This window comes from Streptomyces tendae, assembly GCF_014650435.1.
In the GTDB taxonomy this organism is placed as follows: domain Bacteria; phylum Actinomycetota; class Actinomycetes; order Streptomycetales; family Streptomycetaceae; genus Streptomyces; species Streptomyces tendae.
Map to the genome: position 1 here is coordinate 56449 of NZ_BMUY01000007.1, position 55965 is coordinate 112413.

Annotated in this window: 52 protein-coding genes (1 of these 52 only partly in view); 28 read left to right on the forward strand and 24 right to left on the reverse strand. The window is 72.7% G+C overall.

What is annotated here, in order from left to right; translation table 11 throughout:
* Together IE258_RS19400 and mgrA are read left to right on the forward strand one after the other, a co-directional pair.
* Positions 1-458 carry the 3' portion of a DeoR/GlpR family DNA-binding transcription regulator gene (locus IE258_RS19400; RefSeq protein ID WP_030400431.1) on the forward strand. Its footprint begins 337 nt before the window's first position, so only the last 458 of its 795 coding nucleotides appear in the window; the start codon falls outside the window, past its left edge; its stop codon occupies positions 456-458.
* A gap of 145 nt (positions 459-603) precedes the next feature.
* Positions 604-1650 (forward strand): L-glyceraldehyde 3-phosphate reductase, encoded by a 1047-nt coding sequence (gene mgrA / locus IE258_RS19405; protein WP_189745149.1) that lies wholly within the window; start codon positions 604-606, stop codon positions 1648-1650.
* Between the two features lie 23 nt (positions 1651-1673).
* On the opposite strand, the gene IE258_RS19410 is transcribed toward mgrA, so the two are convergent.
* Genes IE258_RS19410 through IE258_RS19420 form a run of 3 tightly spaced genes read right to left on the reverse strand, consistent with a single transcriptional unit; the run spans position 1674 to position 5470 of the window.
* On the reverse strand, positions 1674-2849 hold the full coding sequence (locus IE258_RS19410) for an anhydro-N-acetylmuramic acid kinase (RefSeq protein WP_189745151.1): 1176 nt from the start codon (positions 2847-2849) through the stop codon (positions 1674-1676).
* A 39-nt stretch (positions 2850-2888) separates the two neighbouring features.
* Positions 2889-4460 (reverse strand): sodium:solute symporter, encoded by a 1572-nt coding sequence (locus IE258_RS19415; RefSeq protein ID WP_189745153.1) that lies wholly within the window; start codon positions 4458-4460, stop codon positions 2889-2891.
* 8 nt (positions 4461-4468) lie between these two features.
* A complete protein-coding gene (locus tag IE258_RS19420) occupies positions 4469-5470 on the reverse strand; it encodes an N-acetylglucosamine kinase (RefSeq protein WP_189745155.1) in 1002 nt (333 codons plus the stop codon).
* A gap of 195 nt (positions 5471-5665) precedes the next feature.
* On the opposite strand from IE258_RS19420, the gene IE258_RS19425 reads away from it, so the two are divergent.
* Positions 5666-6601 carry a MurR/RpiR family transcriptional regulator gene (locus IE258_RS19425; RefSeq protein WP_189745157.1) on the forward strand — a complete coding sequence of 312 codons (936 nt, stop codon included), beginning with the start codon at positions 5666-5668 and terminating at the stop codon, positions 6599-6601.
* Positions 6602-6608: 7 nt separating this feature from the next.
* On the opposite strand, the gene IE258_RS19430 is transcribed toward IE258_RS19425, so the two are convergent.
* The gene (locus tag IE258_RS19430; protein WP_189745158.1) at positions 6609-7823 is read right to left on the reverse strand and encodes an alanine--tRNA ligase-related protein; all 1215 of its coding nucleotides are present in this window, start codon (positions 7821-7823) and stop codon (positions 6609-6611) included.
* Positions 7824-8186: 363 nt separating this feature from the next.
* Positions 8187-9647, reverse strand: a complete 1461-nt coding sequence (locus IE258_RS19435) for an amidase (RefSeq protein ID WP_189745160.1) — start codon at positions 9645-9647, stop codon at positions 8187-8189.
* Positions 9648-9777: 130 nt separating this feature from the next.
* Here IE258_RS19435 and IE258_RS19440 point away from each other — a divergent pair, with 130 nt between their 5' ends.
* Entirely contained in the window at positions 9778-10365 is a 588-nt protein-coding gene (locus IE258_RS19440; RefSeq protein ID WP_189745162.1) for a TetR/AcrR family transcriptional regulator, read from the forward strand.
* A 23-nt stretch (positions 10366-10388) separates the two neighbouring features.
* Here IE258_RS19440 and IE258_RS19445 read toward each other — a convergent pair whose 3' ends face one another.
* Entirely contained in the window at positions 10389-11354 is a 966-nt protein-coding gene (locus IE258_RS19445) for a LysR family transcriptional regulator (protein ID WP_189745164.1), read from the reverse strand.
* 40 nt (positions 11355-11394) lie between these two features.
* Complete coding sequence (locus IE258_RS19450; RefSeq protein ID WP_189745755.1) at positions 11395-11988, reverse strand: TetR/AcrR family transcriptional regulator C-terminal domain-containing protein; 594 nt, start codon at positions 11986-11988, stop codon at positions 11395-11397.
* 79 nt (positions 11989-12067) lie between these two features.
* On the opposite strand from IE258_RS19450, the gene IE258_RS19455 reads away from it, so the two are divergent.
* From IE258_RS19455 to IE258_RS19465, 3 genes are all read left to right on the forward strand, one after another.
* The gene (locus IE258_RS19455) at positions 12068-13312 is read left to right on the forward strand and encodes an FAD-dependent monooxygenase (RefSeq protein ID WP_189745167.1); all 1245 of its coding nucleotides are present in this window, start codon (positions 12068-12070) and stop codon (positions 13310-13312) included.
* Positions 13313-13383: 71 nt separating this feature from the next.
* Positions 13384-14226, forward strand: a complete 843-nt coding sequence (locus tag IE258_RS19460) for an endonuclease/exonuclease/phosphatase family protein (protein ID WP_189745169.1) — start codon at positions 13384-13386, stop codon at positions 14224-14226.
* A 30-nt stretch (positions 14227-14256) separates the two neighbouring features.
* Positions 14257-15399, forward strand: coding sequence for an ABC transporter substrate-binding protein (locus IE258_RS19465; RefSeq protein WP_373309786.1), 1143 nt, complete (start codon positions 14257-14259; stop codon positions 15397-15399).
* Positions 15400-15423: 24 nt separating this feature from the next.
* On the opposite strand, the gene IE258_RS19470 is transcribed toward IE258_RS19465, so the two are convergent.
* Positions 15424-16479, reverse strand: a complete 1056-nt coding sequence (locus tag IE258_RS19470; protein WP_373309859.1) for a serine hydrolase domain-containing protein — start codon at positions 16477-16479, stop codon at positions 15424-15426.
* A 287-nt stretch (positions 16480-16766) separates the two neighbouring features.
* On the opposite strand from IE258_RS19470, the gene IE258_RS19475 reads away from it, so the two are divergent.
* The gene (locus IE258_RS19475) at positions 16767-17141 is read left to right on the forward strand and encodes a VOC family protein (protein ID WP_127895463.1); all 375 of its coding nucleotides are present in this window, start codon (positions 16767-16769) and stop codon (positions 17139-17141) included.
* A gap of 156 nt (positions 17142-17297) precedes the next feature.
* Positions 17298-17876 (forward strand): dihydrofolate reductase family protein, encoded by a 579-nt coding sequence (locus IE258_RS19480; RefSeq protein WP_189745175.1) that lies wholly within the window; start codon positions 17298-17300, stop codon positions 17874-17876.
* 40 nt (positions 17877-17916) lie between these two features.
* Here the strand turns inward: IE258_RS19480 and IE258_RS19485 are convergent, their stop codons facing one another.
* Positions 17917-18603, reverse strand: coding sequence for an alpha/beta fold hydrolase (locus IE258_RS19485; RefSeq protein ID WP_189745177.1), 687 nt, complete (start codon positions 18601-18603; stop codon positions 17917-17919).
* A 113-nt stretch (positions 18604-18716) separates the two neighbouring features.
* Here IE258_RS19485 and IE258_RS19490 point away from each other — a divergent pair, with 113 nt between their 5' ends.
* The 3 genes from IE258_RS19490 to IE258_RS19500 all read left to right on the forward strand — a co-directional run bounded on the left by IE258_RS19490 (position 18717) and on the right by IE258_RS19500 (position 22725).
* A complete protein-coding gene (locus IE258_RS19490) occupies positions 18717-19733 on the forward strand; it encodes a helix-turn-helix transcriptional regulator (protein ID WP_189745179.1) in 1017 nt (338 codons plus the stop codon).
* Between the two features lie 130 nt (positions 19734-19863).
* A complete protein-coding gene (locus tag IE258_RS19495; protein ID WP_189745181.1) occupies positions 19864-21978 on the forward strand; it encodes an acyltransferase family protein in 2115 nt (704 codons plus the stop codon).
* A 60-nt stretch (positions 21979-22038) separates the two neighbouring features.
* Positions 22039-22725, forward strand: coding sequence for a 2-phosphosulfolactate phosphatase (locus tag IE258_RS19500; protein WP_189745183.1), 687 nt, complete (start codon positions 22039-22041; stop codon positions 22723-22725).
* 22 nt (positions 22726-22747) lie between these two features.
* On the opposite strand, the gene IE258_RS19505 is transcribed toward IE258_RS19500, so the two are convergent.
* From IE258_RS19505 to IE258_RS19515, 3 genes are all read right to left on the reverse strand, one after another.
* Positions 22748-23398: a YceI family protein gene (locus tag IE258_RS19505; RefSeq protein WP_189745185.1), complete on the reverse strand. Its 651-nt coding sequence runs from the start codon at positions 23396-23398 to the stop codon at positions 22748-22750.
* Between the two features lie 169 nt (positions 23399-23567).
* Entirely contained in the window at positions 23568-26000 is a 2433-nt protein-coding gene (locus IE258_RS19510) for an SCO7613 C-terminal domain-containing membrane protein (RefSeq protein WP_189745186.1), read from the reverse strand.
* A 155-nt stretch (positions 26001-26155) separates the two neighbouring features.
* Positions 26156-26509 (reverse strand): ATP-binding protein, encoded by a 354-nt coding sequence (locus IE258_RS19515; RefSeq protein ID WP_308434193.1) that lies wholly within the window; start codon positions 26507-26509, stop codon positions 26156-26158.
* A gap of 316 nt (positions 26510-26825) precedes the next feature.
* On the opposite strand from IE258_RS19515, the gene IE258_RS19520 reads away from it, so the two are divergent.
* The 6 genes from IE258_RS19520 (at position 26826) to IE258_RS19545 (ending at position 30536) form a co-directional block, all read left to right on the forward strand.
* Positions 26826-27698, forward strand: a complete 873-nt coding sequence (locus IE258_RS19520; RefSeq protein ID WP_189745190.1) for a Sco1979 family transcriptional regulator — start codon at positions 26826-26828, stop codon at positions 27696-27698.
* Positions 27695-27964 (forward strand): DUF397 domain-containing protein, encoded by a 270-nt coding sequence (locus tag IE258_RS19525; protein ID WP_127894427.1) that lies wholly within the window; start codon positions 27695-27697, stop codon positions 27962-27964. The genes IE258_RS19520 and IE258_RS19525 overlap by 4 nt, the downstream gene beginning before the upstream one ends.
* Entirely contained in the window at positions 27961-28776 is an 816-nt protein-coding gene (locus IE258_RS19530) for an SAM-dependent methyltransferase (protein WP_189745192.1), read from the forward strand. The genes IE258_RS19525 and IE258_RS19530 overlap by 4 nt, the downstream gene beginning before the upstream one ends.
* Before the next feature lie 41 nt (positions 28777-28817).
* Entirely contained in the window at positions 28818-29576 is a 759-nt protein-coding gene (locus tag IE258_RS19535) for an IclR family transcriptional regulator (protein ID WP_189745194.1), read from the forward strand.
* 83 nt (positions 29577-29659) lie between these two features.
* Positions 29660-30064, forward strand: coding sequence for an STAS domain-containing protein (locus tag IE258_RS19540; protein ID WP_189745196.1), 405 nt, complete (start codon positions 29660-29662; stop codon positions 30062-30064).
* 112 nt (positions 30065-30176) lie between these two features.
* A complete protein-coding gene (locus IE258_RS19545) occupies positions 30177-30536 on the forward strand; it encodes a DUF488 domain-containing protein (protein WP_189745198.1) in 360 nt (119 codons plus the stop codon).
* A gap of 85 nt (positions 30537-30621) precedes the next feature.
* Here IE258_RS19545 and pntB read toward each other — a convergent pair whose 3' ends face one another.
* From pntB to IE258_RS19570, 5 genes are all read right to left on the reverse strand, one after another.
* Positions 30622-32082 carry a Re/Si-specific NAD(P)(+) transhydrogenase subunit beta gene (gene pntB / locus IE258_RS19550; RefSeq protein WP_189745200.1) on the reverse strand — a complete coding sequence of 487 codons (1461 nt, stop codon included), beginning with the start codon at positions 32080-32082 and terminating at the stop codon, positions 30622-30624.
* A complete protein-coding gene (locus IE258_RS19555) occupies positions 32079-33653 on the reverse strand; it encodes a Re/Si-specific NAD(P)(+) transhydrogenase subunit alpha (protein WP_189745202.1) in 1575 nt (524 codons plus the stop codon). Before IE258_RS19555 ends, pntB begins: the two co-directional genes overlap by 4 nt.
* 159 nt (positions 33654-33812) lie before the next feature.
* Entirely contained in the window at positions 33813-34376 is a 564-nt protein-coding gene (locus IE258_RS19560; protein ID WP_189745204.1) for a TetR/AcrR family transcriptional regulator, read from the reverse strand.
* A 49-nt stretch (positions 34377-34425) separates the two neighbouring features.
* Positions 34426-35817, reverse strand: coding sequence for an amidase (locus tag IE258_RS19565; RefSeq protein WP_189745206.1), 1392 nt, complete (start codon positions 35815-35817; stop codon positions 34426-34428).
* On the reverse strand, positions 35804-36013 hold the full coding sequence (locus tag IE258_RS19570) for a hypothetical protein (RefSeq protein ID WP_189745208.1): 210 nt from the start codon (positions 36011-36013) through the stop codon (positions 35804-35806). Before IE258_RS19570 ends, IE258_RS19565 begins: the two co-directional genes overlap by 14 nt.
* Positions 36014-36199: 186 nt before the next feature.
* Between IE258_RS19570 and IE258_RS19575 the strand changes: the two genes are divergently transcribed.
* Positions 36200-37123, forward strand: a complete 924-nt coding sequence (locus IE258_RS19575; protein WP_189745210.1) for an MBL fold metallo-hydrolase — start codon at positions 36200-36202, stop codon at positions 37121-37123.
* Positions 37124-37235: 112 nt separating this feature from the next.
* On the opposite strand, the gene IE258_RS19580 is transcribed toward IE258_RS19575, so the two are convergent.
* On the reverse strand, positions 37236-37916 hold the full coding sequence (locus tag IE258_RS19580) for a TetR/AcrR family transcriptional regulator (RefSeq protein ID WP_189745212.1): 681 nt from the start codon (positions 37914-37916) through the stop codon (positions 37236-37238).
* Positions 37917-37969: 53 nt separating this feature from the next.
* On the opposite strand from IE258_RS19580, the gene IE258_RS19585 reads away from it, so the two are divergent.
* Complete coding sequence (locus tag IE258_RS19585) at positions 37970-39109, forward strand: FAD-dependent oxidoreductase (protein ID WP_189745214.1); 1140 nt, start codon at positions 37970-37972, stop codon at positions 39107-39109.
* Positions 39110-39139: 30 nt separating this feature from the next.
* Here the strand turns inward: IE258_RS19585 and IE258_RS19590 are convergent, their stop codons facing one another.
* Positions 39140-40618: an FAD-dependent monooxygenase gene (locus IE258_RS19590; RefSeq protein WP_189745217.1), complete on the reverse strand. Its 1479-nt coding sequence runs from the start codon at positions 40616-40618 to the stop codon at positions 39140-39142.
* A gap of 410 nt (positions 40619-41028) precedes the next feature.
* Here IE258_RS19590 and IE258_RS19595 point away from each other — a divergent pair, with 410 nt between their 5' ends.
* The 3 genes from IE258_RS19595 to IE258_RS19605 all read left to right on the forward strand — a co-directional run bounded on the left by IE258_RS19595 (position 41029) and on the right by IE258_RS19605 (position 44202).
* Positions 41029-42165 carry a PQQ-dependent sugar dehydrogenase gene (locus IE258_RS19595; RefSeq protein ID WP_189745219.1) on the forward strand — a complete coding sequence of 379 codons (1137 nt, stop codon included), beginning with the start codon at positions 41029-41031 and terminating at the stop codon, positions 42163-42165.
* A 52-nt stretch (positions 42166-42217) separates the two neighbouring features.
* Positions 42218-43459: a D-mannonate dehydratase ManD gene (gene manD / locus IE258_RS19600; protein ID WP_189745221.1), complete on the forward strand. Its 1242-nt coding sequence runs from the start codon at positions 42218-42220 to the stop codon at positions 43457-43459.
* 68 nt (positions 43460-43527) lie between these two features.
* On the forward strand, positions 43528-44202 hold the full coding sequence (locus IE258_RS19605) for a histidine phosphatase family protein (protein ID WP_189745223.1): 675 nt from the start codon (positions 43528-43530) through the stop codon (positions 44200-44202).
* On the opposite strand, the gene IE258_RS19610 is transcribed toward IE258_RS19605, so the two are convergent.
* The gene (locus tag IE258_RS19610) at positions 44186-46075 is read right to left on the reverse strand and encodes a LamG-like jellyroll fold domain-containing protein (protein ID WP_189745225.1); all 1890 of its coding nucleotides are present in this window, start codon (positions 46073-46075) and stop codon (positions 44186-44188) included. The genes IE258_RS19605 and IE258_RS19610 overlap by 17 nt on opposite strands.
* Positions 46076-46275: 200 nt before the next feature.
* On the opposite strand from IE258_RS19610, the gene IE258_RS19615 reads away from it, so the two are divergent.
* Together IE258_RS19615 and IE258_RS19620 are read left to right on the forward strand one after the other, a co-directional pair.
* Positions 46276-48507, forward strand: a complete 2232-nt coding sequence (locus tag IE258_RS19615; RefSeq protein ID WP_229892251.1) for an FG-GAP-like repeat-containing protein — start codon at positions 46276-46278, stop codon at positions 48505-48507.
* Between the two features lie 150 nt (positions 48508-48657).
* On the forward strand, positions 48658-49491 hold the full coding sequence (locus IE258_RS19620; protein WP_189745227.1) for a PIG-L family deacetylase: 834 nt from the start codon (positions 48658-48660) through the stop codon (positions 49489-49491).
* 114 nt (positions 49492-49605) lie between these two features.
* Here IE258_RS19620 and IE258_RS19625 read toward each other — a convergent pair whose 3' ends face one another.
* Positions 49606-50172, reverse strand: a complete 567-nt coding sequence (locus IE258_RS19625; RefSeq protein ID WP_189745229.1) for a TetR/AcrR family transcriptional regulator — start codon at positions 50170-50172, stop codon at positions 49606-49608.
* Between the two features lie 119 nt (positions 50173-50291).
* Between IE258_RS19625 and IE258_RS19630 the strand changes: the two genes are divergently transcribed.
* On the forward strand, positions 50292-51434 hold the full coding sequence (locus IE258_RS19630) for a saccharopine dehydrogenase NADP-binding domain-containing protein (protein WP_189745231.1): 1143 nt from the start codon (positions 50292-50294) through the stop codon (positions 51432-51434).
* 3 nt (positions 51435-51437) lie between these two features.
* Here the strand turns inward: IE258_RS19630 and IE258_RS19635 are convergent, their stop codons facing one another.
* Positions 51438-52346, reverse strand: a complete 909-nt coding sequence (locus IE258_RS19635) for an alpha/beta hydrolase (protein ID WP_189745233.1) — start codon at positions 52344-52346, stop codon at positions 51438-51440.
* Entirely contained in the window at positions 52343-52900 is a 558-nt protein-coding gene (locus IE258_RS19640) for a quercetin 2,3-dioxygenase (RefSeq protein ID WP_189745235.1), read from the reverse strand. The genes IE258_RS19635 and IE258_RS19640 overlap by 4 nt, the downstream gene beginning before the upstream one ends.
* 111 nt (positions 52901-53011) lie before the next feature.
* Here IE258_RS19640 and IE258_RS19645 point away from each other — a divergent pair, with 111 nt between their 5' ends.
* Both IE258_RS19645 and IE258_RS19650 read left to right on the forward strand, forming a co-directional pair.
* Positions 53012-53473 carry a MarR family winged helix-turn-helix transcriptional regulator gene (locus tag IE258_RS19645; protein WP_189745237.1) on the forward strand — a complete coding sequence of 154 codons (462 nt, stop codon included), beginning with the start codon at positions 53012-53014 and terminating at the stop codon, positions 53471-53473.
* A gap of 257 nt (positions 53474-53730) precedes the next feature.
* Positions 53731-54828, forward strand: coding sequence for a serine hydrolase domain-containing protein (locus IE258_RS19650; RefSeq protein ID WP_189745239.1), 1098 nt, complete (start codon positions 53731-53733; stop codon positions 54826-54828).
* 84 nt (positions 54829-54912) lie between these two features.
* Here IE258_RS19650 and IE258_RS19655 read toward each other — a convergent pair whose 3' ends face one another.
* Positions 54913-55830, reverse strand: a complete 918-nt coding sequence (locus IE258_RS19655; protein WP_189745241.1) for an endo-beta-N-acetylglucosaminidase H — start codon at positions 55828-55830, stop codon at positions 54913-54915.
* Between the last annotated feature and the right edge of the window lie 135 nt (positions 55831-55965).

The following is a 55965-nucleotide window of genomic DNA, read 5'->3' on the forward strand; positions in this document are numbered from 1 at the left end:
TGCTCGCCATGGCGCCCGCCCTCGCCCGGCTGCCGCACCTCACCGTGGTCACCAACGACTTCACCACCATCGGCCGGCTGATGGACGCCGAGAACCTGGAACTGGTGCACGTCGGCGGCCGGGTCGACGTCTCCAACCGCTCCAGCGTCGGCCGCCTCGCCGCGGACACCCTGCGGCAACTCGCCCTGGACATCGCCTTCATCAGCACCAGCTCCTGGGACCTGCTGCGCGGCACCACCACCCCCTCGGAGCCCAAGGTGGACGTCAAGCAGGCGGCCATGGCCTCGGCGGCGCACTCCGTCCTGGTGGCCGGCTCGTCCAAGTACGGCACCTTCGGCCGCTACCGCGTCGCACCGCTGACGGCCTTCGACACCATCGTCACGGACACCGACCTGACCGACGCCGCGGCCGAGGGCATCAGGGCCGGCGGCTCCTCCCTGGTCCTGGCCCGCCCCTGACCCGGGAGCCGTCCATCGGGCCCAGCCGTCCACCGGGCCCGCGAAAGGGCCGGTCGGACCGGTGGAGCAGGCCGTCGACGACGGTGAGAAACTGACGGCGACCCGTCACGGGCCACCGCCCCACGCTTCCCACCGGAGAACACCCATGCACCACGTCGCCGACCCCGGCCGCTACGACGGCACCATGCACTACCGCCGCACCGGACGCTCCGGGCTCGACCTGCCCGCGCTGTCCCTGGGCTACTGGCACAACTTCGGCGACGACAAGCCCTTCGAAACCCAGCGGCGGATCGCGCTGCGCGCCTTCGACCTCGGCATCACCCACCACGACCTCGCCAACAACTACGGCCCGCCCTACGGATCCGCCGAGATCAACTTCGGCCGGATCATGCGGCAGGACCTGGCGCCGTACCGCGACGAGCTGGTGGTCTCCACCAAGGCCGGATGGGACATGTGGCCCGGCCCCTACGGCCAGGGCGGCGGCTCCCGCAAGTACGTGCTGGCCTCCCTCGACCAGTCCCTGAAGCGGACGGGACTCGACTACGTCGACATCTTCTACTCCCACCGCCTGGACGCCTCCACCCCGCTGGAGGAGACCATGACGGCACTGGACACCGCGGTGCGCCAGGGCAAGGCCCTCTACGTCGGCATCTCCTCCTACGACGCCGAACGCTCCCGGCAGGCCGCCGCGATCCTCCGCGACCTGGGCACGCCCCTGCTCATCCACCAGCCGTCGTACAACATGCTCAACCGGTGGATCGAGACCGAGGGCCTGCTCGACGCCGCCGCCGACGAGGGCTTCGGCGTCATCGGGTTCACCGCGCTGGCCCAGGGGCTGCTGACCGGCCGCTACCTCGACGGCGTGCCCGAGGGCTCCCGAGCCACCCAGGGCAAGTCCTTCGCGACCGACTGGCTCACCGAGGACACCGTCCGGCGGCTGCGCGCCCTGAACGACATCGCCGCCCGCCGGGGCCAGAGCCTGGCGCAGCTGGCGCTCGCCTGGGCGCTGCGCGACCCGCGCGTCACCTCCCTGGTGATCGGTGCCTCCCGCCCCGAACAGCTGGAGGAGAACGTGGCCGCCCTGGCCAACCTCTCCTTCGACGACGAGGAACTCGCCGAGATCGACCAGTACGCGGTCGTCGACGGCGACGTGGACCTGTGGCGGCAGGCCCGCACCGGCGACCTCGGCTGAGGCGCTCTGAGCCGGGGAGACGCTCAGCGCCCGCCGGTGATGCGCAGCACCCGGGGCGGCTGCCCGGCCGGCTCGGGCAGCCGCAGGGGCTCCCGCCCGGGTGTGATGCTGCCGAGCAGTGACGCCCGGCGCGCACCCGTCCCCGAAGGGAGCGCGCCGGGCAGGCCGTTCACGGTCAGGAAGCCCAGGAGGGCGAAGGCCAGGGCCTCCTTGGCGTCGGAGGGCAGCCCGAGCGCGTCGCTGGAGCCGAGGGCGACCCCGGGCAGCTCCTCGCCGAGCATGCCCATCAGCACCGGGTTGTGCGCACCGCCGCCGGACACGACGAGCCGCGTGACGCCGTGCGCGCGGCAGGCGTCGGCCACCGTGACGGCGGTGAGCCTGGCCAGGGTCGCCAGCACGTCGTCGGGTTCCCCGACGGGCGCCGTCGCGAGCGCCCGGAGCAGGTACGGCAGGTGGAACCGCTCCTTTCCGGTGCTCTTCGGAGCCGGCCTGACGTAGTAGGGGTCGTCCAGCAGCACCCGCAGCAGCGCCGGATCGACCCGGCCCGCCCCGGCGCGGCGCCCGTCCTCGTCGTACTGGGCCGCGCCGCCGGTGAAGTGCCGTACGGCGGCGTCCATCAGGGCGTTGGCGGGCCCGGTGTCGAAGGCGAGCGGTTCGGCGCCGGGGGCGACGACGGTGACGTTGGCGATCCCGCCCAGGTTGAGGGCGGCGGGGACGCCGGGCAGCGCGGCCAGGGCCAGGGCGTCGGTCATGGCCACCAGCGGCGCGCCCTGACCGCCGGCCGCGACGTCCCTGCCGCGCAGGTCGGAGACGACGGGCAGACCGGTCGCCTCGGCGATCCAGGCGGGCTGGCCGAGCTGGAGGGTGCCGCGCACGGCGCCGTCCTCCACCCAGTGGTACATGGTCTGCCCGTGCGAGACCACCAGATCGGCGGCGCCCCCGCACAGCTCGCGCACGGCCCGCACGGCCACGTCGGCGAACGCCTGCCCGACGCCGGTGTCGAGCCGGGCGACGTCCCGGAGCGTCGCCGACGCCGGCGGCAGGCTGCCCGCGATCAGGTCGCGCAGCTCGTCCGGGTAGGGGGCGGAGAGATGGCCCAGCGGGCGCATCACCAGGGCCTCACCCCGTAGTTCGAGGTCGGCGGCGGCCGCCTCGACGGCGTCGTAGGACGTGCCTGACATCAGGCCGATCACACGCACGATGCACTCCTGCGAAGGGTTGAGCGGGTCGGGACGGGGTCAGTTCCGTCCGGCCGTCGTGGTCAACCGGTCGGGTCCGGCGCCCGGCTCCTCGTCGACCGCCGCGCCCTCGGTGGCCTCCGGCGCCTGGTGGAACAGGCTCAGCACACCGCCGACGAGCAGGGTGATCAGTACGCCGATGGGCACGAGCCACTGGGCCGCGATCGCCTGGGACACCGTGGTCCCGCCCGTGGTGACGTCGATCTTCACGCCCCGCACGATGTACGTCATCACCCCGATGGTGACCAGGAAGGCCACGATCGAGTCGACCTCGTTGGCCCGTTTGACCAGCCGCCCCAGCAGGAACGCGCCGAGCAGCGCGCCGTAGGTGTAGCCCGCGATGGTCAGACCGGTCAGGTACACGTTGCCCGTGCTCGCGCTGAACGCGCAGGCGAAGACGGCCATGAGCGTCGCCCACACCAGCGTCATCCAGCGGGCGAGCCTCAGCAGCGCCTCCTCGGACGGAGTGGAGCGGAAGAAGCTGTGGATGATGTCGGCGACCGTCGAGTTCGACATGGAGTTCAGCGCCGAGGACAACGAGCCCATCGCGGCGCCCAGGATGCCGGCCACCAGCAGACCCGACACCACCACGGGCAGCCCGTGCAGGATGAACTCGGGGTACAGGTTGTCCGAGCTGGAAAGCCCCAGCTCGGCGAAGGACTTGCCCTCGTTGTAGGACCACAGCAGCGCGCCGACGAGGGAGAAGGCGGCGAACTGGATCGTGACGAAGACACCCGAGGCGATCATGGCCTTCTGGCCCTCGCGCAGCGTCTTCGTCGCCAGCACGCGCTGGACGATCAGCTGGTCGGAGCCGTGCGAGGCCATGGCGAAGATGGCACCGCCGACGATGGCGGTGGGCAGGGCGAACGGGCTGGTCAGGATGTGGGCGAGGTTGAAGTCGGTGTCGAAGAGCGTGAACTTCCCGGCGTCCAGGGCACGCGCGTAGCCGTCACCGCCGGCGTGTGCGGAGAGCACCGCCACGGCAAGGACCGCACCGCCGAGGTAGAGGACCATCTGGATGGCGTCGGTCCAGATGACCGCCTTGATGCCGCCCAGGTAGGTGTAGACGACGGTGATCAGCGTGATGACGATGATGATCACGCGGTAGCTCGCGTGCACACCGAACTCGTCGAGCAGCAGCTTGATGGGGATGGCGGAGGCGAACAGCCGCACGCCCTCGGCCAGGAGCCGGGTGAACACGAAGGTCACCGAGGCGAGCCCCTGCAGCTTCAGCCCGAACCGGTCGCCCAGGTACTGGTAGGCGCTGACGAAGCCGCCGCGCTTGTAGAGGGGGATCAGTACGGTCGCCACGACGACGCGTCCGATCACGTAGCCGAGGGCGAGTTCGACGTTGCCGAACCCCTGTCCGCTGTAGGCGCCGCCGGGCACGCTGATCACCGTCAGCACACTGGTCTCCGTGGCGACGACGGAGAAGGAGACCGTCCACCACGGCATGTGGCCTTCACCGACGAAGTAGTCCTTCGCCGACTTCTGCCGGCCTGCCTTCCGCAGGCCGATCCAGGCGATCCCGATCAGATAGACCACGATCACCACGAGGTCGAGCTGGCGCACGCTTGCTCCTAGGCACTGGCCGGTGGGGTCGCCGGCGTGGGGGGAGGGGGACTGGCGGTCGTCCGGCGGACGCGGACGACGAGGGAGGCATGAGGAGTGGCGCGGTCCAGCGCCAGCAGGCGGGCCCCGTCCAGGGGGTCGCCGAGCGGGGGCGTGAGCCGCAGGGGGAGTCCGGAGCCGGTGAGGGCGGCGGTCAGCGGCGCCGTCAGGGCCGGGCCGAGACCGGTCAGTCCACCGGTGACGGCCACCGGCAGCGGGCCGCCGCCCGCGGTGATCCGGCCGGCCGCCGCGAGCGCGGTCTCGGCCAGGTCGGCGGCCGCGTCCCGGACGATCGCCGAGGCCACCGCGTCCCCCGCGTCGGCGGCGCGGGCCACCTCGGGGGCGAACGAGGCGGCCGTACGGGCGGGATTGCCGTCCCGTCCGACGGTCGCCGGGAGCCGTTCGAGGTCGCCGAAGCGTCCGGCGGCCGCGTCCAGCAGGTCCGTGGCCGGGCCCCGCCCGTCGTGGGCCCGCAGGGCCGCGCGCAGTCCCGCCGTGCCGATCCGGGCACCGCCGCCGTCGTCACCGAGCAGGGGACCCCACCCGTCGACGCGCGCGTACGTCCCGTCCGCGCCGATGCCGACCGCGACCGAGCCGGTGCCGATCGCCAGCACCACCCCCGCCCGGCCGCCGAGCGCACCGGCGTGGGCGGTGACGGCGTCGCTGGTGACGGCGGCCTCCCGGACGGGCAGATCCTCCAGGAGGGCGGCCACCAGGGAGCGGGCCGCGGCGGGGGCGGAAGCCGCTCCCGCGGCACCCACCAGGACCGCGTCGGGCCGGGCACCGCCGGACTCCCGCAACAGCGGCCCGACCGCGGCGCACACGGCCGTACGGGCCGCCGCCACCCCGTCGGGCGCCGCCAGACCGGGAGCACCGGCCACGGAACTGACGGCCCGTGACGAGTCGGCGGTGTTCCACAGCATGGCGCGGCAACCGGTCTTCCCGAGATCCACCGCCACTACTGAAGTCATACGGCCCGTCCTTTGCCCGAGGGACCCGGCACGTCGAGAGCCACCGGGTCGTCGGTGACCGGCGCGGATCGCCGTCCGAGTATGGGAACGCCGTCCTCCGGATGTCAATAAGTAACGTCGTGTTGCTCGCCGCGTAACTTTTTGACCTCCTCGGGTCACCCCCTTACCCTGTGTGCACCACATCCAGGAGGGGCCATGGTCCGCCAGTCCTCGTCCCGCGCGCCGGAGCCGTCCGCCCAGGACGCCCCGCTCGCCGACATCCTCACGCGCGTCCGCGCCGCCCGCCCCTCCCTGGCCCCCTCGGAACGGCGGGTGGCCGACGTGGTCCTCGCCGACCCGGGACAGGTCGCGGAGCTGTCCATCCACGCGCTGGGGGAGCGGGCGAGCACCTCGGCGGCCACCGTGATGCGCTTCTGCCGCACCGTCGGCACGGGCAACTACCCCCAACTGCGCCTGGCGCTGGCCGCGGCCGCCGCGCGGGAGCACGCGCTGGGCGGTGAACGGGCGGCACAGGGCGGCACCGACATCAGCCCGACGGACTCGCTGGACCGGATAGTCAGCAAGATCATCTACAACGAGGTCCGGGCCCTGGAGGACTCGGGCGCCGGCCTCGACGTGGACGCGCTGGGCCGGGCCGTCGACGCGGTGGCCGGGGCCCGCAGGGTCGACATCTTCGGTGTGGGTGCCAGCGCGTTCGTCGGCCAGGACCTGCACCAGAAGCTCCACCGCATAGGCCGGATGGCCTTCATCTGGAGCGACCGGCACGCGGCGCTCACCGCGACGGCCCTGCTGGGGCCCGGCGACGTGGCCCTCGCGGTCTCCCACTCCGGGGAGACCGAGGACACCACCGAGCCCCTCCAGGCCGCCGCCGAACGCGGAGCCACCACCATCGCCCTGACCAACGACCCGGGCTCCACCCTCGCCACCAGTGCCGACCTCGTGCTGACGACCTGCGTACGGGAAACGCCGTTCCGCTCCGGCGCGACCGTCAGCCGCATCGCCCAACTGGCCGTCGTCGACTGCCTGTTCGTCGGCGTCGCCCAACGCTCCTACGACGCGGCGACGACCGCGCTGGAGGCGACGTACGGCGCCGTACGACGCCGTCGGCGCCCCGCGCGCCGCACGGGGTGACGGCGGGTCACGACCGCACGGTCCCCACGCCGCCCGTTTCCGGGTACTCGCCCCCGAGCAGGCCCGTCACCAGGTCGCGCGGCAGACCGTGGGTGTCGTGCAGGTAGTGGAAGTCGTCCTCTCCCAGCGGACCGCGGAAGCGGGGCCGGGCGAGCACGTTCCGGCCGCGCTCCAGGAGCCGCCGGAACCGGCGCTCCTCCTCCACCAGCAGGCGCCGCACGAGACCCGGGAGGCCGGGGTCGCCGTCCTGCCGGAAGTGGTCCAGGGTGTGCGTGATCAACTCGTCCGGCAGGTCCCCGAGCCCGCGCGAGGGGTCGTCCCGCCACAGCACGGTGAGCAGTCGACGGATCAGGCGGCGCAGCACGTAGCCCTGGCCGGTGTGGGACGGTCGGACTCCGTCGCCGACGACCACGACGGCCGACCGCAGGTGGTCGCAGACCACCCGGAACGACGGTTCGTCCAGCGGCCACAGGGTGGGCAGCCGCCGCCGCCACGGCTCGAAGACGTCGCAGTCGAACACCGACGACTTGCCCTGCAGCAGCGTGGCGAGGCGCTCCAGGCCGAGGCCCGTGTCGACGTTGCGCTGCGGCAGCGGCACCAGGCGGCCGTCGTCGAGCCGGCGGTGGCGCATCAGCACGTGGTTCCACACCTCCACCCAGCGGTCGTCGCCGGTGGGCGTGGACCGGGGCGGGGTGCCACCGCTCCACAGGAAGATCTCCGAGTCGGGTCCGCACGGGCCGACCGGCCCGTTGGACCACCAGTTGTCGTCCACCGTCGGCTCCACGGGTACGCCGCGCTCCTCCCACAGCCGCTGGGACTCGCTGTCCGGCCCGACCTGCTCGTCACCGCCGAAGACGGTGGCGTGCAGCAGGCCCGGGTCGATCCCGAGGCCCTCGGTGAGCAGCCGGTGGGCCCAGTCGAGGCTCTGTGAGCCCTCGTAGTCGCCCAGCGACCAGGTGCCGAGCATCTCGAAGACCGTCAGATGCGTGCCGTCACCGACCTCGTCCAGGTCCGTGGTGCGCAGACAGCGCTGTACGTTGACCAGCCGCCGGCCCAGCGGATGGGGGCGGCCCTCCAGGTACGGGGTGAGCGGATGCATGCCGGCGCTGGTGAACAGCACGGGATCGCCCGGCTCGGGCAGCAGCGTCGAGCCGGTGATCCGGCGATGGCCGCGCTCCTCGTAGTACTCGACGAACGTGCGGACCATCTGCTCGGTGTCCATGGGGTGACTCCTTCGCTTCGGGGCGGGAGAGGCACCGGAGAACGGAACCCTGCGGTCCTCGCACCGAGGCGAAGGTGGCGGAGCGCCACGTGGACCACCGACGAACCGTTTCCGGTCGCCGGTGGAAGAGGTGAAGGTCAGGCGGCGGCAACCGGCGAGCTGGTCGCTCGCGCGGTCGCGAAGTTGTGGGTGCCGATGACGTTCATGCCACGAAGATAACGCTCCGGGCGCCTGGAAGCACACGGATATCCCGCAGCCCTGTCCGTCACGATGAATCTGTCACCGAGGCAACTCGACGCCGTCGCCGACCGGTTGGCGTTCCGGCCCCCCGGGAAGCGGCCGGGCCGGGCTGACCGGCGGTACTCAGGAGTCCTCCGCGGCGGGAATGTCGCCCGCCCACACCTCAGGGGTCCGGCCCGACCACGGTTGGGCCCGTTCGAGCTGTCCGGCCAGGCGGAAGAGGAGGTCTTCCCGCCCGTAACCGGCGGCGAACTGCATGCCGATCGGGAGCCCGGTCGCGGCGTCGACCGTCAACGGCACGGACATGGCGGGTGTGCCCGCCACGTTGAACGCCATGGTGAACGGCGAGCGGTCGTTGAGCCGGTCGATCCAGCCGAGGCCGTCGAGTGTCTCCTCGCCCTCCCCGTAGGCGCCAAGGCGCGGGGGCAGTTCCGGCAGGGTCGGGGTGAGCAGCAGGTCGTGGGTGGAGAAGTACCGGGCCAGACTGCGGGCGACGCGGTTGCGGATCGTGAGGGCGGCGACGAACTGGGGGCCGCTGACCCGCTGTCCGTAGCGATGGGCGGCCAGCGTGGCCGGCTCGAGGGACGAGGAGTCGACGGGTCGGCCGAGGGCGGCGGCCAGGTCGTCGACCGTGGCCGCCACGTTCGCGGTCGACAGACGGGCGTTGGCCAGCACGAACTCCTCCCAGTCGGCACCGAGACCGACCGCGACCTCCTCCGTGCGGTGGCCGAGGGACTCGAGCAGGCGCACGGTCCGCTCCAGGGCGTCGGCCACCGGCGCGGCCGCGCGGCGTCCGCCCCAGGCCCGGGCGAGGACCCCGATGCGCAACGCGCCCGGCGGACGCGTGACTTCCTCCGCGTAGGGTCGGGACGGCTGCTCGGCGAAGTAGGGGTCGCCCGGTTCCGGACCGCGTATCAGGTCGAGCAGCGCCGCGCTGTCCCGTACGGTGCGGCTGACGCCGCCCTGGACGGCCAGGCCGTTGAAGCCCTCGTCGAGTGCGGGGCCCATGGAGACCCGGCCGCGCGTGGGCTTGAGCCCGAAGAGGCCGTTGTACGCGGCCGGGATGCGCAGCGAGCCCGCGGCGTCGGTGGCGTGGGCGAGGGGGACCGCTCCGGCCGCGACCGCCGCGCCCGCGCCACCGCTGGATCCACCGGCCCCACGCCGGGGGTCCCACGGATTGCGGGTCGGGCCGTACAGCACCGGTTCCGTGGTGATGCTGTAGGCCAGCTCCGGTGTCGCGGTGCGCCCGAGGGTCACCAGACCCGCGCGGCGCAGGCGCCGCATCAGGTAGGAGTCGGAGCGGGCGACGTGACCGGCCGCGAGGCGGCTGCCCAGCTCCGAACGCCGGCCCGCCATCGCGACTCCGAAGTCCTTGATCAGGAAGGGCGCCCCCGCCAGCGGGGTGCTGCCGGGGGCCGGGCGGTCCTCGGCCGGCCAGGTCTCCACCACGGCGTTGATCCGCGGATTGACGCGCCGCACGGCCTCGTGCGCGGCGGCCGCCACCTCGGCGGGGGTCACCTCGCCCCTGGCCACCAGCTCCGCGAGTCCCACCGCGTCGTGGCGCACGTACTCGGAAACTCTCACTGTCACTCTCCCTGGAGATCGAAAATGATACCTACGAGTCCCGTGCGATACCGAGCGGTATCGAGTGGGACGGACTGGTACCGTAACAGGGAGTACCAGGGGCCCATCGACCGGACGCCACGGAGCACGCATGACATCGACCGCCGCCAGGCCGGGCAGGGTGGCCAAGCTGCCGCCTCGTGAGCGCATCCTCGACGCGGCCGAGGAGCTCTTCCAGAGCGAGGGCATCCGGCGCGTGGGCGTCCAGGCGATCGCCGAGAAGGCCGAGACCACCAAGATGGCGATCTACCGGCACTTCGAGACCAAGGACGCACTGGTCGCCGAATGGCTGCGGATCCTGGCCGCCGAGTACCGGGCGGCCTTCGACCGCGTCGAGGCCGAACACCCCGGTCGGCCCCGGGAGCAGATCCTGGGCCTGGCCCGCTTCATCGCCGACGGGCTGCTGGCCCTCTCGTACCGGGGCTGCCCCTTCGTCAACTCACTCGCCGAACTGCCCGACCGCTCCCACCCCGCACGCCGGGTGATCGAGGAGCACAAGGCCCACCAGACCCGCAGGCTGGTCGGCATGTGCACCGAGGCGGGGCTGCCCGACCCCGAGCAGGTCGCCGCCCAGATCACCTTCCTGCTCGAAGGAGCGCAGGTCAGCACACAGAACGGAAGCATCGACCGGGCGGGGGAGCGGCTGATGCAGATCGTCGAGGCGATCGTGGAGCAGTAGGGGGCCGATGCGCTCGTTGTCCGTCAGCACGGGGCGTGCCCGGCGCCGCCGTCGCGGTGCGGCGCCGCTGCCCAGGTGGGCAGCCAGGTGTCCTCGGGCAGCGGGGGCAGGTTCGCGAAGTGGTCGACGACGGCCCGCAGCCCCGGGTGCGGATTCTCCCGGGGGAGGACGAGCGAGAGCGGGTAGGCGAGCGTCGGCCCCGCGATCGGGATCCGGCGCAGGTCGTGACCGGTCGGCCAGACGTACCGGTCGCGCGAGCCCACGAGGGTGGCCACGTCGTCGGAGTCGGCGAGGATGTCGAGGAGCACCTCGTTCCCGAAGTTCGGGCCGGCGGCGTCCACACGGAGGCCGAACGCGGCGGTGAGCTGATCGTAGAACTCGGCCCATTCGCTGCCCGGCGCGATACCGGGCACCCAGATCCGGTGTCCGCGCAACTGGGCGGGCGTCACGGTGCGCGCGGCGGCGAGCGGGTGTCGCGGGCCGACCACGAGTTCCAGCGGGGAGTGGAAGGCGTGGATCATCCGCAGGTCGGACGGCAGCGCGGTCGGGTCGGTGACCGAGCGGAAGGAGGCGTCGACGTCGCCCGCCCGCACGGCGGCCACCGCCAGCCGCGGGTCGTCGACCCTGAGCGTCACGACGTCGAGCGCGATCTCGGGACGTGAGCGCCAGTAGTCGTGCAGGACGACGGCCTGCGCGCTCCGCAGGCCGAGGACGTCGATCCGCAGCGCCCGCGAGCCCCGTCGGATCGCGGCGACGGCGCGATCGGCGTGCGCGACGAGGCTCCGCGCGTGCGGCAGGAAGGCCTGACCGTCGAGGGTCGGCTCGACCCCTCGGGCGGTGCGGGTGAACAACCGGACGTCGAGCGTGCGCTCGAGGGCCGCGATCCGCTTCGAGACGGCCTGCTGCGTCACCCCCAGCTCGTCGGCCGCGTGCCGCAGCTGACCCAGCTCGGCCGCGCGGACGAACGAGCGCACCGCCTCGGTATCCATGGCAGCGAGCATAAGGCGTCGCCCAACCGGCGGCCGTGGCTCACCCCGCGCGCCTCACCTGCTGTTCCAGACCCTCGAGGATGAGGGCCAGCCCGGCCTCGAAGGACGACTCGTGGTCCATCGGCGGCACGTCCGGGAGCGGGTCCGGTGGCCCGGCCGCCCTACGGTCCCCGCCGTCGCCCGGGTCTGTGTCCGCCTGCTCCTCCAGGACGCTGCCGACCGTGAAGCGGCCGGCGGCCAGCATCGCCGTCCGCGCGTGTTCCTCCGGTACGCCCGCCGCGGCCAGGAACGCCATCTTGTGGGCGATCCGGTCGAGGTCCGTCCCGCCGGGGCTGCTCCCGGCATGGAGCCGTGCTCCGTCGCGGCGCAGCAGCAGGGTGCGCCGGAAGCTGCGGGTGTTCTCCAGGAACCAGTCCCGCCAGTCGTCGGCGGGCGTAGGCAGGGGAGCCGTCGCGTGCGGTGCCATCGCGGCCTCGCTCATGGCGTCGAGCAGCTCCTTCTTGTTCCTGAAGTGGTAGTAGAGCGACGGCTGCTCGACGCCCAGACGTCTGGCCAGCCGTCTCGTACTGACGGCGTCCAGACCGACCTCGTCCAGCAGGTCGAGTGCCTCGGTGAGGACGGTCTCGCGGTTCATCTTCGCCACATTGACAATCTATCGCTGATAGATGACGCTGCAAAGCGTACCTATCACTGATAGAAAAAGGGGGTGCGGCATGTCCCACGCAGCACCGGAGCCGAGCGGCGGCCGTTTGAAGGTCCTCATCTGCGGCGGTGGCGTCGCCGGCCAGGCGCTGGCCTACTGGCTCGCCCGGGGTGGCCACGGGGTGACCGTCGTCGAGCGCTTCCCCGCCCTGCGGGCCACGGGTGCGCAGGTGGACCTGCGGGGGCGGGGCATCGACGCCGTCGAGCGCATGGGGCTCCTCGACGCCGTCAGAAGTCGGCTCGTGGACGAGGCGGGGGTTGCCTTCGTGGACGGCCGGGGCAGGAAACGGGCGACGATCATGGCCAACACCTCCGGCCGGGGCCGGCAGACCCTGACGTCCGAGTACGAGATCATGCGCGGCGACCTGGTGCGCATCCTCCACGAAGCGACCCGGGAGGACGTGCGCCACGTGTTCGGCACGAGCGTCGAGCGCTTCGAGCAGGACGAGAGGCGCGTCGTCGCCCACTTCTCCGACGGCTCGTCCGAGGCATTCGACCTCCTCGTCGGCGCGGACGGGCAGGGCTCGCGCATCCGCCGGGCCGTCCTGCCGCCCGGCGCACCCGACCCGTACTGGCGGGTCGGCATCCACATGGCCTACTGGTTCGTCCCGCGCATCGCGTCGGACACCGACATCCGGGACACCTACAACGCCCCCGGCGGCCGGATGATCATGCGCAGGAGCCACAACCCGACCGAGACCCAGGTCTACTTCGTGCTGCGGGAGCGGTCCGCGGAAGCCACGGCCGTCCACCGGGAACCGGTCGAACGCCAGAAGCAGTTCTGGGCCGACAGGTTCCGCGACGCGGGATGGCAGACCGCGCGCTTCCTCGAAGGCATGCGGCACACCGAGAGCTTCTACTCCCAGGAGGTCGTGCAGGTGCGCACGGACACCTGGTCCCGGGGCCGCGTGGCCCTGGTCGGCGACGCGGCGCACTGCGCCTCCCCCTACAGCGGCATGGGAACCTCAGGCGGCCTGGTCGGCGCCTACGTCCTGGCCGGCCGGCTCAACCGGCACGGCCGCGACCTGCCCACCGCCCTGGCCGGCTACGACGCAGTGCTGCGGCCGTTCGTGGACGCCATACAGGCCGAGGTGAAACCGCACCTCCTGCGCCTGGGCATGCCCAACAGCCAACGGGCCATCGACGCCTTCCACGCGGTCACGGCACTCGCCTGCCGCCTGCGCGTCCCCGATCTCGTCGCGCGTCACTCGAAGGACGACCGCGGGGGCCACTGGCAGCTCCCGGACATGCCGTGAGCGCTCACGGGGACGTGCCATAACCTCGTGCGGGGCAACGTCGGTTGCCGGAGGTCCACACCGGGGAGGCGATGGTGCTCAAAAGGGGCGGCTCGCGATGGCTCGTATGCGCGGTGGCGCTGGCCTGCTTGGCGCTGGTGGGTCCCAGCGCCCCCGGCGGTGCCCTGTCCGGCAGGTCAGTGCCCGTCGAAGCCGTCAAGGACGTCGTGCCGAACCGGGTCATGACGTGGAACCTGTGCAACCCCTGCGACGCGAGCAACCTCGACCGGGCCGCGGAGATCGCCGCGTACGCGCCCCAGGTCATCGGCATGCAGGAGGCATGCGCACGGGACGTCGACCGGATCCGGGACTACCTGGAGGCCTTCCACGGGCTCGTCTACCACGTCGCCCACGGGTCGGTCCTGGACAACTGGAGCCGCTGCGGGGGAGCACCGTGGAATCCGGGGGGCTTCGGCCAGGCCATCCTGTCGGCGGCACCGATCACGGACCGGGTCAACGTCGAGTATCCCGACGGCGGATCCGAGGACCGCGGCTACCTCGCGGTCACCACCGAGGTGGGCGGGCGGTCAGTCCGGGTCTTCAACACGCACCTCGCCCAGCGGCGCCAGGAGGAGTTCAGGACGGACCAGGTCCGCGTGCTCGCCAAGGAAGTCGCCCGGGACGAACGCGCCATAGTCGTCGGCGACTTCAACGCCGTACCGGAAGCCGCCGAACTCGACCCCATGTGGTCCCTGGCCACGGACACCGACCCCGAGTGCCACCCCGCGCCCGTCGGCACCTGCGAGCCGACCACGGACTGGCAGAGCAAGTTCGACTACGTCTTCCTGCGCGGCATCGCCCCCGTCGAGCACCGAGTGGTCCGCACCGAGCACTCGGACCACGACATGCTGTACGCCGACCTGGACGTGACCTGAACCGCCGTGGTGATGCGGGGTGATGATGCAATGTCCGGCATGGTGACCGAGGTGCGTCCGCAGGGGCGGGACGAGTTGAACACGCGTGTACGGATCGGCGCTCTCGCGCCGCTGACCCGGCCCGGCTGGCAGGAGGCGGGCCGGCACCTGCTCGCCGGGATGGAACTGGCCGCGGGCGAGGTCAACGACGCGGGCGGCATCGAGGGCAGACCCCTCGAACTGGTGGTCCGCGACACGGCGGCGGATCCGCACCTGGCCGCGGCGGCCGTGGACGAACTGGCCCGACTGGGCGTGGCCGCCCTCGCCGGGGAGTACCACAGCGTCGTCGCGCGCGCCGCCGCCACCAGGGCCGACGCCCTCGGCCTGCCCTTCCTGTGCGCGTCGGCCGTGCTCGACGAGCTCACCGAACAGCCGACGCCGTGGGTCGCGCGGCTGGCCCCGGCGCAGTCCCACGGCTGGCGCGTCTACGCGGACTTCCTCCTGGCCGCGGGCCACCGCCGCATCGTCGTCGCCGCCGAGCCGAGCGTCTACTGGGCGTCCGGCGCCCGCATCCTGCGGGACCACCTCGCGCCGCGCGGCGGCACCGTCGTCGAGGTCGACATGCGCGGGTCGACCCCCGCGACCGTGTGCGACACACTCGTCGACCGGCACGCGACCGCCCTGCTCCTGCTGGTCGGTCACCCCGAGCCCGCCGTGTCGATCGTCCGGTCCGTCCGCCGTGACCGGCGCCTGGCCGGGACCCTCATCGGTGCTCCGGCCGGGCAACCGGAGTTCGCGGCATGGGCGGCGTCGCTGGGCGAGGACGGCGCCGGGATACCGTTCCTGCGCTACCTGCCCGAGAGCCTCGGCCCACTGGGCGCACGCGTCGGCACGGCCCTGCGCGAGCGGCTGGACCAGGCGCCCTCCTTCGTCGCGTTCGAGGGCTACGACACGGTGACGGTCCTCGCCGAGGCGCTGCGTGCGCGCGGCGCCGACCGGGCGAGCACCCCCGAGTCCTGGGCGAGCGTCTCGGTCGACGGCACGAGGGGACGCATCAACTTCTCCCGGGTGCCGGACATCGGCGTATGGCAATGGGCCTGGGCGCCGGTCCAGGTCGTCGACCGGGATCCGGCGCGACCCGGTCGCTTCCGCGTCCTGCGCACCGCCGGAGCGTCGGCCCTCCGGGGCGTGTGATCCGCGCGGGGCCGCGCGGCCCGGTCAGCCGTACATCGCCGCGCGGTGGAAGGCCGCGAGCGCCTCGTCGAGGGGATGGGGCCGCGGCCGGCCCGAGGAGTCGAGTGCGTTCCACCGCTGGAGGTTCACCGCGACGGCCATGCGCCGCCGGCCGTCGGCGCTGATCACGGCCAGCGCCCCGGCGCCCCAGGTCGTGCCGCCGTGGCCCCAGAAGGTCTCCCGGCCCGGTGCTTCCATCGGGTGCAGACCGAGGCCGTACTCGATCGTCCGGCCCTCCTGGGAGACGACCGGCACGGTGCGGCGCATCTGCGCGAGCGACGACGGGCTGACGATCTCGCCGGCCAGCAGCATCCCGAAGAAGCGGTTGAGGTCCGCGACGGTGGAGGTCAGCGAGGCCGCCGGGCCCACCCACGACATGTCGTAGACGCTGTAGTCGCGCGGCGGGTCGATCATGCCGAACCAGGACTCGTAGAGGCGCGAGTGCGGCTCGCCCAGGTACGGTCCGGTGGGCAGTTCGGTGTCCTGGAGCCCGGCGCGCTCGATGACGTCGCGGGTGATGCACCGCTCGGCGGTGGTGCCGGTGACCTCCGCCAAAAGCTGGCCCAGGAGCAGGTAGTTGGTGTTCGAGTACAGACCAGGAGTGCCGCCCGGGGTGCCCACGGCGGGCGCGGCGACTCCCAGCTCGATCAGCTCGGTGGGTTCGAACCTGGTGAAGCGGTGGTCGTCCAGGCTCTGCGGCCCGGTGTCCGCGAGGGCGGGGAACGCCTTGAGGGACGAGTAGGCGTGGGGGAGGTACTCGGCGAGTCCGCTGGTGTGGTTCAGCAGCATCCGGACGGTGACGGCCTCGCCGCGTTCGCCGGGGACCAGTCCCGGCAGGTACCGGCCGATCGGCGTGTCGAGACCGATCCGGCCCCGCTCGACCTGCCTCAGGACCGCGGCGGCGGTGAAGGTCTTGGTGATGCTGCCGACACGGTGGCGCATGTCGGCGCCGACCGGGCGGCCGGTGGCGACATCGGCGACCCCGGCGGCGCCCCGCCAGACCCGGTCGCCGTCCCGTACTTCGGCGAACAGGCCCGGCATCCCGGCGAGGTGGACGTCCTCGATGGCCGCGTTCAGTACCTCGGGGTCCAGTGAGTCACTCACGACGCCGCCCTTTCCCGTGCTCTGACCAAGCTCTGCCCGTGCTCGCGGCATGCTCTTCCGCAGGCTCTTGCACTCATTATGCACGCGGTGCGTGCAACGGCAAGTGCAATGCTGGGTTCGGAAGAGTCCGGGCCGCGCGGCCGCCGTGCATGCCGGCCGCGACCCCGGGTAGGACCCTCCCGCACGGGCGAACGCGAGTGCCCTGAGAGCGAGGAGTGGCGGACGTGATTCGAAAGCTGCAGGCGGTCGCGCTGGACTGCGCCGACCCGGTACGGCTCGCGGAGTTCTACGCGGAGCTGCTCGGCGGGCGGGTGGTCGCCGATCCGGACGATGCCGACTGGGTCGAGGTGCACGGCTTCGAGGGGACGCCGCTGGCCTGTCAGCGTGTGGACGGCTACCGGGCGCCCGAATGGCCCGGCCAGGACCGCCCGCAACAGCTCCACCTGGACTTCGACGTCGACGACCTCGAAGGCGAGGAGAAGCGGGCCCTCGCGCTCGGTGCGACCGTCCTGGAGCGGACGGACCAGCTCCGCCCGGACGCCAACTGGCGGGTCTACGCGGACCCGGCCGGTCATCCGTTCTGCCTCTGCCTCCACTGAGCCCACCGGGCCCGGAGGCGCCCGAAAACCGGTGGAGTGGCACCGCCGCACGCCGCCAGCGTGCCGGCGAACGACTTCACCGTCACCTTGAAGCGCTGATCCCCGGGTGTCGTGTCGCGTCGTGCCGCGCCCCGCACGGGTGGTACAAGAAGCCTCGTGACCGCCACTTACACCTTCGACGTCTTCTCCAGTCTCGACGGCTTCGGCGCCGCCGGCGGCGACTGGACCGGCTACTGGGGCAAGCAGGGCCCCGAGCTCCTCGACCACCGCCTCGCCCTGTACGGCGAGGAGCAGCGGATGGTCTTCGGGGCCCGCACCTACCGGCTGTTCGCGCAGATGCTGGCCGACGCCACCGAGGAGGCCGAAGTGCGCGACCCCTGGGTCACCCGGATGCGCGGCCTGCCGGCCACGGTGGTGTCGACCACCCTCGAAGGGCCCCTCGACTGGCCGGAGGCGAGCGTCGCGAGCGGCGACGCCGTCGACGTCGTCGCCCGGCTCAAGGAGGAGTCCGCGGTGCCGCTGCGCTCGCACGGCAGCCTGTCGATGAACCGGGCGCTGATGGCCGCCGGCCTCGTCGACCGGGTCCAGGTCACCCTGTACCCGGTGATCACCGGGCGGTCCGGGCTGGACCCGGTCTTCGGGGGCGCGGACGACTTCGACCTCGAGTTGATCGAGTCCCGCACGCTCGACGGCCACATCCAGGAGCTCGTCTACCGGCCCACCCTGCACGCCTGAACCCCGGCCGCGCCGCCGCTCCGGCACGGCATGTCGCAGGTCAGGCCGCCTCGGCCGCCGCGGCCAGGACCCGGGCCAGCTCGGCAGGCTCGGAGATCATGGGCCAGTGGCCCGAGTCGATGTCCGCGAAGTCGACGCGCCGGGCCCGGGCGAGTTCCGGGACGTCGCCCCCGTCGATCCACTTCCGCGCCTGCGCGGGCGTGAACTCGGGACACACGACCACGACCGGCACCTCGAACCGGCGCTCGTCGGTCAGCCGCACCACACCCCTGGCCACGCCTTCCGGCACCGGAATCGCGGCCGCCGCCAGCCCGGCCCTGGCCGCCTCGTCGAGATCGGCGGCATCAGGACCCTGGAAGGGCCCCCAGCCGGGGAAGGGCATCGCCCCGTCCCTGACCTCGAAGAAGTCGGCGTACGGCTGCCCGTCCGGGGTCGGGACGCCGCCGATGAGCGCGACCTTGGCCAGCCGCTCCGGACGCCGGTCGGCCGCCAGCCAGGCCAGTGCACAGGCCGCGGAGTGCCCCACCACCAGGGGCTTGCCGGGCGCCGCGTCCACCGCCGCCAGCACGGCGGCCACCTGGTCGTCGAGCGTGGCGGTCACCGCTCCGTCCCCCTGTCCCGGGAGGGTGAGCGCCACCGGACGGTGGCCGAGCGACTCCAGCTCCGCCGCGACGCGGTCCCACGCGGAGCCGTCCAGCCACAGGCCGCCGATGAGCAGAATGTCCATGATCGGTTCCCTTCGTTGCCTGGCTTCACCGTAGAAGGAGATCCGGACGTTCCACTGCCGGTTCGTCCACCGTGATCGCTCCCGGCGTCCGCCGCGCCGACTAGCCTGCTCCCGTGCCCAACGACCCCAGCCCCACCGCGCGAGCGCTGCGCACCCTGGAGATCCTCCGCACCCGCCCCACCACGACGGCCGACGAACTCGCCGAGCGGCTGGGCGTGACGGAGCGAGCGGCGCGCCGGTACGTCGGGATCCTCAGGGAAGCTGGCATCCCGGTGGAGTCGGCCCGCGGACCGCACGGCGGATACCGGCTGGGACGCGGGACGAGACTGCCGCCCGTGCACTTCACGCAGGCCGAGGCCCTCGGCCTCGTCATGGCGGCACTCAGCGGCGGGCCGGCCGTGAGCGGCGCCGACGACCTCGTCGGGGCGGCCCTGGGCAAGGTCGTCAAGGCACTGCCGGAGACCGTCGGACGGCAGGCGGCCCTGCTGCGGGAGTACGCGTCCGCCGCCCCCGACCCCCACGCGGCCCACCCGGATCCCGCCGTCACCAGCTCCCTCGTCGAGGCCGTCGCCCACCGGCGCCGCGTGCGGCTGACGTACCGCAGCGAGTCGGGCAACACCTGGGAGGAGGAGGCGGACCCCTGGTCGCTCGTCGTCCGCCACGGGCGCTGGTACCTGCTGTGCCACTCCCACCGCGTGGACGCCGTCCGCACCTACCGGGTGGACCGGATCGGCGAGGCCCGGAGCACCGCCCGGGAATTCGACGCGCCCGCCGGCTTCGACCCGGTGGCGTTGCTGGAGGAGAACCTGGGCACCGGATGGCGGTTCGCCACCCGCGTGGTCTTCGACGCCCCGCCGGCCGAGGTCGCGCCCTGGATCCGCCCGCCCATGGGCCGGCTCGAACCCCTGGGAGACGGCTGCGTCCTGGTCGGCAGCACCCGGAACCCGGACATGTACGCGCAGGAATGGCTCGCCCGGGTGCCGTTCGCCTTCCGTGTCGACGGCGGCGCGGAACTGCGTGCCGCGGCCGCCGCACTCGCGGCGCGCTTCACCGCCGCGGTGCAGGACCCGCGGCCCGGCTCCGAGCAGCCGTCCACGGGGCGGACGGTCGCCGGGCCGGACGGGGGCTGAACCGCTGGTTGCACCCGGTTGAACCTTCCCGATCGAGGCCAAGTCGGGCGACGGCGACGGAACTTCGGGACACGGCGCACTGATCTTGTCAGGCGCAGTGTGTCCGTCCCCCCTGAGGAGCCAAGCCCTGATGACCAGCACCACGCCCATCGCGGCGCGTACCGTCCCGGCGGCCGGCGGATCCGCGCCGCCGCCGCAAGGACACCCTCCGCGGCTCGACATCCAAGGGCTGCGCGCGGTGGCCGTCGGGCTGGTGGTGCTCTCCCACGCCGGCGTGACTCAGGTCGGCGGCGGCTACGTCGGTGTCGACGTCTTCTTCGTGATCTCCGGCTTCCTGATCACCTCACTGCTCCTGCGTGAACTCGCCACCACCGGACGGGTGTCGCTGCGCTCCTTCTACGCCCGGCGGGCACTGCGGCTGCTCCCCGCGTCGTCCCTGGTCATCGCCGTCACGCTCGTCGGGGCATGGCTGTTCCTGTCGAAGGCGCGGCTCGCCGAGTACGCGGGCGACGCCCTCGCCGGTGCGCTGTACACGCTCAACTTCCGGCTGGCGGCGGCCGGTACGGACTACCTCGCCCAGAACAGCCCGCCCTCGCCGTTCCAGCACGTGTGGTCGCTCGCCGTGGAGGAGCAGTTCTACCTGGTGTGGCCCGTACTCCTGCTGCTCACCTGGCGGATCGCCCGCGGGCGGCTCGGACCCGTGGCGGTGCCGCTCGCCGTCCTGTGCGCTCTCTCGTTCGCGGCGGGCGTCGTCGTGACGGACCGGTCGGCGCCCTGGGCGTACTTCGGCTCCCTGACCCGAGTCTGGGAACTGGGTGCCGGTGCGCTCCTGGCCCTGGCCGTTGTACGGCTGCGCCGCCTGCCGGCCGCCCTCGCCGCCGCACTGGGCTGGCTCGGCCTGGTCTGCGTCACGGTGGCGGCACTCCGGTACGACGACCAGACGCCCTTCCCCGGCCATCACGCGCTCCTGCCGGTCGCGGGCGCCGTACTGGTCCTGGCCGGCGGCTGCGTGCCCACGTCGTACGGTGCGGGGCGGCTGCTGGAGCGACGTCCCCTCGTGTGGCTCGGCGGACTCTCCTACGGCTGGTACCTGTGGCACTGGCCGCTGCTGGTGATAGCCCCGGCGGCGCTCGGACGTGCCGACGGCACCGCCGGAGTACCGCTCGCACTCGCGCTGTCCGCCGTGGCGCTGGCCCTGGCCTGGCTCACCCTGCGCCTCGTCGAGAACCCCGTCCGCTTCCACCGTGCCTTCCGCGGGCGCCCGCGCCGCGCCCTGGCGCTCGGGGCCGCGCTGACCGCGAGCGCCTCCGCGCTGTCCCTGACGGCGACGGCGGTACCGCCGACGATCGAGGTCGGCGACCCCGCGCCCGCCCTGGCACGGGCCCTCTCCGGGGCGCCGGACCCGGCCACCCGCCTCACCGAACTCCTGACGGCGTCCCCGACCGCCCTGCCGAGCAACCTCGCGCCGCCCCTGCCGCGGGTGAAGTCCGCCCGCTCCGCGCTCTACCGGGACGGCTGCCACGTCGACCGCGCCGCCACCCGCCCACGGTCCTGCGTCTACGGAGACCGGACCTCCTCCCGTACGGTCGTCCTCTTCGGCGACTCCCACGCCGCGCAGTGGTTCCCGGCCCTGCAACGGCTCGCGGGCGCCCGCGGCTGGCGGCTGGTGCCGCTCACCAAGGCATCCTGCAAGGTCGCCGACGTGACCATCGTCAACCTCCACAAGCCGTACACCGCCTGCGACACCTGGCGCTCCCACGCCCTGGAGCGGATCAGGGACCTGCGCCCGGCCCTCGTGGTCGTCTCCTCCTCGGACGCCGGTGACCCGGCCCGCCCCGCCGACGACCCCCTGCGCCAGTGGACCACCGGGTTCGAGCACACCTTCCGCGACCTGCACACCTCCGGCGCCCGGGTCGCCGCACTGCTCGACACCCCGTGGCCCAAGGGCGACCCGGTCGACTGCGCCGCCCGGAACTCGCTGCAACTGCGCGCCTGCGCACACCACTTGCCGGAGGCGATCCGGGACACGACGCGCGGCCGCGCCGTCCGTGCCGCCGCCTCCACCACGGGCACCACGGTCATCGATCCCACGCCCTGGGTCTGCGCCCCGCGCACCGGCGTCTGCCCGGTGGTCGTGGCCGACACCGCGGTCCACCGCGACGACAGCCACCTCTCGGAGGCGTACGCCGAGGCACTCGCCCCGGTCCTGGCAGCACCGCTGGACCGCCTCGTGGGCGCGCCCTGAGGCCGGGAGCGCGCCCAGGGGCTGTGGCCGTGTCGGCGGGTGTGCGCGATCATGACGCGAATGGACACTCGTTTCGTCGGCATCCCCGAGGTGACCGAGGCCCCGGACGTGGCGGTCGTCGTGGACGTCATGCGCGCGTTCACCGTGGCCGCGTGGGCCTTCGCCCGGGGCGCGGAGAAGATCGTTCTCGCCGGGTCGCTGGAGGAGGCTTTGGACCTCAAGGCGGGCCACCCGGACCGGGTGGCGCTCAAGGACGGCCCGCCCATACCCGGTTTCGACCTGGTCAACTCGCCGGGCCTGCTGCGCTCCGCCGACCTCGCCGGACGGACCGTCGTGCAGAAGACCACGGCGGGGACGGTCGGTGCCCTCGCGGTCAGGGACGCGCCGCTGGTGCTGTGCGCCGGCTTCGTGGTCGCGGACGCGACGGCCAGGCTGCTGCGGGAACGTGGCGCCGAGCGCGTCACGTTCGTGGTCACCGGCGAGGACGGGCGGGCCGACGAGGACCTGGCGTGCGCCCAGTACATCGCGGGCAGGGCCGACGGGGACGGTGCGGACGCCGCCGGGTTCCTCCGCCGAGCCGCCGCGTCGCGTGCCGCCACCGAGCTGGCGCAGGGAGTGCGACAGGGCGTCCATCCCGACGACGTCGCGCTCTGCCTCGAAGCCGACCGGTTCCCCTTCGCCATGGTCGCGGCCCAGGAGGACTCGCTCATGGTGCTGCGTCCGCGGTCCGTGCCTCGGCCGGTGTGAGAACCGGCCGTCGTAGTGCGGGTCAGGAGGAGCGGATCGCGGAGATGTCGAACTGCAGACGGACCTTCTCGCTCACCATGCTGCCGCCCGCCTCGAGCCGCTGGTTGTAGACCAGGCCCCAGTCCCTGCGGTCGATGGTGGTGGTCCCGTCGAAACCGGCCCGCTCGTAGCCGAACGGGTCCACGACCGAGCCGAGGTAGTCCAGTTGCAGCTCGACGGGGCGGGTCGTGCCGCGGATGGTGAGGTCACCCGTCATGCGGAAGCTCTCCCCGGACTCCTGGGTGGTCGAGGTGGAGCGGAAGGTCATCTCGGGGTGGCGCCGCGCATCGAAGAAGTCCTTGCCGACGAGATGGGCGTCCCGTTGCTCCACGCCCGTGTCCACGCTGGCGACCCGAATCACCAGCTCGGCCCGGGAATCGCCGGGGCTGGCACCGTCGAAGTACAGCCTGCTGTCGTAGTCGGTGAAGGCCCCGCGGACCGTGGTGACCATGGCGTGCCGCACGGAGAAGCCTATCCGGCTGTGCGGGCGGTCGATGGTCCAGTGCCCGGTCAGCTCGCGAAGGGCCGGGTCGAGCGTGGCCGCCGCCGTCGCGGACCGCGCGGCGAACCGCTCCGGTGCGGCGGCCGCCGGCTGCTCGACGGTGGCGGTCTGGCGGCGGCTGAAGATACCCATGAGTCGGCCCTTTCGAATGTGATCACTGCGTGTGTGATCACTTCGTGTTACCACGAAGCCGATCCGCGGCCCACGGCGAGATGGGTGGCCTCGTCCGGGTTCCATGACCCCGACCGCAAAGCTGCACGGGTTCGACACGGCACCCCTCACTTGTGCCCCTCCGGACGTCCTAGCGGAGCCGCCCCAGCGCCTCCCGCAGCCGCCGGGCGTCCCGCAGCCGATGCTCGTAGGTGGCGCCCAGGACGAGCAGCACGAGACCGGCGAGCGCCGGGGGCACCCAGCGGGGGAGCGCGCCGACGACCTGGGTGAGGTAGGGAGCCAGCTCGTGCAGGGCCACCAGCGCCAGCACACCCGCGCCGAGGACCAGTGGCGCCTGGAGCCGCAGGCGGGCGCCCACCAGCGTCACCGCGAGCGCCGCGACGCCGAGCAGCAGCGGCCGCAGCCAGTGCTGGTCGTCCCAGGCGGCGAGCAGACTCGGCACCAGGGTGGCGGCCAGCCCGGGACCGTACGCCGTCCACGAGGAGACCGCCGTGTCGCGGCGCCGGCGCAGGTACCCGACGACCAGCGCGGGTCCGGTCACCGGCAGGGCGTAGGCCTCCGGCGTGCCGACCTCCCACGCCGCCAGGCGCACCCAGGCGGCGGCCAGCCACAGCACGGCGGCCGCCCAGCCGACCGCCCGCCGCTCAGGGCGCAGCGCCGTGGCGGCCGCGACGACACCGTTGAGGGAGAGCACCAGGGCCAGCATCGGCGGATCCGGCACCGCGAGCGCGAGGGCGAGCAGCCCCGCGGCCGCACCCGCCACCTCGACCGGCACGGTCGCCCGCGACCCGCTCGCCGGCGACCTACTCGACTGCGAGGCGATCAGGGCGGCGACCGCGGGTACGACGAGAACCAGCAGCGCCGTGTGCGGCGGCCGCAGGTCGGCGGACGCGCCGAGCGCGCAGGCCAGCGCCGTGGCGTGAGCGAGGGCGGCGGGCACGGTGAACGGAGCGTGCCGCGGACGGCGGCCGGCCGCACCGAACAGGACCGTGAGCGTGACGAGTACACCGATCGTCGCGGACTCGGAGGCCAGCGAGAGGAGGGCGAGGTCGACCGAGGTGAGGAGAGCCAGCAGCAGGGCCGTCAGGGCCAGCGGCGAGGTCCCGCCGTCGGACCGGTCGGACCGCACCGCGAGGCCCAGGGCCGCGACGACCACCGCGGCCTGCGTCACCAGACCCGCCGTGTAGGGCAGTTGAAGCGCCACCGGGAGGACGAGGACGGCCGCCCAACCGAGGACCAGGACCACCACCATGACGGCCGGACGCCGAGGCGTGCGGCGCCCGGCCACCACCAGCGCGGCGGCCACCACGGCGAGGACCAGCGGTACGGTGCTCGCGTACGCGGGCGCTGGCACCCCCGCGAACACGGCGTCCCGGACGGTCCGCGGCGCGCCGGACCAGGGCGTCACCGCCTGGACCGCCGGACCGAGCACACTCCCGGCGACGAGCGGCACCGCCCACAGCACCGCGAAACCCTGGACCGCCACAGCGGCGCGCACCAGCCCCTGACGCAAAGGCAGGGGAATGGACGTCCGCTCCGCCGCCAGCAGGAGGATCGCGAACAGCTGACATCCCGGCACCATCCACTCGCCGGGCACCGAGACCCGCAGCACCCCTGCCGACCCGGCGACCAGACACAGACCCGCGGCCGCGGCGGCGGCCACGGCGACCTCCCGGTTCGGGACGAAGCGGCCGGCCACCAGGGCAACCGCCGCCGCCACGACCAGCAGCGCCGCCGCCTGTGCGGCCGAGCCGGGGTCGGACGCGCTCCAGCAGAGCCACCCGGCCGAGAGCACACCGACGGCGCCCGTGCCCAGCGCGCCGACGACGGCGACCACCCGCACCGGCGCCGACACGGGACGCAGTGCCACGGCGGTGCCGCCGGCGGCGGTCGCCAGCAGCACGGCGGTGAGCGGGAGCGGACCCGCGCCAACCGCGATCGCCCACAACAGCAGGGGCAGATGCGCGGTCGCCACGGCCAGCGGGAGAGGATGGAAGAGCCCGAGACGCACACCGTACGCCGCCCACAGCGCGGCCAGGACGGCCGACGCGGCGGCCGTGTACCCGACACCGTCCGCGCCGGTGAACGCCACCTCGTGGAGTGCGTACGCGTCGAGGACGGTCAGGGCCGTCGCCAGGCCGGACACGGCCTCGGCGGTCGCCCTCAGGCCGCGCCGCAGCAACGTCACCGGCGCACCCAGCGCCCCCACGGTCAGCGCGCCCAGGACCAGCGAGCGCCCCGCGATCCCCAGGTGGCCCCAGCTGACGAGGGTGAACGCGATCGCCGCGATCGTCAGCAGTACGCCGCCGAGCACCAGCAGCACGTTCTGCACGCCGGGCGCGGTGGTCTCCGGCCGGCGGGCGGCGGCACCGGTGGCCGGACCGGCGGGCGGGCCGCCCGGTGCCGCTCCGGTGCCCTGTGCGGGCTGCGGGGCGGCGGCCGCCCGCAGGGTGTGCACCAGCCACGCACGGCGCCGCAGCAGGACGGCGCGGCGCAGGTCGAGTTGCCGCAGCTCGGCGTCGAGGATCCGCAGTTCCTCGGCCGGGGGCGGAAGGTTCGTCATGTCTCGGAGTGTGGCCCCCGTCACGCGCCGGGACATGAGCGCGGATACTCAGCTCGTACTCATGAGCCTCGTACTCATGAACCTGGTACTCACCAACCTCGTACTCACGAAACCGCGTCGACGCGGTCCTTCGGCGCAGGCGTCCCGGTGCGGGGTCAGAGCTCGATCCGGAGAACCGCCCAGACGGTGTTGCCCCCGGTGCGGCCGGAGCGCGCGGTTCCCCAGGAGTCCGCGAGCTGCTGCACGATCAACAGCCCCCGGCCGCTCTCGTCCTGAGGACCGGAGCGGGTACCGGTCGGCCCGGCCGAGGTGTTTCCGTCGTCGTGCACCTCGATCCGCAGCTGTTCGCGCGAGGTCAGCGACAGGCCGCACAGCATGCGGTCGCCGGCCGAGTGGAGCACGGCGTTCGTCGCCAGTTCCGAGACGAGCAGCACCGCGTCGGTGCACACGTCGCCGGGAAGCCGCCAGGTGCGGAGCTGGCGGCGCACCGTGTCGCGCGCCGTCCGCACGCTGATCCGGAGCGAGGGGAGGTCGAACCAGTGTTCCCGGTCCGGACGCGTCGGTGGTAACAGTCCGGGCGAAGGGCTCGTGTGGGGGGTCACGGTGATCGCCTTCCGGTCGAGACGGTCGCGATGGGGGGAGCGGGCCTCGGCGGGCGCTGACGGGACGGCGGTCGGACGGGCAGGCTCACAGCGCAACTATGCTCGCCGTCCGGTTCAGGCTGCAACCGAATCCCTGATAATTTCAGGAAGCCCCGTTCAGTCTGGTGTCATCACCAAGTCGCTGCCACAATGGCGCCGGTGACAGCCCATCAGGAGGTGGGGCGTGAGTGAAGCTCGGTCCGGCGCGGGCACCAGCGCCCCGACGGTGCTGCGCATGATCCTGGGCCGTCGGCTCCAGGAGATGCGGCAGGGCGCGGGCGCCTCACTGGCCGACGCCGCCAAGGCACTTCGGGTCACCCCCCTGACGATCCGCCGGCTGGAGAAGGCCGAAGTCGCCCTCAAACCCCTCTATGTCGAAAAGCTCCTGCAGACCTACGGCGCCGGGCAGCAGGAGACGGAGGAGTTCGTCGCGCTCGCCGAGCAGGCCAACAAGCCCGGCTGGTGGCACGCCTACCGCGACGTGCTGCCCAACTGGTTCACGGCGTACGTCAGTCTGGAGACCGGCGCCGGCACCCTGCGCACCTACGAACCCCACTACGTCACGGGGCTGCTCCAGACCCCCGCGTACGCCCGCGGCGTTCTCGGCGGAGGCTTCCCCAACGGCTCCGAGGAGGAGCTGGAACGCCGCGTCGGGCTGCGGCTGCGGCGGCAGAGCCTGCTGGAGCGGGAGAACGCGCCGACCCTCTGGGTGGTCATGGAGGAAGCGGTCCTGCACCGGGTCGTCGGCGGTCCGGAAGTGATGCGCGAGCAGATCGACCGGCTCCTGGAGGCGTCCGAGCTGGAGCACGTCAGCATCGACATCCTGCCCTTCGCCGTCGGCGCCCACGTCGGGGCCTGCGCGCCCTTCACCTACTTCCGGTTCGAGGAGCCGGAGCTGCCCGACGTCGTCTACAGCGAGATCCTCTCCGCCTCGATGTACCTGGACGAACGGGCCGACGTCGTCGCCCACCTGGAGGCGCACAACAGGATGTCGCTGCTCACCTCGACACGGGACAGCACGGCCCTCCTCAACCGCATGCGCAAGGAGTACTCATGAGCAGCACCGACGACCCCGTCTACAACGGAATGCCCGCCCGCGACCTCGGCGAGAGCGGCTGGGAACGTCCGTGGAGCGGACCCAACGGCGGACAGTGCGTGGAGACCAAACGGCTCGCCGACGGACGCGTCGCGGTGCGTCAGTCGACCGATCCGTCCGGCCCCGCACTCATCTACACGCCGGAGGAGATCGGCGCGTTCGTCCGAGGAGTCAAGCAGGGCATGGCGGACCACCTCACGGCCGGCCTTCCGAAGGGAACAGGATGAGCAACACCCACGCCGCGCGGGGCCTCGACACCAGCAGGCCGCACTCGGCCCGCATGTACGACTACTACCTCGGCGGCAAGGACCACTTCCCGGTCGACAAACAGGCCGCCGAAGCGGTCGCCGAGGCATACCCGGGCATCTTCACCTGTGCCCGGGAGAACCGCGCCTTCATGCACCGCGCCACCCGGGTACTGGCACAGGAGCACGGCATCCGGCAGTGGCTGGACATCGGCACGGGCATCCCCACCGAGCCGAACGTGCACCAGGTGGCACAGTCCGTGGTCCCCGAGGCCCGGGTGGTCTACGCCGACAACGACCCGCTCGTCCTGAAGTACGCCGAGCGCCTGATGCGCAGCACCCCGCAGGGCCGCACCACCTACATCGAGGCCGACGTCAACGACCCAGGCTCCCTGCTGGCCGCGCCCGAGCTGGCCGAGGTGCTCGACCTGTCCCGGCCGGTCGCCCTGTCGCTGAACGCCCTGATGCACTTCATCACCGATGCCCGCGACCCGTACGGCATCGTCGACCGGCTGATGGCGGCGCTCCCGGCGGGCAGTGCCCTCGCGCTGAGTCACTGCACACCGGACTTCGACCCGCCCACCTGGGAGAAGGTCACGGACATCTACACCGGCGCGGGCACGCCGGTGCAGTTCCGCTCGCAGAAGGACGTCACGAGGTTCTTCGACGGGCTCGACCTCCTCGAACCCGGCGTGACCGTCGGCCACCGCTGGCGACCGGCACAGGTCACCGGCGCGGACGCGCCCACCGACGCCCAGGTCAGCCTGTGGGCCGGGGTCGGCATCAAGCCGTAGCGCACTTGCCGGACCCCTTCGGCGGGGCGCAGTGTGGAGGGATGAGCGGTCAGGAGGGCCCCACGCTCATCTCCTCGGTGCAGCGAGCCTTTCGGCTGATGGAAGCCGTGGGTGCCCACGAGAGCGGCGTACCGGCCAAGCAGCTGGCGCGCGAGACGGGCCTGGCCCTGGGGACCACCTACCACCTGCTGCGGACCATGGTCCACGACGGCTACGTGCGCAGACTCGAGGACGGCACGTTCGTCCTGGGGGAGCGGCTGGGCGCGCTGCACGCGGGAAGCCGCGACCAGACGGCGCTGAGCAGGGTCCGTCCCACGCTCACCGAGCTGCGGGACGACCTGTCGGCCGCGGCCTACCTGACCCTGTACGAGGACGGCGAGATCCGGGTCGCGGAGATCGTGGACGGCCCGAAGGCCCCCCGGGTCGATCTCTGGGTCGGGTTCGAGGACGCGGGACACGCCACGGCGCTCGGCAAGAGCGTGCTGCGCGAGCTGGACGCCGACGCCCGCGCCGAATACCTTTCCCGGCACACCATGAACGACCTCACCCCGCGCACGATCACCTACCGTGCCGAGCTGCTGCGGCGCCTGGACGCCTCCCCGCACGGCCCGGCCGTGACCGACATCGAGGAGTACCGTCTGGGCACCGCGTGCGTCGCGGTCCCCGTCCGTCGCGGCGACACCATCGGATCGCTCGGCATCTCCCTGGACGTCAACCGCACGGCCCGGCTCGACGACGCCGTGGCGACCCTGCTCACCACCGCGGAGCGGGTGTCCCGGGGGCTCTCGCTCACCATCTGAAAACCGGGCTCTTGTGACGCTCGGCCGTACCGCGTTTCCTGGATGAGACGGGCAAAACGGACAGCATGGCAGGGGAGCGCAGCGTGAGCGAGCAGGGCGTCGCAGAGCCGCACGAGCAGGTCGGATGCCGGGTGATCAACGGTTGGACGGTCGTTCGGGCCGACGACGAGATCGACATCGCCTTCGCGCCGCTCGTCCGGGCCGAGGTGGTCCGACGCCTGTCCGAGGGCCACCGGCACTTCGTGCTCGACCTGTGCGACACCCCGTTCATCGACTCCATGGGCCTCGGCATGATCGTGTCCGTGACCAAGAGCATCCGCAGCCATCAGGGATCGCTGCGGATCGCCTGCTCCGACCGGCGGCTCCTGCAGGTCTTCGCCCTCGGCGGCCTGGGGGCGGTCTACTCCTTCCACGACTCCGTGGAGCAGGCCGTCGCGCAGCCTCCCGGCACGGAGGGACTGGCCGGCTGGCCGCACGTGCGACCCTGACGAGGGCACCGCCGCCGGCCCGTGTTTGGGCCCGCCGTGGCGGTTCACCTGGACGGGACAGCGCACGGGAAGGGCGCTGCCCGGGTCGTCTCTCGTCTCCGGAAGGTGGGTCATGGCTGCACGGGTCGGATACCGGAGGATCTACGAAAGCCCCACACCGCAGGACGGCAAGCGCGTGCTCGTCGACCGTCTGTGGCCTCGTGGCATGAGCAAGGAGAAGGCCGATCTGGACGAGTGGCTGCGCGACGTCGCACCCTCGACCGATCTGCGGCGCTGGTACCACCACGATCCCGAGCGGTACGACGAATTCCGGCGCCGCTACCACGCCGAGCTGGAGGACCCCGACCACCAGGCCGCGCTGGAGCGCCTGCGCGACCTGTCGGCCGACGCCAAGGTGACCCTGCTCACCGCCACCAAGGACGTGGACCACAGCGAGGCGGCCGCCCTCGCCCAGTGGCTCGACGGCTCCTGAGGAGAGTGCGCGCCGGTCCACCCGCGCGGCCTCGGCGGCCCACTGCCGCGAGCTCGCCGAGCACCACGTGCCGGAGCAGGCCGCGTCACCGCGCCGCCGTCACCCCCCGCTCGGGGGCCGCGGGCTCTCGGCCGGTGTCGGGGCCGAGGGCCCGCAGGATCTCCTCGACGCTCTGTTTGGCGTCGCCGAAGAGCATGCTGCTGTTCTCCCGGAAGAACAGCGGATTCTGCACGCCCGCGTAGCCGGAAGCCATCGAGCGCTTGAACACGACGACCTGTTCCGCCTCCCAGACGCGCAGCACGGGCATACCCGCGATCGGACTGGCGGGGTCCTCGGTCGCCGAGGGGTTGACCGTGTCGTTCGCACCGATGACCAGCACGACCGAGGTGTCGGCGAAGTCGTCGTTGATCTCGTCCATCTCCAGCACGATGTCGTACGGCACCTTCGCCTCGGCCAGCAGCACGTTCATGTGCCCGGGCAGCCGCCCGGCGACGGGGTGGACACCGAAGCGCACCTCGACCCCGCGCTCGCGCAGCCGCCGGGTCAGCTCCGCGACCGGATGCTGGGCCTGCGCCACGGCCATGCCGTAACCGGGGGTGATCACCACGGACCGCGCCCGCGCGAGCAGTTCGGCCGCCTCGTGCGCCCGTATCTCGCGGTGCTCGCCCTGCTCGTCGTCGCCGCCCGGCGGGGCCTCGATGCCGAAGCCACCGGCGATGACGGAGAGGAAGGAACGGTTCATCGCCTGGCACATGATGTAGCTCAGATAGGCACCGGAGGAACCGACCAGCGCCCCGGTGACGATGAGCAGGTTGTTGTCGAGCAGGAATCCGGCCGCCGCCGCGGCCCAACCGGAGTAGCTGTTGAGCATCGAGACGACCACGGGCATGTCGCCACCGCCGATGGAAGCCACCAGGTGCCAGCCCAGGGCGAGTGCCAGGACCGTGACCGCCACCATCAGCGGGAGGCCCGGACTGACCGTGAACCAGACCGTGAGCACCACGAACAGGGCCAGCGCGCCCAGGTTGAGGGCGTTCTTGCCGGGCAGCATCAGCGGCCGGGACTTGATCCGCGCGGACAGCTTCAGGTACGCGACCACGGAGCCGGTGAAGGTGACCGCGCCGATGAAGACGCCGATGAACACCTCGGCGTGGTGGATGCGGATCAGCTCGGCGGCGATCCGGCCCCGCGATCCGTGGGCCTCGACCTCCAGGTAGCTGTTCCAGCCGACCAGGACGGCCGCGAGACCGACGAAGCTGTGCAGCACCGCGATCAGTTCGGGCATCTGCGTCATCTCCACGCGCCGCGCCCGCCACAGGCCCGCCGCGGCGCCGATCACCGTGGCGAGCAGGATCAGTGCGACCGGACCGGCGGAGACGCTCTGCGCCGAGGCCACGACGGTGGCGGCCAGGGCGAGGGCCATGCCCACGATGCCGTAGACGACGCCGGCGCGTGAGGTCCGGTGCCGGGACAGACCGGCGAGGCTGAGGACGAACAGCAGGGCCGCCACCAGGTCGGCGGCGCGGGAGGCGGTCATGGACGTCATCGGGGCTCGCCTCTCGAGAACATGGACAGCATGCGGCGGGTGACGGCGAAACCTCCGAAGATGTTGACGCTCGTCAGCAGGATCGCCACGAAGGACAGCACGGTGACGAGGGTGCTCTCGTGCCCGATCTGCACGAGGGCACCGATCACCACGATCCCCGAGATGGCGTTGGTCACCGACATCAGCGGGGTGTGCAGGGAGTGGTGGACCTTGCCGATCACGTAGTAGCCGATGACCACCGCCAATGCGAACACCGTGAAGTTCTGCGCCAGTTGGGCCGGGGCGAACGCGACCAGCAGGAAGGTGGCCAGCATGCCGAGGCCGATGAGGCCGAAGCGCCCCGCCGGGGTGACCCTGGTCGTTCTCGCGCCCACCGGTGCGGCGGTGGACGCCGCCGCCGGCGCGGTGGGGGGCGGGGCCGCCGACACCGGGACCGGCGGCGGGGGCCAGGTGACCGTGCCCGCGCGGACCACGGTCACGGTCCGCTGCACCACGTCGTCGAAGTCGATGACGATCCGGCCGTCCCCGCCGGGGGTGAGCAGCCGCAGCAGGTTGACCAGGTTGGTGCCGAACAGCTGGGACGCCTGGGCGGGCAGCCGGGACGCCAGGTCGGTGTAGCCGATGACGGTCACGCCGTTGCCGGTCACCACGCTCCGGCCCGGTACGGTCCCCTCGACGTTGCCACCCTGTGCGGCGGCCATGTCGACGACGACACTGCCCGGTCTCATCGCGGCCACGTCCTCGGCGGTCAGCAGCCGGGGCGCCGGGCGGCCCGGGATCAGCGCGGTGGTGATCACGATGTCCACCTCCGCGGCCTGCGCGTGGTACAGCTCGGCGGCGGCCCGGTCGTAGTCCGCGGTGGTCGCCTTCGCGTAGCCGTCGGTGCCGCTCTCCTGGGCTGCGTTCACCGGCAGGTACTCGCCGCCGAGCGACGTGACCTGGTCCGCGACCTCGGGCCGGGGATCGGTCGCCCGCACGATCGCGCCCAGGCTGGAGGCGGCCCCGATGGCGGCCAGCCCCGCGACCCCGGCCCCGGCGACCAGGACCTTCGCGGGCGGCACCTTGCCCGCCGCGGTGACCTGACCGGTGAAGAACCGCCCGAAGACGTGCGCCGCCTCGATCACCGCCCGATACCCGGCGATGTTCGCCATGGAGCTGAGCACGTCCATCGACTGCGCCCGCGATATCCGGGGCACGGCGTCCAGGGCGAGCACCGTGACGTCCCGCGCGGCGAGCGCCTCGAGCAACTCGGGCCGCTGCGCGGGTGCGACGAGGGACACGAGCGTCGTCCCCGCGCGCAGTTCCGCGATCTCCTCGTCGGACGGCGCGTTGACCTTGAGTACGACGTCCGCGGCCCAGGCTCCGCCGAGACTCGCCCCCGCCTCGGAGTAGGCCGTGTCGTCGAACCCGGAGGCCATGCCGGCTCCCGGCTCGACGACGACCTCGTAGCCGAGGCCGAGCAGCAGGCGGACCGTCGAGGGCGTCGCGGCGACGCGGGTCTCCCCGGGCAGGGACTCGGCGACGACGCCGACGCGTTGAGGCGGGTGGTGAGCGGATTCGTGTCCAGTCATGTCCAGTCTCTCGTCGAGGCGGTGTTGCCGGGTTCCGTACCCACTGGAGGGCGGCGGGGCACCGAGAACACTGATCCCGGATGCGCTCCGCCAGCGTTTCGAAGGCGGGTGGCGGCGTGAGGGGGAGAGAGACGGTTGACGTTGCGCGGACGCCGCTGGTCAGGGGCCGGTCCGCCCCAGGACCTCCGCGACGAGCCGGTGCGCATACGGGGCGTCGAGCCCGTCCGGGCGGAAGAGGATGCGGTACATCAAGGGGGCGACGACGCGGTCCATGACGGTCTCGACGTCGGGTGTGTCGTCCCCGCGTCCGGCCGCGCGGCTGAGGACGATCCCGAGTTGCTCGGCGGCGTAGGCGGAGCACTGGCCGGCGTTGCTGCCGTCCGGGTCGCCGAGCAGTGCGTCGCGGATGTAGGAGCGGCCGGTGGGCGAGGCCATCTCGTCGAGGAACTGCTCGGCCCAGGCCGCCAGGTCGGCGTACAGGGCGCCGTGGTCCCCGGGTGCGGTGTCGGGGCGGAGGCGCTCGACCGCGACGTCCGACAGCAGCTCCTGGAGGTCGCCCCAGCGCCGGTAGATCGTCGACGGCGTCACGCCCGCACGCCGGGCGACCAGCGGCACGGTCAGGGCGTCCCGCCCCACCTCCGACGCCAGTTCGCGCACGGCGGTGTGCACCGCCGCCTGCACCCGGGCGCTGCGCCCGCCGGGACGCACCATCTGCCTGCTCATGACATCCACCCTAAAGCAAAACCATTGCGTCTAGGGGGTGGCCGTTCGTTCACGCGGCGGGCGCGAGTTTGCGGGCGGGCCGGGTCTGTTCGTAGGCGTGACCGACCCGCAGGAGCACCCGTTCGCCGAGCGGTCGTCCGAGTAGTTGCATGCCGATGGGGAGCCCCGTCGTGTCGTGGCCGACGGGCAGGGACAGGGACGGCACGCCGGTGATGTTGGCTGGGGACGACAGGCGCACATAGGCGTCGGACACGGCCTCGGTCGTGCCGTCGGCCCAGGTGATCGTCTCCTGGCCGGCCTCGACGGCGGTCGCCGGGACGGTGGGGGCGGCGATCAGGTCCACCTCCCGGAGCACGGCCGCCCACTCCCGCCGCATGAGCGTGCGGGAACGCTGCGCCCGCAGGTAGTCACCGGCGGGCATCAGTTCACCGGCCTCCAGCAGGACGCGGACGTCGCCCCGGTAGAGCTCGGGGACGGTGCGCAGCGTGCGTTCGTGGTAGGCGGTGGCCTCGGGCACCATCAGGCCCCACTGGGTGGCCTGGATGTAGCGGGTCATGGGGATCTCGACCTCGACGAGACGGGCACCGAGTGCTTCGAACTCGTCGACGGCGGCGCGGACGGCGGTTTCCACCTCCGGGTCGACGTGGTCGAAGTAGTAGTTGCGCGGCACGCCGACGCGCAGCCCCGTGAGGTCGGTGCCGGTGGGCGGCCGGTACCCCGTGGCGGGCGCGGTCAGGGAGGCGGGGTCGCGGGGATCGTGTCCGGCCAGGGCGGCCAGGACCAGCGCGGCGTCCTCGACGGTGCGGGTGATCGGGCCGACGTGGTCCAGTGACCAGGACAGGGACGTGACGCCGTGCCGGGGGACGAGGCCGTACGTCGGTTTGAGGCCGACGACCCCGTTCAGTGCGGCGGGCACCCGGATGGAACCACCGGTGTCGGTGCCCAGGGCGAAGGTGGCGGTACCCGCGGCGACGGCGACGGCGGAGCCGCCGCTGGACCCGCCGGCCACCCGGCCGGTGTGCCACGCGTTCCTGGTCTGCGGGGTGGTCAGTCCGTAGGCGAACTCGTGGGTGTGGGTCTTGCCGACCAGGACGGCGCCGGCCGCCTCCAGTCGGCCGGCGACGGTGCTGCTCGCCTCGGCGCGGTGGTCGGCGCGAACCCGCGAACTGGCCGACGTCGCGATCCCGGCGACATCGATCAGGTCCTTGAGCCCCATGGGGACGCCGTGCAACGGGCCGTGGTGACGTCCGGCCGCGATGTCGTCCTCGGCCGCGCGCGCGGCCCGGCGGGCACGCTCCGCGGTGACGGTGACGTAGGCATGGAGTCGCGGCTCCGTCCGCCCGATGCGCTCCAGGACGGAGTCCACCAGCTCGACGGGGGACAGGCGGCGGGTCCGGACGGCCTCGGCGGCCGCGCCGAGCGTCAGTTCATACGGCTGCATCGTGCGTCTCCTGTTCCGCGCGGTAGGCGGTGGCGGGCGGAGTGTCGGCGAAGTCCAGCTCCCGCAGCACGGCGACGACGGAGTGGATGTGCTGGGCGGTGGCCGCGACGGCGGCGTGGCGGTCGGCGGGCAGCGGGAGTCCGGCGCGGGCGGCCCAGCGGGCCGCCTCCGGCGGGGTGGGTTCGGCGGAGGGCACGGGGATTCTCTCTTCGGGGTCGGGACGTGCGGCGGCAGCCGCGCTGCGCGGAGGCGCTCAAAAGCTAAGCGTTTGCGTTAGGTGGACTGTAGGTCTTACGGTGGCTAAACGCAAACTCATTGCGTTTAGTGCACAAGGGTCTCGTCCCGTGCCCACCGACACGCAGCCCGAAGGAAGCGACCGATCATGAGCACCGCTCCGGCCACCGATCAGCACGCCGTCCCCTGCTGGACGGTGGGAGACGCCACCGTCCACCGCATCGACGAGGTCGCCCTGCCGGCCGCCACCGGAGCCTGGCTGCTGCCCGGCGCCACCCGGGACCTCGTCGCCGGGCAGCCCTGGCTGCGCCCCCACTTCGCCGACGACGAGGGCGCCCTGTGCATCGACAGCCACAGCTTCGCGGTCACCGTCGGCGGGACGCGCATCCTCGTCGACACCGGCATCGGCAACGGCAAGGAGCGGGCCAACCCCGCCTGGCACGACCTGCACACCGACTTCCTCCAGCGGCTCACCGCCGCCGGATTCACCCCGGACTCCGTCGACCTGGTGATCCTCACCCACCTGCACGCCGACCACGTCGGCTGGAACACGCGGCAGGAGAACGGGGAATGGGTTCCCACCTTTCCCAACGCCCGCTACCTGACCTCCCGCACCGAGCGTGAGTTCTGGGCCGGGTACGACATGGAGGAGGCGCGCAGGCAGATGTTCCGCGACTCCGTGCACCCGGTGGAGGAGGCGGGGCTGTTCGACCTCGTCGACGTCCCCACCGAAGGTGTGGAGGCCGTCCCGGGCCTGCGCCTGGTTCCCACCCCCGGGCACACGCCCGGCCACATCGCCGTCGAGCTGACCAGCCGCGGCCGGACGGCCCTGATCACCGGCGACTGCGTCCACCACCCCGTTCAGCTCGCCCACCCGTCCGTCGGAGCTTGCGTCGACATCGACCCCGAGCGGTCCCAGGCATCCCGCCGTGACCTGCTCGCCTCGCTCGCCGGCACGGACACCCTCGTGCTGGGCACCCACTTCGCACCGCCCACCGCCGGCCGTGTCGTCGCCCACGCGGACGGCTACCGGCTCCTGCCCGCCCCCGCCGCGTCCGCACCGCTCCGGTGAGGCCGGGCGTGTCGTAGATCCGTGCCACGGCGACCCTCGACGACGAGGGGCTGCGCGTACCGCACGGCCCGGCCCGAGGCGCCGTCGGCCGTGCACTCGTCGGCCGTACCGGTCAGTTGAGCCGGGCGGCCACGGCGTCGAGCACCCAGTCGAGCCCGGTCGTGAAGGACGTCTCCGCGTCCACGTGCGTGCCCTCGTACACGGCCTTGGCCAGCGCCGGGAAGCGGCCCGTGGCCAGGGTACGCGTCACGTGCGGGCCGCGGGCGCGCTGCCACTCGGTCTTGGACAGGCCCGTGTCCCGCTCCGCCCGCAGATCCGCGACCTCGCGCCTGATCGCGCCGGTGAAGTAGGCGCTGACCGTCTCCACGGCGCGCATGACGGTGTCGACGTCGGCGAGACCGTCGAGGGCGGCCAGCGTGGCCTCGGTCACGGCGAGGCCGTTCGGGCCCAGAGCCGGCCGACCGCCGAGCAGGTCCGCCAGCCAGTGGTGCCGCAGAGCGGCCTGCCTGGTGCGGTGGGCGAGGCCGTGCAGCGCCTCCCGCCAGTCACCGGGCCGCTCCTCGGTCAGGATCTCGGCGTACACCGCGTCGACCATGAGGTCGAACAGCTCGTCCTTGGTGGAGATGAATCCGTACAACCGCATCGGGCCGGCGTCCAGCCGGGCGGCCACCTTGCGTACGGACACCGCCGTCAGCCCGCCCTCGTCGGCGAGCGCGACCGCGGCGGCGACGATCCGCTCCCGGTCGAGCGGAACGGGGCGAATCGGCGGCTCCGGCCGGTCCCAGACAGTCATGGCCTCAGCGTACTGTTGCGATACACCGTAGAGTGAAAATACAGTGTATCGATATGAGACAGCGTACTGGCAGACCACGTGTCGCCGTGGTCGGTGGCGGCCCCGCAGGACTCGCCTTCGCCCGAGTGCTGCACCGCCACGGCCACCCGGTCACCGTCCTCGAACGCGATGCCGCCCCCGACGCCCGCCCACCGGGCGGCACGCTCGACCTGCACGAGGGGCTGGGCCAGCTGGCCCTGGACAAGGCGGGGCTGCTCGCGGAGTTCCGGGCGCTGTCCCGCCCCGAGGGGCAGGCCATGCGCATCCTGGACACGGACGGGACCGTCCTGCGCGACTGGCGACCCGGTCCGGACGAACGGGCCAATCCCGAGATCGACCGCGGGCACCTCCGCGACCTGCTGCTCGGCCCCCTCGACGTCCGGTGGGGGCAGGCTGTGGCGAAGGTCGTGCCGGGGGCCCGGGACGGCGTTCGGGTCCACTTCGAGGACGGGCGGCGGGAGACGTTCGACCTCGTGGTCGGTGCGGACGGCGCCCGGTCCCGCACCCGCCCGGCCCTCTCGCCGGTGACGCCGCACTACACCGGCGTCACCGCGGTGGAGACCTCCCTGGACGACATCGACACCCGCCACCCGGACCTCGCCCGGCTGGTCGGCGACGGTTCCGTGGCCGTGTACGGCGTGAACCGGGCGCTCGTCGCCCAGCGCAACAGCGGCGGCCACGTCAAGGTCCACGCCCAGTTCCGCGCGCCGTCGGACTGGCACACGCACCTCGACCCGGCGGACGCCGACGCCCTCCGGTCGAGTCTGCTGACGCTGTTCGACGGCTGGACCGTCCCCCTCCTCGAACTCCTGCGCCACGGCACCGCCTTCGTCCACCGTCCCCTGTACGTCCTGCCCGTGTCCCACACCTGGACCCATGTACCCGGGGTGACGCTCCTGGGCGACGCCGCCCATCTGATGCCTCCCCTGGGGGCGGGTGCGAACCTCGCCCTGCTGGAGGGCGCCGAGCTCGCCGAGTCCGTCGTCGCCTCAGGCCCCGAGGACCTGGACGACGCGGTCCGTGCCTTCGAGGAGCGGATGTGGGCACGGGCCGAACGGTGGGCGAGGATCACGACGGCAGGTCTGGAACGCCTCGTGAGTCCGGACCCCGCCGCGGCCCTCGCCGTCTTCGACCAGGTCCAGCCGTCCCGCTGAGCGGCGGCCGCTTCGACCGCCGGGTTCGCGTCAGCCGGTGGGCTCGCCGAACCAGCGGGAGAGGTGCCCGTCCAGGTCCCGCTGGTCGTCGCCGACCCAGGCGACATGGCCGTCCGGCCGCAGCAGGACGCACGGTACGTCCAGTGCCGCGGTGGGGTCCGCGAGGTGATCGACCCGGTCCGACCAGCCACCGGTGGTCAGGCGTCCGGTGCGGTCAAGGAGCAGGCCGCGTCCGCGATGCAGCAGGCCGTACAGGCTGCCCCGGGCCACCTCGACGTCCGGCATGCGGCGGCCGAGCAGGTCGGGCCCCTCGCCGAAGTCGTAGCGGATGCCGACCGCGGTGATCTTCTCGGTGAGACGGCGGTTCGCCTCGTCGATGTCCATCAGTTCGGTGAGCAGCCTGCGCACGGCCCGCGGACCCGGATCGGTGGCATGCAGTTCCATCTGGGCACGGGTGTTGTCCAGTACGTCCTCGGCGACCGGCCGACGCTCGGCCTGGTAGGTGTCCAGCAGGGCGTCCGGCGCCCGGCCGCCGAGCCGCGCGGCCAGTTTCCAGCCGAGGTTGAACGCGTCCTGAACGCCCAGGTTGAGCCCCTGTCCGCCGGTGGGCGGATGGATGTGTGCCGCGTCGCCGGCCAGCAGCACCCGACCGACCCGGTAGTGCTCGGCCAGCCGGGTGGCGTCCCCGAAGCGGGACAGCCAGCGCGGGGAGTGCACGCCGAAATCGGTGCCGGCCACGGCACGCAGCTGCCGTCTGAAATCGTCGAGGGTGGGAGGAACCGCGCGATCACCTACGCCCGCCGCGGGGACCACGACGCTGTAGACCTCCCCGCCGAAGGGGCGCAGCCAGAACCGCTGCCGACTCTCGCGGACCCGGGCCACCCCGGCGGCGATCTCCTCCGGCGGCACACCCACTTCCATCTCGCCCATCAGAGTCTCGTTCCGCGAGGGCTCGCCGGGGAAGCCGACACCGAGCAGTTTGCGCACCGTACTGCGCCCGCCGTCACAGCCGACGAGGTAGCGCGCCCGCAGCCGTTCGCCGTCGGCCAGCTCCACGGTCACGCCCTCGTCGTCCTGCTCGAAGCCGGCGACCGTGCCCCCGTGCCGGACCCGTGCCCCCAGGGCGACCGCGTGCTCTTCGAGGAGCCGGACGAGAACCGGCTGCGGGATGCCCAGCAGACAGGCGTACGGGGATTCGAGGTCCTTGGGTGCGGGGGCGGGGATGGCGGCGAAGAGTCCGCCGACCGGACGCCGCCTGCCGTGCTTCAGGAGACGGTCCAGCAGTCCGCGCATGGCCATCAGTTCGATGCTGCGCATGTGCAGGGCGACGATACGGACGAACGACGCGGGCTCGGTCTCCTTCTCCAGCACGAGTACCCGCACGTCGTGCAGCCGCAGTTCGGCGGCCAGCATCGCGCCGGTCGGTCCGCAACCGGCGATGATCACATCGAATTCGCGCTCGGCCGTGTCGTTCGACGACGGCTCGGCGGTGAACTGCCCAGAGTCCATGAGTGTTGCCCTTCGGGAGTGCCTGGTGGTCGAGGCGCTCCCGGCGACACCTGTGTCAGTCGCCGGCCATGACGGGAAGGGGGAGCACCCACGTCGATACAGCGTTCATGGGTCTCACCTCCTCGGGCGGTGTCACGGTCCACCGCAAGCTACAAGTGCGGACCTCGCCCCGTCCAATCTTTTTCGTGGACGCGGCGTTGTCCCAGGACGGCTGGGACCGCAGGGTCGACGAGAGTACGTTCCCACGGTGCTGGACGGACCGACGTCGGCCGGTGAGCGGGCCGATTCGCAGGGGGCCCGCTACGAACAAAAGAAGCCTGTATTGGTCTAGGCCAGGAGGTCGTGGCCCCGTATCCTCAGTGGCGCCGGCGACGGAACTTCCCCCCACTCACCGCCTCCGGGAGGCCACGGTGAAAGTTCGTACCAGAATTTCGGCGATCATCGGCACGCTGGGTCTCGTCGGGTCCCTGGCCCTGACCACCGCGTTCGCCGACGAGTCCCGCACCCCCGAGGAGGCCGCGCAGGTCGTGCTGACCGAGGTGGCCAGGGCGCAGACCCCGACGGCCGGTGCCGCGGGCCCCGACGACACGGTCTGGATCGCCGAACGAGCGGGCACCGTCCGGGTGCTCGACGACGACGGGCTCGGCGAACCCGTGCTCGACATCTCCGACGAGACCACCACAGACGGCGAACGCGGCCTGCTCGGCATGGCGTTCGACGAGGACTTCGCGCACCTCTACCTCTCCTACACCGACCTCCAGGGCACCAGCACCATCGACGAGTTCGCCGTCCAGGACGGGACGGTCCAGGAGGACACCCGGCGCACCGTCCTCACCCAGGAGCAGCCCGAGTCCAACCACAACGGCGGCGACATCAAGTTCGGCCCCGACGGCCACCTCTACATCGCGTTCGGCGACGGAGGAGGCGGCGGCGACCCCCAGGGCAACGGCCAGAAGCTCGACACCCTGCTCGGCAAGCTGTTGCGCATCGACCCCCAGGGCGGCGATCCGTACGCGGTCCCCAAGGACAACCCCTTCGTCGGCGACCCGAACGCCAAGGGCGAGATCTGGGCCTACGGCCTGCGCAATCCGTGGCGGTTCTCCTTCGACTCCGCGACGGGCGACCTGTTCATCGGCGACGTCGGACAGAGCGAATGGGAGGAGATCGACCGGGCACCCGCGAGCAGCGCGGGCGGCGAGAACTACGGCTGGTCGCAGATGGAGGGCACGCACCCCTTCCGCGGCGGCACCGAGCCCGCCAACCACGTTCCGCCGATCCACGAGTACGACCGCACCGGCCTCGGCTGCTCGGTCACCGGCGGCTACGTGTACCGCGGAGCGGCGATCGCGGACCTCGAGGGACAGTACGTCTACAGCGACTACTGCGACGGCACCCTGCGCTCCCTGGAGATCGAGAACGGCGAGGTGACCGCCGCGCACGACCTCGGGGTGAACGGCGGTGAGGTCGTGTCCTTCGCCCAGGGCGGCGACGGCGAGCTGTACGTCCTCGCCATCGGGGGTACGGTTTCCCGCGTCGACCCGGCGTGACCCCGGCACGGGCCTGACCACCGGGCGCGCGTCGCCGAGGAGGAACGACCCTGTGAAGATCACCGCTGCCGATGTCGTCGTCACCAGCCCGGGGCGCAACTTCGTCACCCTGCGCGTCACCACCGAGGACGGGCTCACCGGGCTCGGCGACGCCACCCTCAACGGGCGTGAACTGGCCGTCGAGGCATACCTGCGCGAGCACGTGGCCCCGCTGCTGCTCGGACGGGACGCGCACGCCATCGAGGACACCTGGCAGTACCTGTACCGGGGCGCGTACTGGCGCCGGGGCCCGGTCACCATGGCGGCCGTCGCCGCGGTGGACATGGCGCTGTGGGACATCAAGGGCAAGGCGGCGGGCATGCCGGTGTACCAACTCCTCGGCGGTGCCTGCCGCACGGGCGCCCTCGCCTACGGCCACGCCTCCGGCCGGGACATACCCGAACTGCTCGACTCGGTGCGCGAACACCTGGCGGACGGCTTCCGGGCCGTCCGCATCCAGAGCGGCATCCCCGGCCTCGACTCCGTGTACGGCGTCGCCGCCTCCGCCGCGGGCGACGGGGAGCGCTACGACTACGAGCCCGCCCGGCGTACCGGCACCGCCCACCCGCGTCCCACCGAGGAGACCTGGGACACCCGCGCCTACCTGCGCCACATGCCCACCGTGTTCGAGGCCGTCCGGCACACCTTCGGCCCCGAACTCCCGCTGCTGCACGACGGGCACCACCGCATGACGCCCATCCAGGCGGCGCGGCTCGGCAAGGACCTCGAACCCTACGACCTGTTCTGGCTGGAGGACGCGACACCGGGCGAGGACCAGGGGGCGCTGCGGCTGATCCGGGAGCACACCACGACACCCCTGGCCATCGGGGAGGTCTTCAACTCCGTCCACGACTACACCACGCTCCTCCAGGAACGGCTGATCGACTACGTCCGCTCGGCGGTGACGCACACCGGCGGCATCACCGCCGTACGCAAACTCCTCGACATGGCCGCCGTGTACGGCATCAAATCCGGCATGCACGGCCCGACCGACATCTCGCCCGTGGGCATGGCGGCCGCCCTCCACCTCGACCTCGCCGTGCACAACTTCGGCATCCAGGAGTACATGCGCCACGCCCCCGAGACCCTCGAGGTGTTCCGCACCTCCTACCGCTTCGAGGACGGACTCCTGCACCCCGGCGACGCCCCCGGGCTCGGCGTCGAGCTCGACGACGCGGCCGCGGCCCGCTTCCCCTACGAGCCCGCCTACCTGCCCGTGAACCGGCTCCGCGACGGCACCGTCCACGACTGGTGAGCCCCGGGGCACCGGGGGCGCGTGGCAGAGTGGAGAGGCCCCGTCGTCCCCCGGAAGGTCCCCGTCGCATGCGTCTCCTGCTAGTCAGGCACGGTCAGACTCCGTCCAACCTCAAGCACCTCCTGGACACCGCCGAGCCGGGCCCCGGTCTGACCGCCCTCGGCCAGGAACAGGCGGCGGCGCTGCCCGACGCACTGGCGTCGGAGCGGATCGACGCGCTGTACGCCTCGACGCTGGTGCGCACGCAGCTGACCGCGGCCCCCCTCGCCGCGGCGAGGGGCCTGGAGGTGCGGGTCCGGGCCGGTATCCGGGAGCTGACCGCGGGCGACCTGGAGATGCGCGGCGACGACGAGGCGGCACACACCTACATGCACACCGCCTTCGCCTGGTCCGCAGGGGACGTACGGCTCCGCATGCCCGGCGGCGAGAACGGGGTGGAGGCACTCGCCCGTTTCGACGCCGTCGTCGCCGAGGCCCACGAGAGCGGAGCCCGGACCGCGGCGCTGGTCAGCCACGGCGCCGCGATCCGCATGTGGGTCGCGGCGCGCGCCGACAACGTGGACGTCGCCTACGCCGCGCAGCATCCCCTGGCGAACACCGGGATCGTCGTCCTCTCCGGTTCGCCCGAAGAAGGATGGCGAGCGCTGCTCTGGGAGGGCGAGTCGCTGGGGCCCCTGCCCGTCACGCCGGGCCCCAACGATCCCACGGGCACTACCGTGCCGCCGTTCAGTCCAGGGGAGTGAGGAACTCCCGCACCGGCAGCGGACGCCCGACGATCCGGGTGTCGCCCATCCAGCCGTAGAAGCCCTGGCCGAACCGTTCGTCGAACTGCGTGCCGCCCAGGACGAAGGGTTTGCCGAGGGTGGCGATGCCGGTCGACGGCTGGGTGGGATTGCGGGCGATCTTCGATCCGTCCACGTACATCACCGTGCGGCGGCCGTCGTTGACGACGGCGATGTGCATCCAGCGCCCGACCGGCACCGCATGGCTCCACGACGTGGGGTCGGCGTCCTGGCGGTGCGGGTAGACCACGAACTGGAGGAACCGCTCGGGGGAGAGGTTGAGGCTGCACGTCGGCTCCAGCGGGGACCAGCCCGTCGTCTTGCCCGCGTCGCCGTTGCGGCCCTCCCAGCTGAGGATGCCCATCCAGTCGTGGTTGCCCTCGAACGGCTCGGGCAGCCGCACGAAGGTCTCGATGGTGTAGCCGCGCGGGAACTTCTCGCTGTTCAGGGCCGCCCCGTCGGCGGTGGTGAGGACGGCTCCGCGGTCGGGCCCCTGACCGCCGTCGAAGCGGAGGCTGGCGTGCGCGGGCTGACCGCGGTGGTGGTCCTGCGACCAGGTGAGCGCGTCGGCGCCGCTGGCGTGCAGCCGGCGCACCGTCAGGTCGTTGCCGCGGCCGGTGAGGTCCCTGACCACGGTGCCGTCGGCCAGCGGTGCGCCCGGCCGCTGGGCCGCGTCGGTTCCGGCGGCGTCGAAGCGCCAGTAGGCGAGCGTGCCGCGCGGCATCACCGCCCGGGCGGGCCGGGGCTTCGGCACGGGCCTGGGGGCGAAGCCGGCGAACCGCTCGTCGAAGTCGATGTCGAGCGTGAACCGGTCTGCGGGGCCGGTGAGTTCGAGTGTCTCGGCCGCCAGCGGGGAACGTGACTCGGGGTCGCGGGCGAGGAACCAGGGTGAGAACGTCTCCACGTCGACGACCCCGCGCACCAGGTCGAAGCCGTAGGTGCGGATCATTCCCGCGCCGCCGTAGTAGCGGTCCTGGTAGTTGGTGATGTGGACGTGCACGTCGTGCCCGGCGTCGTTGGTCAGCACCGTGCGCCCGGGCGGCCAGTAGTGCCCGCCGAGTGCCAGGAAGATCTGGTCGTTGCCCTTGATCAGGCCGTCCCACAGGCGTCGGCCGTGGTCGGACAGCACGGCCTCGCCGTCGTCACCGGACCAGGCGATGTCGTGCGTGGTCAGCACCGCCGGCAGCGTCGGGTGCCGGTCGAGCACCCCCTGCGCCCACGCCAGGCCCCGGTCGGAGATCCGCCAGTCCAGGGCGAGCACCAGCCACTGCCGGCCGCCGGCCCGCAGCACGTGGTAGCTGTTGTAGCCGTCGGGCGAGGCACCGCCGAACGTCGGCATGGACCGGTAGCGGTCGGGCCCGAACGCGGAGAGGTAGGCGGAGTCGCCCCGCTGGTTGTCGGTGGACGACGGGATGTCGTGGTTGCCCGCGAGCACGCTGTACGGCACTCGGCCGTGCAGGACGCGGAATGTGTCGGCCGCGAGCCCGATCTCGTCCTCCGTACCGTGCTCGGTCACGTCGCCGAGGTGCGTCATGAACGCGATGTTGGCCGCGGCCCGTTCGCCGACCAGGTGGCGGAACGTCGCCCGCAGCGGGGCGGGGTCGGCGCTGTCGGCGTCGAACAGGTACTGGGTGTCGGGCAGCACCGCCAGCGCGAACCGCGGACTGTCGGCGTCGAACCGGCCGCCGGACCGCCCGGCCGCCTCGGCCGCTGCGGCCGGGCCGTTGGCCGTACCGGCGACCACGGCACCGGCGGCGGGTACGGCCACCGCCGCCCGCAACAACACGCGTCTGTCGGGATGACGGCGACCACTGCTCTGTCCCTCTGTACTCATCGGGGCTCCACGGACCGGGTGACGGATGGGGATCAGCCCGCATGCTGCTCACCCGCGCCGACCGCCCGATGGCGCCGAGCTGAACGCCGCCTGCCCGGCCGACGACGGACGGAGGCTGCGCCCCGACCGGCCTTCGGGCCCGGTGACCTGGCCGGGCGTACAACCATTCGGTCCGTCGTGAGTCCTACGCGGTGAGGCGCATGGTGCGCCTGTTGCATCAGGAGGAACCGCACGTGCCGCTGGCCCGATCGACCCGACGCACACTCGCCGTCGCCGTCACCACCGTCCTCACCGTCACCGGCGGTGCCCTGTCCGTGCCCGCCCCGGCCGCCCACGCGACAGTGACGGCCGACGCGGCGGCCGCCGACGCCGCCACCATGCCCTTCCTGAAGGACGCGAGGCTGGTCGACGCCGGTCTGACCGGCTTCCTGACCGCGACCGACGGGTCCTTCGACAAGCGCTGGACGCGCTACACGGACGGCCTCGGGAGCATCTACTCGAGCCGGACCCAGCTGCGCTCGACGCGGACGGCGGACTACCTGGTCTTCGTGGGCAGTGTCAGGATCCAGCAGCGCAACCTCAAGACGTTGTCGTCGTCCGAGGTCTTCGTCGGGAACCTGCCCGGTGAACCCCGCTACGCCGGCTCGGCGGCGGACGCGGTCTTCACCACCGTCGAGGCGGACGGCGCCCTCACCCTGCGTCAGCACACCCACGGCCGGGAGGGCGCGCGGGCCGTCACCGGCCTCCCGGCCGGTGCGAAGGACCTCGCGGTCGCTCCGGGCACCCCGGACGACGCCCTGCTCACCTTCACCGACGGGACTCGGCAGAAGTGGGCTCTGATCGACCTCGCCACGGGCGCCGTCCACGAAGTGCACGACCGCACCCCCGGCTCCGCCCGAGGGGACGTCGCCGTCTCCGACACGCACGTCGTGTGGACCGAGAACGACGACACGAACACCCCCGAGGTGTTCCTCCTGGACCGTGCCACCGACGTGGTCAGGCAGATCCCGATCGCCCACGCCCACGCGAGCGACCTCCAGGTGGGCCTGGTCGGCGACTGGGTCGTGCACGGGGAGGCCGGCGGCCTCACCAGCGGCGACGAGAACCCCTTGTACGCGGTGACCGCGTACGACCCGGCCACCGGCCGGTCGGTGAAGCTGCTCGACCACCTGACCTCGTCCGCCGCGGCTCCCGACGGCCTGTACGTGCGCGGCGGCAGCGTCGCCGGCGGCGAGGGCCTGTACAAGATCACCGCGGGTGCCGACGGGGCGCCCGTCGTCACCCGGGTGGCGAGCGCGGGAGCACCCACGAAGGTCGAGATCACCGGCAACTCCGTGCCCGCGGTCGTCGACCTCGACGAGAACGGCGGATCGACGCCCCTGCGCTGGGACCTGTCCCGGACCAGCGTGGACGTGCGGATCACGCTCCGCCACGTACGGACCGGGAAGGCCCTCGTCGTCACCGAGACCCATCCCTCCACCCCGTCCGTCACGCTGGACTGGGACGGCGGACACATCGGCGACGGGTTCGAGGCCGCCCCCAACGGCGCCTACACCTGGGAGGTCGTCGCCAGACCCCTCAACGGCATCGGCCCGACCGCCACCGCCGAGGGGACCTTCACCGTCACCCGCAAGGCACAGCCGCACGACTTCAACGACAACGGAACCCCCGACGTGCTCACCCGGGACTCCGCGGGCCGGCTCTGGCGCAGCGACACCTACTTCAGTACCCGCATCAACGACGACGGACAGCTGACGGAGGGCGAGGACAAGGCCCTCGTCGGCGGCGGCTGGAACGTCTACGACCGTATCGAGGCCACCGGCGACCTCGGCGGGTCGTCAGTGGGCGACCTGGTCGCCCGCGACGCGTCCGGCGTCCTGTGGCTGTACCGGGGCGACGGCCGCGGCGGCTTCGCCACCCGGACCAGGGTTGGCGGCGGCTGGCAGGTCTACGACCGGATCACGGGCGGATCCGACGTGACCGGAGACGGCAGGAACGACCTCCTCGCCACCGACCGCTCCGGTGTTCTGTGGCTCTACCCCGGCACCGGCAACGCCACCACCCCCTTCTCGGCCCGCAAGAGGGTCGGCGGCGGCTGGGGCGTCTACAACGACCTGACGGCCGTCGGGAACATCGGGGGAGCGGCGGCCGGGGACCTGATCGCCCGGGACAAGGACGGTGTCCTGTGGCTCTACCTGGGCAAGGGCGACGGCACGTTCGCGTCCCGTTCGCGGATCGGCGGCGGATGGGGGCCGTACACCCACCTCGTCGCCGTCGGCGACGCCGACCGCGACGGCAGGAACGACCTCGTCGCCTTCAGCCCGACGGGCAACTACCTCTACCGGGGCACGGGCGCGTGGAGGTCCCCGTTCCTCGGCCGCCAGGTCATGGGTCTGGACAGCCCGGGCAGCGCCCAGCAGCCCGTCGTCTGACCCGGCGGGGTACGGGCGCGGTCGGGAACAGCGGAGCCGGCCCGTGCTGTTGCAAGGTCGGGGGACCGGCGCCCGTTCCCGGGACCGCCGCGCCCCGCCGTACCCCGCCGTTCTCGGAGCGAGACGTATGTCCGCAGGAGGATTCTTCCCATGACGAACCGACCCCTGACGCTCATGGCCGTGCACGCCCATCCCGACGACGAGGCCACCGGAACGGGTGGAGTCCTGGCCCGGTACGCGGCCGAGGGCGTCCGCACGGTACTCGTGACCTGTACCGACGGCGGTTGCGGTGACGGGCCGGGGGGTGTCAAGCCGGGCGACCCGGGTCACGATCCGGCGGCCGTCGCCCTGATGCGCCGTCAGGAACTCGAGGAGAGCTGCGAGGTCCTGAAGATCAGTGATCTGGAGATGCTGGACTACGCCGACTCCGGAATGGCCGGCTGGCCGAGCAACGACGCCCCCGGGTCCTTCTGGCGGACCCCGGTGGAGGAGGGTGCCGCGAGGCTCGCGGAACTCATGCGGCACTACCGGCCCGATGTGGTCGTCACCTATGACGAGAACGGCTTCTACGGACACCCCGACCACATCCAGGCCCACCGCATCACGATGGCGGCTCTGGAGATGACGGCGCTGACGCCGAAGGTGTACTGGACGACGGCGCCCCGCTCGATGATGGCGCGCTTCGGCGAGGTGATGCGCGAGTTCGAGCCGGACATGCCGGAGCCGGACCCCGCCGAGGCCGCCGCGATGGCCGAGATCGGGCTCCCCGACGACGAGATCACCACCTGGGTCGACACCACCGCGTTCAGCGGGCAGAAGTTCGACGCACTGGCCGCGCACGCCAGTCAGGGCGAGAACATCTTCTTCCTCAGGATGGGCAAGGAGAGGTTCGGCGAGCTGATGGGCATGGAGACGTTCGTACGGGTCCGGGACACCACCGGCGCGCCCCTGCCGGAGCAGGACCTGTTCGCCGGACTGCGCTGACCCGCCGGGTCGACCGGCGGCCAGGGGCCGGGTGTGCCGTCGCGGCGCACCCGGCCCCTCGTCGTTTCGCGGTCCGGGCGGGCGCTGTGCGGATCCGGATCCCGGCGCCGCCGCTCAGGTTTCAGCGAGGGCGGCCCGCAGCCGCCCGGTCGCCGCGTCCAGGCAGCTGCCGAAGCTCGTCCGCCCCTCGGCCTCGGTCCACTGCCGGAAGGCGTGGCCGAAGGCCACTGCGGCGAGCTGTGCGACCAGTTCGGCCGTGTCGGCCTCCACCCGCCGTTGGACCAGGGCGTCGCGGAGCGCCCGGGTGACCGCGGCCGCCTTCGTCCGTTCGCGTTCCTGCAGTTCGGGGCTGGCATCGATGACCGCCCGGCGCTCAGCCACGTCCTGCACCTGCTCCAGGAGCTGGGCGCCGACGCGGGACATCGCGTCGAGAACGGCGGTGAGCGGAGCCGCGTCCGGGTCCGCGGCCAGGACGGCCTCGGCCAGTGCCGGGGGCAGGCGCTCCGAGCCGCCGAACAGGACCTCGCGCTTGTCGGGGAAGTAGCGGAAGTAGGAGCGCCGGGTGAGTCCGGCCCGCTCGGCGATGTCGGTGACCGTCACGTTGTCGTACCCGTGCTCCAGGTAGAGCTCCAGAGCCGCCCGTTTCAGGCGCTGCTCGGCACCCGGATCCCATCTGGCCATGGGCCGACCCTAACAGGTGATGTCTCGCTGTGTCGTCGGTGCTAGCCTGAACTCATGGCACAGTGTGTCATCACTGGGGTCCGCCCCCGGTGCCATCCGGAGCAGGCAGGGACGCAGACATGACCGACACCGGCGGGGCAAGCGCAACGACCAGCGGGACGACGGGCGGGGCGACGAACGGGAACAGGACGAACGACGAGGTGTGGATCGTCGGGGCGACCGGCCGTGTGGGCCGGCGCGTGGCCGCGCGACTGGCCGCACGGGGGCTGACGGTCGTACCGGTCGGACGCAGCCGGGAGCGGATGGCCGCCGCCGGTGCGGAGGCCGGTCTCCCCGCGGACGCGAAGGTCGTCGTCGCCGACTCGGCGGAGCGCATCGCGGAGGAGGTCGTCCGCGGACGCCCGCGGGTGGTGGTGAACACGATGGGCGACTACGCCACCACCGCACCGCTGATCGCCCGAGCCTGCATGTCGGGCGGCGGCCACTACGTCGACCAGGCCAACGACGTGGGCGCCGTGGAAGGGCTGCTCGCCCTGCGCGACGAGGCGGAACGGGCGGGCAGCGTCCTGGTCACCGGCGCCGGATTCGGGGTGCTGGCGACGGAGGCCGTGGTGGCGAAGCTGTGCGAGGAGCGCCCCGCGCCGCACCGGGTACGGGTCGACTCCGTGGCCTCGGTGGCCGTCGAGGCGGGTGCGCTGGGCACCGCCCTCGCGACCGGCATCGTGGACGCGCTCGTCGCGGGCGGGCGGCGGTACGAGAACGGACGGCCGGTGCCCGCACGGCTGGGCGCCGACCCCCGGCGACTCGCCTTCCCGGACGGGGCGTCGGCCAAGTCGGCAGGTGTCGCGTCCGGAGAGCTGGTCGCGGCGCACGCGGTCAGCGGAGCACCGTACGTCACCGCCACGTCTTCCCTCGCGCCGACCACTCCGCTCCTGCGTGCCCTGCTCCCGCTGCTGGGCCGTCTGCTGTCCGTCCCGGCGCTGCGGCGCCGTGCCGTGGCCAGGCTCGGCCGCGTCACGGCCAAGGCCGCACCCCGCCCGCGCGAGCACTCCTGGGGACACGCCGTCGTGGAGTGGGCCGACGGCACCCGGCGCGAGGGATGGCTGCGCGCCGGCGAGGGCATGGACTTCACGACGGAGGTCACCGTCACGGTCACCGAACTGCTGGCCCGTGGCGCCGGCGCACCGGGGGCCTGGACACCGGCGGCCGCCCTCGGCGCCGACCTGGCGACCACCGCCGGTGGCACCTTCGTACTGGACTGACGCTCACCGGTCCGAGGCGCCCCGCCGGGTGCGGCGCCTCGTGAACCGCAGTGACTGCTCGAAGACGTCCTCGACCGTGGCAGAAGGCAGGCCGTGCCAGCCGTGGTCCGCGCCGGGCACGGTACGCAGGTGCACCGGTGCGCCGAGTTCGTCCAGCCGCGCCGCGAGATCCCGGCTGTGCGAGCACGCGACCATGCTGTCCTCCTCGCCGTGGACGAGGAGGAAGGCAGGCGCGCCCGGGTGGGCGTGCGCCAGGGGACTGGCCTCCCGTGCGAGGTCCGGACGGGCCGCCGGGGCTCCGCCCAGCAGCAGGGCCTCCGGCGTGGTGGACGCCCGCGGATCGTACGGGCCGCGTGCGGTGGTCAGATCGGCCGGCCCGTACCAGATCACGGCGGCGACGGGGGCCGGCCCGGTGTGCTGCGTGAGGGCCAGGAGGGAGGCCAGGTGGCCGCCCGCCGACTCACCCCACACCACCGTGCGCTCCATGTCCAGGTCCAGTTCGGCGGCGCGCAGGCCGAGCCAGCGCAGCGCGGCACGCAGGTCGTCGACGGGCGCGGGGAAGTGCGCTTCGCCGCTCAGCCGGTAGTCGGCGCAGGCCACGGCGACACCGGCCGCGGCGATCCGCGCGAACGGTCCGGGGTCCCAGTCCCGTGTCCGCATGCCCATGTCGTCGCGCCGGCCGCGCAGCCAGGCCCCGCCGTGCACGAAGAGCACCAGGGGAAGCGCCTCCCGGTCGGTGTTCTCGGGCAGCCACAGGTCCAGTTCCAGCGGCCGGCTTCCCGCGCGTTCGGCGAAGGGGACACCCCGCAGCACCCGGGTGCCCGACGCGCCGCGCGCCGCGGGAGGCAGGGGTGCGACGTCCGGGTGGGGCGCGGCGATGAGCTCCCGCAGGGGACGTTGTGCCGCGGTCACGGGGTGCGCCACTGGTGGTCGGGGAGAAACCGCACGTCGTACCGCTGGGGCACGGTGGCGAATCGTTCCGGCTCGGGCACGTAGGGCTCGGGCGGCAGTCCGAGGGCGTCGGCGGGCGTGCCGAGACTCTCGAAGAAGCGCTCGAAGGTCCCGCCCGGGCCCGCGGCGACGCCGACGACCTGGCTGTGGTGGCGTTCCATGCGGTAGGCGTGCCGGCAGTTCTTGGGTACGAAGCCGAAGTCGCCCGGGGTGAGCAGCTTCTCCTGCTGATGGCCCTCGGTGTCCTCGACGAACAGGCGCACCGCGCCCTGGGTGACGTAGAAGACCTCGTGGGTGTCGGTGTGCAGATGGGCCGGGATGATGTCGCCCTTGGGGCCCTCGACGGTGAAGAAGTTGAAGGTGTTCTCGGTCTGCTCCCCGCCGGCGTAGATCGTGATCAGGTCGCCGAACAGATGGGCACGGTCCCCCTCGCCCTTCTCGACGAAGTACGGCTTGCCCGGTTCGGCGGGTATGCGCGAGGCGCGCCGGTAGCGTGTGGCGTACTCGATGGTCATGGCTCTCCCGTGTCGTCGCCAGTGCAATGTCAGGTAGCCTGACACAACGGGTTGCCGACCGCCAAGTGGGCCGACGGACGGCCCCGCCGCCCACCGCCCCGTGAGGAACGCATGCATCCCGCTGACCGCAACCTCCCGCAGCTGCTGGGTGACGCCCGGCGCTGGTTCGACGAGGCCCTGCTCGCCGCCCTGGAGGCGTCCGGCGCGTCCCACGTCTCCCTGACGCAGCTGGGTCTGTTCAGCGTGCTGGACGAGGACGGCACGACGGTGTCGGAGCTGGCCCGCCGGATGGGTGTCACGCGGCAGACCGCGCATCAGGCGGTCCACGGCCTGGTGCAGCTCGGACTGCTGGAACAGGCACCCGACCCCGCCTCCGCCCGGCGACGGCTGATCCGGCGGACTCCGCAGGGACGGCGTGCGCATCAGCAGGCCGACCGCGTGCTGCGGCGGCTGGAGGAGACGCTCGCTGAACGGATCGGCCGGGACGCCGTCGCCGCACTGCGTGCCGCGCTCGAGGCCCCGTGGGGCCCGGCACCGAGCGCCGACCCCGCAACCGCCCCGCCGCGCCCGTGAGGGAACGCCGCTCCGGCCTGCGGCCGGGTCGGGCGGCAGCGGCTCGCGGGCGGGCGGGCGCGCCGACGGAGTCCCGTGGCGGGTTCGGGCCTTCCGGGGCGGCGCGCGACACCGGCCGGGGGCATGATGGGTCGGCTCGCCGGCGCCGCTGCGCACGTGCCGGTCGCCGAGCACACTGTGGTGAGGAGACACATGCCGGACAGCGAACCGAGAGCCGTCCTGACGTCCGGTCGGGCGTGCAACACGGGGCCGGGGCGGTGAGGGTGGTGCCGTCACTGCAGCAGAAGATCCAGGGTGTCCTGGACGAACTCGTCGCGACCGGGGCCGAAACCGGTGTGCAGGTCGCCGTCCACCACCGCGGTGCACTCGTCGTCGACGCCGTGGCCGGGGTCGCGGACAGCCGGACCGGACGCGGGGTGACCCCGGGGACCCCGTTCTTCAGCTTCTCCGCCGGCAAGGTCATGACGTCACTTGTCGCCCACCTGCTCGTCGCGACCGGCGGCGTCGGGTACGACACCCGAGTGGCCGAGCTGTGGCCGGAGTTCGGCGCCCGTGGCAAGGCGAGTGCCACGCTCCGACACGTGCTCACGCACTCGGTCGGCGTACCGGCCATGCCCCGGGACATCGGCCCCGCCGACCTGACCGACTGGTCGCGGGTCTGCGCCGCGCTCGCCGACGCCGAACCGCGGTGGCGGCCAGGGACCAGGACGGGGTACCACGCGTTCACCTACGGCTTCCTCGTCGGAGAGGTCGCACGCCGGGCCACGGGCAAACCGATGCGGCAACTCCTGCGCGAGTGGGTCATCGAGCCACTGGGCCTCGACGGCCACCTGTACTTCGGCGTGCCCCGGGGCGACCTGGCCCGGCTGGCCCGCCTCGAGGACGCCGCACCGCACCGCGCCGCCCCGCCCGACGACGCCGCCGTCCTGGCGCCCTGGGAAGCGCGCCCGTCCGCGGCGCTGGGCAACAGCCAGGAGATCCTGTGGTCGGACATCCCGTCGGTCGGCACCTTCACCGCGCGGGGGATCGCCGCCGTGAACGCGGCGGTCCTCGACGGCCGGCTCATCGACTCCCGCCGGCTCGAAGAGCTGACGGCGGTCGCCTTCGAAGGCGTCGACCAGGTCTTCGGCAACCCCGCGCGGCTGGCCCTGGGCTATCCGCTCGGCCGTATCGGCGCTCGCCCGGACCAGGCCCCCACCACCTTCGGCTGGGTCGGTGGCGGCGGCAGCTACGTCTACGCCGACACCGCCACCGGCACCTCCTTCGCCCTGACCAAGAACCGCGTGACCCCCCACTTCGACACCGCGCAGCGACTGGCGGACCTCACCGCGGCCGAGCTTGCCCGGCACGCCTGAGTGCCGGCACCGGGATTGGGAGTGACGATTTCTCCCGATGCCGGCACTCAGGCTTCTGACATCGTTGTCGAAGCGGCGGGCGCCTTACGGTGTGTAGACGGCCTCGCTGCCGTACAGCTCCCGGGTGAACGCGGAGACGTCGGCGCTGCGGTCGCTGCCGTCGAGGTTGTACGTCAGATAGACCCCGTACCCCTCGTCGACGGTGCGCCGGGCGAGGTCGGCGGCCGTGTTCTGCGAGGTCCGGCCGATCTCGACGGCCGCCGGTGACAGCTGCGCCTTGGGCAGTGCGATGCCGGGGACCTGCCAGGTGCCGTAGTACGGGTTCCAGGCGTAGTCGAACTTGCCGGAGATGTCGACGCCGCCGTACGACAGCCGGGAGGCGGCCGGGCCGATGTTGTAGAGGCTGATGACCTTGTCCGGCATGTTCGCACGCAGGGCCGTCACCAGGTGCACGAAGGAGCTGTCGTTGGGCTGGGCGGTGCCGTTGTTGCCGTACTCGGCGTACTCGTCGTCGAAGTCGACGCCGTCCAGGCCGTACTCGGCCACGGTGTCCGAGAGTTGCTTGGCGAACGCCGAAGCGGCCTGCTGGGACGGGAAGTTGGCGAACCCGGCGCCCTGGTGGTTGCCCAGCACCGACAGGAGGACCTTGATGCCCTTCTGCTGCAATGGCCGTATCTGCGTGGCGGCGTTGTCGAGGACGCGCTGCACGTTCTCGTTGAAGTGCAGGTACGCCGTCTTCGAGGCGGTGTCGTAGTTGATGTTCGCAGCGAAGATCACGGCGACGTCGAAGGCGTTGCCGCCCCCGTCCGCCAGCGTGTACTTGCCGACGTTGAGCATGCTGTTGTTGTTCACCTCGATGTAGGCCACCGAGGTCGGCCCCTGCTTCGCCGGGGCGGGGGCCGCTGGAGCGCCGGTCGCGGTGGTCGCGCCGAGGACGAGGGCCGCGACGGCCGAGAGCGCGAGCGCCGCCGTCCGCACTCTTCTCCGTGCCAGAGTGAACATGGTTGATCGGTCTCCCAACGCAGGGTCGGCGCCCCGCCTGTTCGGTGGCGCCGAGCGAGTGCCTCGAGTCTTCCGCTGTCGAGGCCGAAGCCCGGGAAGTGTGCTCGAACTCTTCACGGCTTCCCCGCACGGCGC

Bases quoted from the DNA above. Each gene is read 5' to 3' on its own strand.
- IE258_RS19430 (WP_189745158.1), bottom strand. From the start codon at position 7,823: ATGGACACCGAGCAGATGGTCCGCACGTTCGTCGAGTACTACGAGGAG.
- pntB (WP_189745200.1), bottom strand. From the start codon at position 32,082: ATGACGTCCATGACCGCCTCCCGCGCCGCCGACCTGGTGGCGGCCCTG.
- IE258_RS19620 (WP_189745227.1), top strand. From the start codon at position 48,658: ATGACGAACCGACCCCTGACGCTCATGGCCGTGCACGCCCATCCCGAC.
- mgrA (WP_189745149.1), top strand. From the start codon at position 604: ATGCACCACGTCGCCGACCCCGGCCGCTACGACGGCACCATGCACTAC.
- IE258_RS19610 (WP_189745225.1), bottom strand. From the start codon at position 46,075: ATGAGTACAGAGGGACAGAGCAGTGGTCGCCGTCATCCCGACAGACGC.
- IE258_RS19495 (WP_189745181.1), top strand. From the start codon at position 19,864: ATGACCAGCACCACGCCCATCGCGGCGCGTACCGTCCCGGCGGCCGGC.
- IE258_RS19645 (WP_189745237.1), top strand. From the start codon at position 53,012: ATGCATCCCGCTGACCGCAACCTCCCGCAGCTGCTGGGTGACGCCCGG.
- IE258_RS19640 (WP_189745235.1), bottom strand. From the start codon at position 52,900: ATGACCATCGAGTACGCCACACGCTACCGGCGCGCCTCGCGCATACCC.
- IE258_RS19575 (WP_189745210.1), top strand. From the start codon at position 36,200: ATGAGCACCGCTCCGGCCACCGATCAGCACGCCGTCCCCTGCTGGACG.
- IE258_RS19590 (WP_189745217.1), bottom strand. From the start codon at position 40,618: ATGGACTCTGGGCAGTTCACCGCCGAGCCGTCGTCGAACGACACGGCC.
- IE258_RS19425 (WP_189745157.1), top strand. From the start codon at position 5,666: ATGGTCCGCCAGTCCTCGTCCCGCGCGCCGGAGCCGTCCGCCCAGGAC.
- IE258_RS19530 (WP_189745192.1), top strand. From the start codon at position 27,961: ATGAGCAACACCCACGCCGCGCGGGGCCTCGACACCAGCAGGCCGCAC.
- IE258_RS19460 (WP_189745169.1), top strand. From the start codon at position 13,384: ATGGTGCTCAAAAGGGGCGGCTCGCGATGGCTCGTATGCGCGGTGGCG.
- IE258_RS19420 (WP_189745155.1), bottom strand. From the start codon at position 5,470: ATGACTTCAGTAGTGGCGGTGGATCTCGGGAAGACCGGTTGCCGCGCC.
- IE258_RS19555 (WP_189745202.1), bottom strand. From the start codon at position 33,653: ATGACTGGACACGAATCCGCTCACCACCCGCCTCAACGCGTCGGCGTC.
- IE258_RS19470 (WP_373309859.1), bottom strand. From the start codon at position 16,479: ATGCCGGGCCTGTTCGCCGAAGTACGGGACGGCGACCGGGTCTGGCGG.
- IE258_RS19440 (WP_189745162.1), top strand. From the start codon at position 9,778: ATGACATCGACCGCCGCCAGGCCGGGCAGGGTGGCCAAGCTGCCGCCT.
- IE258_RS19525 (WP_127894427.1), top strand. From the start codon at position 27,695: ATGAGCAGCACCGACGACCCCGTCTACAACGGAATGCCCGCCCGCGAC.
- IE258_RS19565 (WP_189745206.1), bottom strand. From the start codon at position 35,817: ATGCAGCCGTATGAACTGACGCTCGGCGCGGCCGCCGAGGCCGTCCGG.
- IE258_RS19625 (WP_189745229.1), bottom strand. From the start codon at position 50,172: ATGGCCAGATGGGATCCGGGTGCCGAGCAGCGCCTGAAACGGGCGGCT.
- IE258_RS19450 (WP_189745755.1), bottom strand. From the start codon at position 11,988: ATGAACCGCGAGACCGTCCTCACCGAGGCACTCGACCTGCTGGACGAG.
- IE258_RS19465 (WP_373309786.1), top strand. From the start codon at position 14,257: ATGTCCGGCATGGTGACCGAGGTGCGTCCGCAGGGGCGGGACGAGTTG.
- IE258_RS19535 (WP_189745194.1), top strand. From the start codon at position 28,818: ATGAGCGGTCAGGAGGGCCCCACGCTCATCTCCTCGGTGCAGCGAGCC.
- IE258_RS19445 (WP_189745164.1), bottom strand. From the start codon at position 11,354: ATGGATACCGAGGCGGTGCGCTCGTTCGTCCGCGCGGCCGAGCTGGGT.
- IE258_RS19505 (WP_189745185.1), bottom strand. From the start codon at position 23,398: ATGGGTATCTTCAGCCGCCGCCAGACCGCCACCGTCGAGCAGCCGGCG.
- IE258_RS19510 (WP_189745186.1), bottom strand. From the start codon at position 26,000: ATGACGAACCTTCCGCCCCCGGCCGAGGAACTGCGGATCCTCGACGCC.
- IE258_RS19655 (WP_189745241.1), bottom strand. From the start codon at position 55,830: ATGTTCACTCTGGCACGGAGAAGAGTGCGGACGGCGGCGCTCGCGCTC.
- IE258_RS19500 (WP_189745183.1), top strand. From the start codon at position 22,039: ATGGACACTCGTTTCGTCGGCATCCCCGAGGTGACCGAGGCCCCGGAC.
- IE258_RS19605 (WP_189745223.1), top strand. From the start codon at position 43,528: ATGCGTCTCCTGCTAGTCAGGCACGGTCAGACTCCGTCCAACCTCAAG.
- IE258_RS19545 (WP_189745198.1), top strand. From the start codon at position 30,177: ATGGCTGCACGGGTCGGATACCGGAGGATCTACGAAAGCCCCACACCG.
- IE258_RS19615 (WP_229892251.1), top strand. From the start codon at position 46,276: ATGGTGCGCCTGTTGCATCAGGAGGAACCGCACGTGCCGCTGGCCCGA.
- IE258_RS19455 (WP_189745167.1), top strand. From the start codon at position 12,068: ATGTCCCACGCAGCACCGGAGCCGAGCGGCGGCCGTTTGAAGGTCCTC.
- IE258_RS19485 (WP_189745177.1), bottom strand. From the start codon at position 18,603: ATGGACATTCTGCTCATCGGCGGCCTGTGGCTGGACGGCTCCGCGTGG.
- IE258_RS19585 (WP_189745214.1), top strand. From the start codon at position 37,970: ATGAGACAGCGTACTGGCAGACCACGTGTCGCCGTGGTCGGTGGCGGC.
- IE258_RS19560 (WP_189745204.1), bottom strand. From the start codon at position 34,376: ATGAGCAGGCAGATGGTGCGTCCCGGCGGGCGCAGCGCCCGGGTGCAG.
- IE258_RS19580 (WP_189745212.1), bottom strand. From the start codon at position 37,916: ATGACTGTCTGGGACCGGCCGGAGCCGCCGATTCGCCCCGTTCCGCTC.
- IE258_RS19630 (WP_189745231.1), top strand. From the start codon at position 50,292: ATGACCGACACCGGCGGGGCAAGCGCAACGACCAGCGGGACGACGGGC.